Annotated in this window: 54 protein-coding genes, 1 tRNA gene, 1 other RNA gene and 1 pseudogene; 15 read left to right on the forward strand and 42 right to left on the reverse strand. The window is 68.4% G+C overall.

Going from position 1 to position 46,306, the window contains the following annotated elements:
• Positions 1–39 precede the first annotated feature (39 nt).
• Positions 40–993, reverse strand: coding sequence for a DMT family transporter (locus ACFTQE_RS09725; RefSeq protein WP_376924863.1), 954 nt, complete (start codon positions 991–993; stop codon positions 40–42).
• 81 nt (positions 994–1,074) lie between these two features.
• Between ACFTQE_RS09725 and ACFTQE_RS09730 the strand changes: the two genes are divergently transcribed.
• Positions 1,075–1,986 carry a LysR family transcriptional regulator gene (locus tag ACFTQE_RS09730; RefSeq protein ID WP_376924864.1) on the forward strand — a complete coding sequence of 304 codons (912 nt, stop codon included), beginning with the start codon at positions 1,075–1,077 and terminating at the stop codon, positions 1,984–1,986.
• Positions 1,987–1,990: 4 nt separating this feature from the next.
• Here ACFTQE_RS09730 and ACFTQE_RS09735 read toward each other — a convergent pair whose 3' ends face one another.
• Positions 1,991–3,445 carry a thioester domain-containing protein gene (locus ACFTQE_RS09735; protein WP_376924865.1) on the reverse strand — a complete coding sequence of 485 codons (1,455 nt, stop codon included), beginning with the start codon at positions 3,443–3,445 and terminating at the stop codon, positions 1,991–1,993.
• A 181-nt stretch (positions 3,446–3,626) separates the two neighbouring features.
• Positions 3,627–3,998: a transfer-messenger RNA gene (gene ssrA / locus ACFTQE_RS09740) on the reverse strand.
• A 195-nt stretch (positions 3,999–4,193) separates the two neighbouring features.
• Between ssrA and ACFTQE_RS09745 the strand changes: the two genes are divergently transcribed.
• Positions 4,194–4,868, forward strand: a complete 675-nt coding sequence (locus ACFTQE_RS09745) for an SIMPL domain-containing protein (RefSeq protein WP_376924866.1) — start codon at positions 4,194–4,196, stop codon at positions 4,866–4,868.
• A gap of 48 nt (positions 4,869–4,916) precedes the next feature.
• On the opposite strand, the gene ACFTQE_RS09750 is transcribed toward ACFTQE_RS09745, so the two are convergent.
• The 6 genes from ACFTQE_RS09750 to ACFTQE_RS09775 form a co-directional block, all read right to left on the reverse strand.
• Positions 4,917–5,654 (reverse strand): tyrosine-protein phosphatase, encoded by a 738-nt coding sequence (locus ACFTQE_RS09750; protein WP_376924867.1) that lies wholly within the window; start codon positions 5,652–5,654, stop codon positions 4,917–4,919.
• A gap of 77 nt (positions 5,655–5,731) precedes the next feature.
• Complete coding sequence (gene smpB / locus ACFTQE_RS09755; protein WP_376924868.1) at positions 5,732–6,208, reverse strand: SsrA-binding protein SmpB; 477 nt, start codon at positions 6,206–6,208, stop codon at positions 5,732–5,734.
• 95 nt (positions 6,209–6,303) lie between these two features.
• Positions 6,304–7,215, reverse strand: coding sequence for a permease-like cell division protein FtsX (gene ftsX, locus ACFTQE_RS09760; protein ID WP_375834058.1), 912 nt, complete (start codon positions 7,213–7,215; stop codon positions 6,304–6,306).
• Positions 7,212–8,270 (reverse strand): cell division ATP-binding protein FtsE, encoded by a 1,059-nt coding sequence (gene ftsE, locus ACFTQE_RS09765; protein ID WP_376924869.1) that lies wholly within the window; start codon positions 8,268–8,270, stop codon positions 7,212–7,214. Before ftsE ends, ftsX begins: the two co-directional genes overlap by 4 nt.
• 88 nt (positions 8,271–8,358) lie before the next feature.
• Complete coding sequence (locus tag ACFTQE_RS09770; RefSeq protein WP_376924870.1) at positions 8,359–9,843, reverse strand: Na+/H+ antiporter NhaC family protein; 1,485 nt, start codon at positions 9,841–9,843, stop codon at positions 8,359–8,361.
• A gap of 23 nt (positions 9,844–9,866) precedes the next feature.
• Entirely contained in the window at positions 9,867–11,522 is a 1,656-nt protein-coding gene (locus ACFTQE_RS09775) for an amidohydrolase (protein WP_376924871.1), read from the reverse strand.
• Between the two features lie 123 nt (positions 11,523–11,645).
• Between ACFTQE_RS09775 and ACFTQE_RS09780 the strand changes: the two genes are divergently transcribed.
• A complete protein-coding gene (locus ACFTQE_RS09780) occupies positions 11,646–12,338 on the forward strand; it encodes a TetR/AcrR family transcriptional regulator (RefSeq protein WP_376924872.1) in 693 nt (230 codons plus the stop codon).
• Between the two features lie 93 nt (positions 12,339–12,431).
• On the opposite strand, the gene prfB is transcribed toward ACFTQE_RS09780, so the two are convergent.
• Positions 12,432–13,538, reverse strand: coding sequence for a peptide chain release factor 2 (prfB, locus tag ACFTQE_RS09785; protein WP_376924873.1), 1,107 nt, complete (start codon positions 13,536–13,538; stop codon positions 12,432–12,434).
• A gap of 69 nt (positions 13,539–13,607) precedes the next feature.
• Between prfB and ACFTQE_RS09790 the strand changes: the two genes are divergently transcribed.
• Positions 13,608–14,897, forward strand: coding sequence for an MFS transporter (locus tag ACFTQE_RS09790; RefSeq protein ID WP_376924874.1), 1,290 nt, complete (start codon positions 13,608–13,610; stop codon positions 14,895–14,897).
• A gap of 40 nt (positions 14,898–14,937) precedes the next feature.
• Here ACFTQE_RS09790 and ACFTQE_RS09795 read toward each other — a convergent pair whose 3' ends face one another.
• The 14 genes and pseudogenes from ACFTQE_RS09795 to ACFTQE_RS09860 form a co-directional block, all read right to left on the reverse strand.
• The gene (locus ACFTQE_RS09795) at positions 14,938–15,240 is read right to left on the reverse strand and encodes a hypothetical protein (RefSeq protein ID WP_376924875.1); all 303 of its coding nucleotides are present in this window, start codon (positions 15,238–15,240) and stop codon (positions 14,938–14,940) included.
• Positions 15,237–15,635, reverse strand: coding sequence for a PPOX class F420-dependent oxidoreductase (locus ACFTQE_RS09800; RefSeq protein WP_376924876.1), 399 nt, complete (start codon positions 15,633–15,635; stop codon positions 15,237–15,239). Before ACFTQE_RS09800 ends, ACFTQE_RS09795 begins: the two co-directional genes overlap by 4 nt.
• A gap of 72 nt (positions 15,636–15,707) precedes the next feature.
• Positions 15,708–16,625 carry a hypothetical protein gene (locus ACFTQE_RS09805; RefSeq protein WP_376924877.1) on the reverse strand — a complete coding sequence of 306 codons (918 nt, stop codon included), beginning with the start codon at positions 16,623–16,625 and terminating at the stop codon, positions 15,708–15,710.
• Positions 16,622–17,203 (reverse strand): hypothetical protein, encoded by a 582-nt coding sequence (locus ACFTQE_RS09810; protein ID WP_376924878.1) that lies wholly within the window; start codon positions 17,201–17,203, stop codon positions 16,622–16,624. Before ACFTQE_RS09810 ends, ACFTQE_RS09805 begins: the two co-directional genes overlap by 4 nt.
• Positions 17,200–17,979 (reverse strand): hypothetical protein, encoded by a 780-nt coding sequence (locus tag ACFTQE_RS09815; protein ID WP_376924879.1) that lies wholly within the window; start codon positions 17,977–17,979, stop codon positions 17,200–17,202. Before ACFTQE_RS09815 ends, ACFTQE_RS09810 begins: the two co-directional genes overlap by 4 nt.
• Before the next feature lie 199 nt (positions 17,980–18,178).
• Entirely contained in the window at positions 18,179–18,568 is a 390-nt protein-coding gene (locus tag ACFTQE_RS09820) for a hypothetical protein (protein WP_376924880.1), read from the reverse strand.
• 18 nt (positions 18,569–18,586) lie between these two features.
• Entirely contained in the window at positions 18,587–19,045 is a 459-nt protein-coding gene (locus tag ACFTQE_RS09825) for a pilus assembly protein TadG-related protein (protein WP_376924913.1), read from the reverse strand.
• Complete coding sequence (locus ACFTQE_RS09830) at positions 19,045–19,512, reverse strand: hypothetical protein (RefSeq protein WP_376924881.1); 468 nt, start codon at positions 19,510–19,512, stop codon at positions 19,045–19,047. Before ACFTQE_RS09830 ends, ACFTQE_RS09825 begins: the two co-directional genes overlap by 1 nt.
• The gene (locus tag ACFTQE_RS09835; RefSeq protein WP_376924882.1) at positions 19,487–19,885 is read right to left on the reverse strand and encodes a TadE/TadG family type IV pilus assembly protein; all 399 of its coding nucleotides are present in this window, start codon (positions 19,883–19,885) and stop codon (positions 19,487–19,489) included. The genes ACFTQE_RS09830 and ACFTQE_RS09835 overlap by 26 nt, the downstream gene beginning before the upstream one ends.
• Positions 19,886–19,914: 29 nt before the next feature.
• On the reverse strand, positions 19,915–20,082 hold the full coding sequence (locus tag ACFTQE_RS09840; RefSeq protein WP_376924883.1) for a hypothetical protein: 168 nt from the start codon (positions 20,080–20,082) through the stop codon (positions 19,915–19,917).
• Positions 20,083–20,142: 60 nt separating this feature from the next.
• Positions 20,143–21,096 (reverse strand): type II secretion system F family protein, encoded by a 954-nt coding sequence (locus tag ACFTQE_RS09845; protein ID WP_376924884.1) that lies wholly within the window; start codon positions 21,094–21,096, stop codon positions 20,143–20,145.
• The gene (locus ACFTQE_RS09850) at positions 21,084–21,953 is read right to left on the reverse strand and encodes a type II secretion system F family protein (protein WP_376924885.1); all 870 of its coding nucleotides are present in this window, start codon (positions 21,951–21,953) and stop codon (positions 21,084–21,086) included. Before ACFTQE_RS09850 ends, ACFTQE_RS09845 begins: the two co-directional genes overlap by 13 nt.
• Positions 21,950–22,939: pseudogene (locus tag ACFTQE_RS09855) on the reverse strand (CpaF family protein); the annotation flags it as partial. The gene ACFTQE_RS09850 and the pseudogene ACFTQE_RS09855, both read right to left, overlap by 4 nt.
• 129 nt (positions 22,940–23,068) lie before the next feature.
• A complete protein-coding gene (locus ACFTQE_RS09860) occupies positions 23,069–23,296 on the reverse strand; it encodes a helix-turn-helix domain-containing protein (protein WP_376924886.1) in 228 nt (75 codons plus the stop codon).
• Positions 23,297–23,437: 141 nt separating this feature from the next.
• Between ACFTQE_RS09860 and ACFTQE_RS09865 the strand changes: the two genes are divergently transcribed.
• Positions 23,438–23,614, forward strand: a complete 177-nt coding sequence (locus ACFTQE_RS09865) for a hypothetical protein (RefSeq protein ID WP_376924887.1) — start codon at positions 23,438–23,440, stop codon at positions 23,612–23,614.
• Here ACFTQE_RS09865 and ACFTQE_RS09870 read toward each other — a convergent pair.
• The 9 genes from ACFTQE_RS09870 to ACFTQE_RS09910 form a co-directional block, all read right to left on the reverse strand.
• Positions 23,611–24,084 carry a hypothetical protein gene (locus tag ACFTQE_RS09870; RefSeq protein WP_376924888.1) on the reverse strand — a complete coding sequence of 158 codons (474 nt, stop codon included), beginning with the start codon at positions 24,082–24,084 and terminating at the stop codon, positions 23,611–23,613. The genes ACFTQE_RS09865 and ACFTQE_RS09870 overlap by 4 nt on opposite strands.
• 153 nt (positions 24,085–24,237) lie before the next feature.
• Positions 24,238–24,783, reverse strand: a complete 546-nt coding sequence (locus ACFTQE_RS09875; protein WP_376924889.1) for a hypothetical protein — start codon at positions 24,781–24,783, stop codon at positions 24,238–24,240.
• A 36-nt stretch (positions 24,784–24,819) separates the two neighbouring features.
• A complete protein-coding gene (locus ACFTQE_RS09880; protein WP_376924890.1) occupies positions 24,820–26,640 on the reverse strand; it encodes a hypothetical protein in 1,821 nt (606 codons plus the stop codon).
• A gap of 343 nt (positions 26,641–26,983) precedes the next feature.
• Positions 26,984–28,261, reverse strand: coding sequence for a phage major capsid protein (locus tag ACFTQE_RS09885; RefSeq protein ID WP_376924891.1), 1,278 nt, complete (start codon positions 28,259–28,261; stop codon positions 26,984–26,986).
• A gap of 10 nt (positions 28,262–28,271) precedes the next feature.
• Positions 28,272–28,673, reverse strand: a complete 402-nt coding sequence (locus ACFTQE_RS09890; RefSeq protein ID WP_376924892.1) for a helix-turn-helix domain-containing protein — start codon at positions 28,671–28,673, stop codon at positions 28,272–28,274.
• Entirely contained in the window at positions 28,670–28,939 is a 270-nt protein-coding gene (locus ACFTQE_RS09895) for a hypothetical protein (protein WP_376924893.1), read from the reverse strand. Before ACFTQE_RS09895 ends, ACFTQE_RS09890 begins: the two co-directional genes overlap by 4 nt.
• 258 nt (positions 28,940–29,197) lie before the next feature.
• Positions 29,198–29,908 carry a helix-turn-helix domain-containing protein gene (locus ACFTQE_RS09900; protein ID WP_376924894.1) on the reverse strand — a complete coding sequence of 237 codons (711 nt, stop codon included), beginning with the start codon at positions 29,906–29,908 and terminating at the stop codon, positions 29,198–29,200.
• A 74-nt stretch (positions 29,909–29,982) separates the two neighbouring features.
• A complete protein-coding gene (locus tag ACFTQE_RS09905) occupies positions 29,983–30,321 on the reverse strand; it encodes a hypothetical protein (protein ID WP_376924895.1) in 339 nt (112 codons plus the stop codon).
• Positions 30,322–30,435: 114 nt separating this feature from the next.
• A complete protein-coding gene (locus ACFTQE_RS09910) occupies positions 30,436–30,627 on the reverse strand; it encodes a helix-turn-helix domain-containing protein (RefSeq protein ID WP_376924896.1) in 192 nt (63 codons plus the stop codon).
• Positions 30,628–30,719: 92 nt separating this feature from the next.
• On the opposite strand from ACFTQE_RS09910, the gene ACFTQE_RS09915 reads away from it, so the two are divergent.
• Both ACFTQE_RS09915 and ACFTQE_RS09920 read left to right on the forward strand, forming a co-directional pair.
• Positions 30,720–31,334 (forward strand): helix-turn-helix domain-containing protein, encoded by a 615-nt coding sequence (locus tag ACFTQE_RS09915; protein ID WP_376924897.1) that lies wholly within the window; start codon positions 30,720–30,722, stop codon positions 31,332–31,334.
• The gene (locus ACFTQE_RS09920) at positions 31,312–32,412 is read left to right on the forward strand and encodes a tyrosine-type recombinase/integrase (protein ID WP_376924898.1); all 1,101 of its coding nucleotides are present in this window, start codon (positions 31,312–31,314) and stop codon (positions 32,410–32,412) included. Before ACFTQE_RS09915 ends, ACFTQE_RS09920 begins: the two co-directional genes overlap by 23 nt.
• Here the strand turns inward: ACFTQE_RS09920 and ACFTQE_RS09925 are convergent.
• The gene (locus ACFTQE_RS09925) at positions 32,367–32,717 is read right to left on the reverse strand and encodes a hypothetical protein (RefSeq protein ID WP_376924899.1); all 351 of its coding nucleotides are present in this window, start codon (positions 32,715–32,717) and stop codon (positions 32,367–32,369) included. The genes ACFTQE_RS09920 and ACFTQE_RS09925 overlap by 46 nt on opposite strands.
• Before the next feature lie 141 nt (positions 32,718–32,858).
• On the opposite strand from ACFTQE_RS09925, the gene ACFTQE_RS09930 reads away from it, so the two are divergent.
• The 3 genes from ACFTQE_RS09930 to ACFTQE_RS09940 all read left to right on the forward strand — a co-directional run bounded on the left by ACFTQE_RS09930 (position 32,859) and on the right by ACFTQE_RS09940 (position 34,465).
• Positions 32,859–34,136 carry an acyltransferase gene (locus tag ACFTQE_RS09930; protein ID WP_376924900.1) on the forward strand — a complete coding sequence of 426 codons (1,278 nt, stop codon included), beginning with the start codon at positions 32,859–32,861 and terminating at the stop codon, positions 34,134–34,136.
• A gap of 15 nt (positions 34,137–34,151) precedes the next feature.
• Positions 34,152–34,233: transfer RNA gene (locus ACFTQE_RS09935), tRNA-Leu, on the forward strand.
• Between the two features lie 82 nt (positions 34,234–34,315).
• Complete coding sequence (locus ACFTQE_RS09940; RefSeq protein ID WP_376924901.1) at positions 34,316–34,465, forward strand: hypothetical protein; 150 nt, start codon at positions 34,316–34,318, stop codon at positions 34,463–34,465.
• Between the two features lie 50 nt (positions 34,466–34,515).
• Here the strand turns inward: ACFTQE_RS09940 and ACFTQE_RS09945 are convergent, their stop codons facing one another.
• Positions 34,516–35,382, reverse strand: a complete 867-nt coding sequence (locus tag ACFTQE_RS09945) for an LLM class flavin-dependent oxidoreductase (protein ID WP_376924902.1) — start codon at positions 35,380–35,382, stop codon at positions 34,516–34,518.
• Positions 35,383–35,515: 133 nt separating this feature from the next.
• On the opposite strand from ACFTQE_RS09945, the gene ACFTQE_RS09950 reads away from it, so the two are divergent.
• Both ACFTQE_RS09950 and ACFTQE_RS09955 read left to right on the forward strand, forming a co-directional pair.
• Complete coding sequence (locus ACFTQE_RS09950) at positions 35,516–36,169, forward strand: heme oxygenase (biliverdin-producing) (protein WP_376924903.1); 654 nt, start codon at positions 35,516–35,518, stop codon at positions 36,167–36,169.
• A 172-nt stretch (positions 36,170–36,341) separates the two neighbouring features.
• The gene (locus ACFTQE_RS09955; protein ID WP_376924914.1) at positions 36,342–37,082 is read left to right on the forward strand and encodes a DedA family protein; all 741 of its coding nucleotides are present in this window, start codon (positions 36,342–36,344) and stop codon (positions 37,080–37,082) included.
• A 9-nt stretch (positions 37,083–37,091) separates the two neighbouring features.
• Here the strand turns inward: ACFTQE_RS09955 and ACFTQE_RS09960 are convergent, their stop codons facing one another.
• The 3 genes from ACFTQE_RS09960 to ACFTQE_RS09970 form a co-directional block, all read right to left on the reverse strand.
• The gene (locus ACFTQE_RS09960; RefSeq protein ID WP_376924904.1) at positions 37,092–37,868 is read right to left on the reverse strand and encodes a hypothetical protein; all 777 of its coding nucleotides are present in this window, start codon (positions 37,866–37,868) and stop codon (positions 37,092–37,094) included.
• A gap of 287 nt (positions 37,869–38,155) precedes the next feature.
• Entirely contained in the window at positions 38,156–39,076 is a 921-nt protein-coding gene (locus tag ACFTQE_RS09965) for a cation diffusion facilitator family transporter (protein WP_376924905.1), read from the reverse strand.
• A 101-nt stretch (positions 39,077–39,177) separates the two neighbouring features.
• Positions 39,178–40,113: an NAD-dependent epimerase/dehydratase family protein gene (locus tag ACFTQE_RS09970; RefSeq protein ID WP_376924906.1), complete on the reverse strand. Its 936-nt coding sequence runs from the start codon at positions 40,111–40,113 to the stop codon at positions 39,178–39,180.
• Positions 40,114–40,206: 93 nt separating this feature from the next.
• On the opposite strand from ACFTQE_RS09970, the gene ACFTQE_RS09975 reads away from it, so the two are divergent.
• Positions 40,207–41,124 carry an RNA polymerase sigma-70 factor gene (locus ACFTQE_RS09975; RefSeq protein ID WP_376924907.1) on the forward strand — a complete coding sequence of 306 codons (918 nt, stop codon included), beginning with the start codon at positions 40,207–40,209 and terminating at the stop codon, positions 41,122–41,124.
• A gap of 9 nt (positions 41,125–41,133) precedes the next feature.
• Here ACFTQE_RS09975 and ACFTQE_RS09980 read toward each other — a convergent pair whose 3' ends face one another.
• Genes ACFTQE_RS09980 through ACFTQE_RS09990 form a run of 3 tightly spaced genes read right to left on the reverse strand, consistent with a single transcriptional unit; the run spans position 41,134 to position 44,534 of the window.
• Positions 41,134–42,627, reverse strand: coding sequence for a sensor histidine kinase (locus ACFTQE_RS09980; protein WP_375834130.1), 1,494 nt, complete (start codon positions 42,625–42,627; stop codon positions 41,134–41,136).
• Positions 42,628–42,655: 28 nt separating this feature from the next.
• Positions 42,656–43,903, reverse strand: coding sequence for a CpaE family protein (locus ACFTQE_RS09985; RefSeq protein ID WP_376924908.1), 1,248 nt, complete (start codon positions 43,901–43,903; stop codon positions 42,656–42,658).
• 1 nt (position 43,904) lies between these two features.
• The gene (locus tag ACFTQE_RS09990; protein WP_376924909.1) at positions 43,905–44,534 is read right to left on the reverse strand and encodes a hypothetical protein; all 630 of its coding nucleotides are present in this window, start codon (positions 44,532–44,534) and stop codon (positions 43,905–43,907) included.
• Between the two features lie 122 nt (positions 44,535–44,656).
• Here ACFTQE_RS09990 and ACFTQE_RS09995 point away from each other — a divergent pair, with 122 nt between their 5' ends.
• Entirely contained in the window at positions 44,657–44,950 is a 294-nt protein-coding gene (locus ACFTQE_RS09995) for a helix-turn-helix domain-containing protein (RefSeq protein WP_376924910.1), read from the forward strand.
• A gap of 10 nt (positions 44,951–44,960) precedes the next feature.
• On the opposite strand, the gene ACFTQE_RS10000 is transcribed toward ACFTQE_RS09995, so the two are convergent.
• Positions 44,961–45,560: a hypothetical protein gene (locus ACFTQE_RS10000; protein WP_376924911.1), complete on the reverse strand. Its 600-nt coding sequence runs from the start codon at positions 45,558–45,560 to the stop codon at positions 44,961–44,963.
• A 184-nt stretch (positions 45,561–45,744) separates the two neighbouring features.
• Between ACFTQE_RS10000 and ACFTQE_RS10005 the strand changes: the two genes are divergently transcribed.
• Positions 45,745–46,194 (forward strand): Rv3235 family protein, encoded by a 450-nt coding sequence (locus ACFTQE_RS10005; RefSeq protein ID WP_376924912.1) that lies wholly within the window; start codon positions 45,745–45,747, stop codon positions 46,192–46,194.
• Positions 46,195–46,306 lie beyond the last annotated feature (112 nt).

Genomic DNA, 46,306 nt, shown 5'->3' on the forward strand with positions numbered 1-46,306 from the left:
GTCGGGCGACGCCACGCGGCATCCTCGTGCCGGGGGCGCTCACACGGTCGCGGGCGACGACGCCGACTCGAGCGGCTCACGGGGCCGCCGGCGGCTCCAGGCCACCCCGGCGAGGCAGAGCGCCCCGCCCACCATGCCGAACACGGTCGGCAGCTCGCCGAGCAGCAGCCAGGAGAGCAGCACCACGATCGCGGGCACCGCGAGCGTCGCCGACGCCGTGGCGCCGGCCGAGCTGCGCTTGAGCACGTAGGCCCACAGCAGGAACGCGATCGCCGTCGGGCCCACCCCGAGGTAGACGACCGCGAGCACGGCGGGAGTCGGGGCCTCCGAGAGCTCGACGACGGTCTGCGGCAGGAACGGCACGAGCACGAGCGCTCCGACGACGCAGCCGATCCAGGTCGCGCTCAGGGCGTCGGCCGAACGAAGCGCCACCTTCTGCACGAGCACCCCCGATGCGTAGAGCACCGCGGCGAGCACACCGAGCACGATGCCGATCGGCTCGCTGTCGGCCCCGACTCCGCCCGTCGCGATGATCACGACGCCGACGAATGCGATCCCGATGCCGACCATGAGCGGCCGCGGAAATCCCTCCTTCAGCAGCACGCCGGCCGCGAGGGCGACGAGCAGCGGGGCGATGTTCACGAGCATCGCGACGGTCCCGGCGTCGAGGTGGCGTTCGGCGATGTTCAGCACGAGCGTGTAGCCCGCGAACCAGAGCACGCCGTACGCCGCGATCAGGGCGAGCGCACGCGGGCGCGGCATGGGCGGCCTCCGCCACACGGCGATGGCGACGAGCACCACGGCTCCGACCGACTGCCGCCCGAGCGCGAGCGGCCCCGGCGAGATCGACTCCCCCACCGCGCGGATCGCGATGAATGCCGAGGCCCACAGCACGAGCACGACGACCATCGCCACGAGCACGTTCCAGCGGATCGGCTCCCGGTGCGTCGCGGCCGGTGTCTGGCGGAGGGCGGCGCTCTCGGGAGGTTGCATGGCTCCAGCCTGTTGGAGCCAACACCACAGCACAAGCGAACGATTCTACCGATCAATTCAGCAACGCTGTACGATCGATCCATGGTCGATCCGCATCGCCTCCGTGTGTTCCGCGCCGTCGTGCAGACGGGCTCGATCAATCGTGCCGCCACGCGACTGGGCTACACGCCATCGGCGGTCAGCCAGCACGTCAGCACGCTGCAGCGCGAGACCGGGCTGATGCTCATCGAGAAGCGCGGGCGCGGCATCGTGCCGACCGCCGCCGGCCTCGTCGTCGCCGAGCGCGCCTCCCGGGTGCTCGACCAGTTGGCCGACTTCGATTCCCTCGCCGACGACCTCCGCTCGGGTCGCAGCGGAACCCTGCGGATCAGTTGCTTCTCGTCCTCGAACCGCGCGTGGATGCCGGGGGTCGCCGCCGCGATGCTGGCCGAGTTCCCCGACCTGAGACTCGAGCTCAGCCTCGTCGAGCAGCACGGCCAGCTCACCGGCGAACCCGATCTCGAGCTGTACGTCGCCGAATCGGTGCGCGGCGACCGCGACCCGGCCGTCGCCGACGGCGTGGCCGACGGCTACGACATCGAGCCGCTCCGCACCGAGGGCTACGTGGCCGTCGTTCCGCTGCGGCATCCGCTCGCATCGCGACACGAGGTGAGCCTCGTCGAGCTGGCCGACGAACCGTGGATCGACAACGACTACGCTCGTGGGCCGTGCCGCGAGATCGTCCTCTCCGCCGGCACCGCGCGGGGCTTCGCTCCTCGATTCCGCCTGCAGGCGCCCGACTATGCGACGGCGTTCGACTACGTCGCCGCCGGCGTCGGCATCACGGTGCTCCCGAGGCTCGGCGCCCTCTGCCTGCCCGACGGGGTCGCCCTCGTGCCGCTCGACGACGCCGACGTTCGACGCCGCATCATGCTCAGGGTGAAGCGCTCGATGCGCACGCACCCCGCCGTGCAGCGCATGACGACGCTGCTGCGCGAGGCCGCCGGCTCCTGATCGATCAGCTCACGCGGCGACGCTTCGCCGCGATGAGGCCGAGCAGCACGCCGCCGCCGAGCAGCGCCAGCGCGAGTCCGCCCTGGAGGCCCGAGTCGGTACCGCTCGCCGCGAGTCCGGTCGTCGGGGTCGGAGCAGGAGTCGGAGTCGGGACCTTCGCGTACTCGTTCGAGACGAGCACCTCGCCGACCGCTTCGCTCGTGATCGTGACGGAGGCGGGAGTGATCGACGATGTCACCAGCGAGGCCAGCGCCGTCGCGCCGTTGCCGGGCTCGGTCACCGTGCACTCCGAGCCGACGGGGATACCGGAGACGAGCAGCGGGTGGTCCCCCGCCGCCGTACCCGCGGGAACCGTCAGCGAGCGACTGAAGTCACCGGCCTCACCGGTGCAGACGACCTCGATGGTCACGTCGCCCTGCAGTCCGGCTCCGGTTCCCGAGATGCGCTTCGTGACCTCGAGCTGGCCGGCCTCGAACCAGGTGAACGGCACGCCGGCTCGCACCGGCAGCACGGTGTTCGTGGCGAGGATCAGGGTCTGCGCCGCGGTCACGCCCGGGTTCGTGCCGTTGTAGACGTAGACGCTGCCCCTGCTGTACTCGACGGCCGCGGTGAGCCGGAACCCCATCGGAATGACGTCGGAGACGTACTGCACCCAGAGCGAGGACCCGACGTCGACGGACTCGAGGTTCGCGACGGGCTGCGTGCCCGCGGCATCCCGATAGACCTGCACCCCACGTTGTTCGAGGACGCCGGACGCGACGTTGCCGCTGACGACGAAGGGCCCGACGAGGTCGCCGGTCGACGGGAGCGATCCCGTCGGAGGCGTCACCGTCAGCTCGGGGATGACGGGGGGTGCGTCGGACGCGTTGGCGATCGCGTCGGCGACGATCGCCGAGGTCGCCCCGCGCAGCGGGCTCGCATCCGCGAGGATGAACTTGTCGGTGAAGAACCAGATCGCGGCCTGCACCGCCGCCGTCTTCTCCGCAGGCGTCGCGAGGCCCGCGGGCTCGGCCGTGTTCGGGAAGTAGTGCGTCAGGATGTACGCGACCTGCGACAGGTTGGGAATCGTCGTCTCCGACCATTCGCCCGCGTCGTAGTTCGTGCCGATGCGGGTCTCGGTCTCGAGGTCGATGCAGTACGCGACGCCCGTCGCAGTGCCGAACGAGTCCTTCAGCTGGATCTGGGCCGTCGTCTGGGAGGCCGGCGTGAGCCCGACCGGAAACGAGGGATAGCCCGCCAGCGGATCGAGCGTCGCGTCCTGCGCACCGACCGCGCTGCCGATCAGCGGGAACGAGTCGACGGTCACCTGTCCGCCGAGCGAATCGCCCACACCGACGGGAGGATCGTCGGGCACCGGCACCGCCGTGGCGGGTGCTGCGAGGCCGAGCGCCCCGATGGTCCCGAGCAGAACGGCGCAGACCGCCCCGATCGCGATCGTTCGAATGCGTTCGACGCGCATAGCCACCCCCGTGAGCCCGCGATGATCCGAGTCATCCCACGTCAGTCTGTCGGAGCAGGGGTGTCGAATCAAGGAAGGCCCGTGGAACCCGGCGTGTCGGGCCGCGGCAACGGAAATGCCCGGCCACTCGCGAGAACGCGAGCGAACGGGCATCCGTACTGCACTGTGCGACAACGGCCATTGGTGGAGATGGGGGGAATTGAACCCCCGTCCATCGCTGTGATTCCACGCCTTCTCCGGGCGCAGCCTGTGCAAGCGTTCTACTCGGCCCCGACCTTTGCCACAGGCGCCTAGGTCGACGGGCCCAGCCTGAATGAAGTCCCGCGTGTCGCTCAGGCGACCACACGCAGCAAGTTCCCTAGATGACGCCAGCTACCGGGGCGGGAACAGACCCGCGGGCTGACGGACTATCGGGCTCGCTTATGCAGCGAGGGCGAAGTCAGTGCGCTTTGCATTGGCACTTATTGTTTTCCAGAGATCGTTTACGAGATAACCCTGGATCCTCGGCCCGCTTCTCGTGGGTTCGCAGACGATGTCGAAACCGATCATCCCCATGAATCGCCGTGGCCGATCGCTCAGTCGGAACCGAGCATGCAGCCTGGCGGGCCGTTGTCGCACTGTGGAGTTGTCAATGAGCAAGAACTCAAACCCCGGGTGCCCATCGTTGATACGGCGGGTACCCGGCCTTACAGTCTAGAACAGGCGCGCCCGCTCCGCCATTCCCGAGCGGATTCATCTGGAGGTCCATGTGGCTACCGTCATCGCCGTGCGCGGCACCGCCGAGGAACGCATCGCTCCCGAGCTCGGCGCCGTCTCGCTCACCGTGAGCGTTTCGGGAGCCGAGCGGGACACGACCCTCGCGCGCACGTCGACCGCGCACGAGCAGCTCGTCGCCGAGGTGCGCGAGCTCGAGGCATCCGGTGCCCTCGACACCTGGTCGGCCGGCCAGTTGCGCGTCTCGTCGCACCGCCCGTGGAACAACGAGGGCAAGCAGCTGCCCGTCGTGCACCAGGCGAGCGCCGACGTCGAGGTCGTGTTCACCGACCTCGACCGCCTCGGCGACTGGGTCAGCACGATCTCGCTCGGCGACTCCGTCGGCATCGGCGGCATCGACTGGCGATTGACGGATGCCACGCGGCGGCGCACGCAGGAGGCCGCGCAGCGCGGTGCCGTGGCCGATGCGGTGGCGAAGGCCGCCGTCTACGCCGCCGCCCTCGGCCTCGGCGCCCCGACTCCCGTGGAACTCGCCGACACCGGCCTGCTCACGGCCCAGCCAGTGCCGCCGAGCGGCGGGGGCGAGCGGATGTTCGCGATGCGCGCCTCCGCGGACATGGCCGGCGGCGGCGGGCCGTCGCAGTTCACTCCCGCCCTGCTCGTGATCACGGCATCGGTCGAGGCGAGGTTCGCCGCCGACACCGCGTGAGTCGGCCTCGAGGCCGCGAACCGTCGAGACCGCCTGAGCCGCGAAGCCTCAGGCGGGCTCGATGAGCAGGGTCTCGAGCGCGCCGAGCGCACCGAGTTCGAGACCCGATGCGAGCAGGTACTCGCGGATCGAGCCGTGCTCGCGCTCGATGAGGTCGATGAGGTCGTCGATGGCCTCGCGAGGGCTGCCGCCCATGAGCGTGCGAAGCGCGGGCGAGTCGGGCACCCCGTGGCGCTTGACGAGCTCGACCATGCCGTCGAGCCACTCGCCGGCGAGATTCGCCTCGGTCGAGGCGTAGTCGGCCACGACCGACTCGCGATCGACGCCGACGGCGAGCAGGGCCAGCGCCACGACGACGCCCGTACGGTCCTTCCCGGCGGTGCAGTGCACGACGACCGCACGGTCGCCCGCGGTCGAGATCTCGCGCAGCGCGTCGACCACGACGGATGCGTGCTGCGTGACGATGCGCTCGTACAGCGCCTCGAGGGAGATGCCCGCCATGCCCTGCGACGCACCCGAGCCTTCGAAGACGGGCAGGCGCAGCACCTCGATGTCGAGGTCGCCGAGGTCGTCGGGCATCATCCGCGCCTCGTTCTCGTCGCGCAGGTCGATGACGATGCCGACGCCGAGTTCCCGGAGCTTCGCCTGGCCGGCGTCACCCAGACGGGCGAGCCCGTCGGAGCGGAACAGCACACCGTCGCGGACCGTGCCGGTCAGCGCCGGCAGCCCGCCGACGTCGCGGAAGTTGTAGGTGCCGGGTACCGGAATGCGCGTCGAAGTCTCCATCGAGCCGAGCCTACACGCGCCCGCCGGACGCGAGCCCGGGCGGGAAGACGACCGCGAACACGGGCTCGGCGCGACGTTCAGTCGCCGAGATTGCGCCGGCTCGCCATGGCGCGATCGGCCTCGCGCTTGTCCTGGCGCTCGCGCAGCGCATGCCGCTTGTCGTACTCGCGCTTGCCCTTCGCGACGGCGATCTCGACCTTCGCGCGCCCGCCCGAGAAGTAGATCTGCAGCGGCACGAGCGTGTAGCCGCCCTGACTCGTCCGGTGGCTGATCTTCACGATCTCCTGCTTGTGCAGGAGGAGCTTGCGCTTCCGACGCGGCGCGTGGTTGTTCCACGTGCCCTCGGTGTACTCGGGGATGTGCACGGCGTCGAGCCACATCTCGCCGCCCTCGATGAAGGCGTAGCCGTCGACGAGCGACGCCCGACCCTCGCGGAGCGATTTCACCTCGGTGCCGGTGAGCACGAGGCCCGCCTCGTAGGTGTCCTCGATCGTGTAGTCGTGGCGCGCCTTGCGGTTGGTCGCCACGACCTTCTGACCGGTCTCCCTGGGCACGTGCGGCTCCTTGCGTCGAGTGCGGATGCCCCGGGGCATCCGAGGCAGCCGTTCAGTCTAGCCGTTGCGGGCCGGGCGTGTCGAAACCCGGCCGATCAGACCTTCAGGTACCTCGTGATCGCGATGCCGGCCGAGACCGCGGCGAGCACCACGCCCACGAGTATCAGCAACGGCACGACGATCAACGCGTCGGTGAGGTCGACGAAGGTGAACGAGAGGTTGTCGGCGAGATAGCCCTGCACGAAGAAGTGCACGATCGCCACCACCGCCCCGCCGGCGAGGAGGGAGCCGATGAGTCCCGCGAACACCCCCTCGAGGATGAACGGCGTCTGGATGAACCGGTTCGATGCCCCGACGAGTCGCATGATGCCGAGTTCGCGACGTCGGGAGAACGCCGAGAGCCTGATCGTCGTCGCGATGAGCAGTGCCGCGGCGACGAGCATGATCGCCGCGACCGTGATCGCGGTGTAACTCGCCGCATTCAGCACGTCGAAGATCTGGTCGAGGTAGCGCCGCTGGTCGACGACGCCCTCGACCCCCGCCATGCCGGCGAAGCTCTCCACGAGCACGGCCGCCTGCGACGGATCGACGAGGTTCACCCAGAAGGTCTCGTTCAGCACCTCGGGCGTCACGTAGTCCGCCGCGGGAGTGCCGGCGAACTGCTCCTGGAAGTTCGCGAACGCCTGGTCGTGGTCCTCGAAGTAGAACTCATCGATGTACTTCGCGAGCGTGTCCGAGGAGAGCTGCTCCTCGATCGCGGCCTTCTGCTCCTCGGTCGCCTCGCCGTCGGTGCACCCGGCGGTCGTCGACACGCTCGTGCAGAGGTAGACGGCGACCTGGGCCCGGTCGTACCAGTAGTTCTTCATCTGGCCGATCTGCAGCTGCAGCAGCGCGGCGGTTCCGACGAAGGTCAGGGAGATGAACGTGACGAGCACGACGGAGACCACCATCGAGGCGTTGCGGCGAAGGCCGTTCGCCGCCTCGGAGAGCACGAGACCGAGCCTCATTTCGTCGGCCCCACTTCCTGGTCGTCATCGCCTTCCCGGGGGCCTCCCGGGGCCCTGAGTCCCAGCCGTTCGGCGAGGGTCAGGTGTTCGGATGCCGCGCCGGCGCCAGCCTGCTTCGGCTTCAGCTTCTCGGGGTCGACCTGGATCGTGCCCGTCGCGGCAGCGGTGATCTCGGCGGCGGCATCGGTCACGGCGTCGGTCGCCTCGGGCTCGACGTAGAGCGGTTCGGCGTCGCGCATGATCTCGGGGGTGACCTTCGGTGCGGCGACGGCGGCCATGGCGGCCTCGGGCTGGCCCGGCTGACCTGACGGGGCCGGCTCGCCGGCCTCCCCGGCCTCCTGTTCGGGCACGTAGTCGACGTCGCGCACGGTCTGCCCGTCGTAGCCGGCGCTGCGCTCGTCGCGCACGATGTCGCCGGCCGAGAGCTCGATGACCCTGCGGCGCATCTGGTCGACGATGCCGGCCTCGTGGGTCGCCATGACGATCGTCGTGCCGCTCGCGTTGATGCGCTCGAGCAGCGTCATGATGCCCGCGCTCGTCACGGGGTCGAGGTTGCCGGTCGGCTCGTCGGCGAGCAGGATCTGCGGCTTGTTGACGATCGCCCGCGCGATCGCGACGCGCTGCTGCTCACCGCCCGAGAGTTCGTGGGGCATCCGCTTGCCCTTGCCGTCGAGCCCGACGAGCTTCAGCGTCTCGGGCACCGCCGACTGCACGTAGCCCCGCGACTTGCCGATGACGCGCAGCGTGAAGGCGACGTTCTCGTAGACGGACTTGTTCGGCAGCAGCCGGAAGTCCTGGAAGACGACGCCGAGGTCGCGCCGGAAGTACGGCACCTTGCGCGTCGAGATCGAACCCAGGTCTTGACCGAGCACGTGGATGGCGCCCTTCGACGGCTTCTCCTCTTTGAGGATGAGCCGGAGGAAGCTCGACTTGCCGGAGCCGGACGCGCCGACGAGGAAGACGAACTCCCCGCGGAGGATCTCGACCCCGATGTCGTTGAGGGCGGGCCTCGCCTGGCCGGGGTAGGTCTTGGTGACGGAGTCGAAGCGGATCATCGCAATCGAGCCTAAGGAAGGGGCAGGCAAAAGTGGGCAGCGACACCGGGATTCCGGGTCGCCGCCCACTTGATAGGGACGACCGGCTCTACACGCCGGCGAATCCCACGATCAGGTAGAGCACGAGTGACGCCACCGCCGCGACGGCCGCGTACGGCAGGATCGCCGTCATGAGGTTCAGCGGCTTGATGCCGGTCGACCGCGACGCGAGGATGATGCCGTCGCCGTAGAGGCACGTCGTCGAGCCGAGCGCCGCACCCGAGAACACGGCGGCGCCCGCGATGATCGGGTTCACGTCCATCGCGAAGGCGAGCGGGATCACGATCGGCGTGATGACGGCCGCGAGATCCCAGAACGAGCCGGTCGCGTAGGCGTAGACGCCGCAGACGAGGAACACCATGGCGGGCAGCAGCGCGCCGCTCATGACCGGCTGGGTCGCGTCGATGACCCAGTCGGCGAGGTGCAGGTCGATGTTCATGTGCTGCACCATGAAGGCGAGCGCGGTGAGCACGATAACGAAGAGCATGCTGCCGACGCCGTCGAACGCGGCCTCGAGCACGCCCTTGATCTTCAGGCGTCGCTGCACCGTGTACATGACGATGGCGACGATGAGCGCGGCGACCGTGCCCTTCAGCACGTCGACCTCGGTGAGGATCGTCACGGCGATCATGACCGCGATCGGCACGAGGAAGTTCCAGGGACGCGGCTTCGCGTACTCGGGGGCACGCGTCGCGACCGCCGTGGCGGTTGCCGCGGTCGCCGTCTCGGGTGCCGATGCGACGGCGCGGCCGGCGTCGTCGCCCGCGACGGCGAACTCGCCGACCTCGGCGTTCAGTGGCAGGCCGCCCTCGGCCTCGCGCTCCTCGGCGGTGGTGCCGACGGGGAACACGTCGCCCGTGGCATCCGCCCGCGCGATGTCCTTCTTCAGGGCGCCGAGCTTCGGGAACCAGCCGAACGCGACGAGTGCGGCGATCGCGATCGCGATCCAGCCGAAGAAGATGAACGGGATGGCTTGGAGGTAGGCGCCGAAGCCGGAGCCGTTGGCGGTGACGCCCTGCGCCTCGAGCAGGCCCGCGAAGAACAGCGCCCACGTCGAGAACGGCACGATCACGGCGATCGGAGCCGCCGTCATCTTCATGATCGTGCCGAGTTCGGTGCGCGGCACGTTGTAGCGGTCGGTGACGGCCTTCATCGACGTGCCGACGGTGAGCACGTTCAGGTAGTCGTCGACGAAGAGCACGATGCTCAGCAGGAAGCTCAGCACGGTGGACTTGCGCCGCGAGTTCACGAAGCGCTCGGCCCACGCCGCGAACTCCCGCACGGCGCCCGAGCGCTCGAAGAGCGTGATCAGGATGCCGAAGAGCACGACGACGAGCATGAGCCACTGCAGGGTCTCGTCGGCCATGGCGGTGCCGAAGTAGCCGATCCAGGAGTCGAAGAACTCCCAGCCGCCGAGCAGCACGGCACCGGCGAGGGTGCCGCAGAGCATCGCGAAGAGCGTGCGCCGGGTGAGCACGGCCACGACGAGGATGATGACGACGGGGAGGAGCGCGAGCGCGCCGACGTCTTGCATGGTTGCCTCTGATTCGAAGGGGGTCAGGCGGCGGATGCCGCGAACACGGGTTGCCCGTCGACGATCGTCGTCAGCACGGGGAGGTGCAGCAGTTCGTCCGCGTCGACGTCGAGCGGGCTGTCGGCCCAGACGACGAGGTCGGCGCGGTAGCCCGGCGCGATGACGCCGAGATCGCGGTCGCCCTGGGCCTCTGCGGCCCAGACGGTGTAGCCCTGTAGGGCTTCGTACGGCGTGAGCACCTGGTCGGGCTCGAACACCGGGGCGTCGCGGTTGCCGGGCTCGCGGCGGAGCCGCGCCCAGGCGAGCCCGATGCGCGCATCGGTCTGCGCGACGGGCCAGTCGGAGCCGAGCGCCACCGGGGCGCCGGCGTCGATCATGTCGCGCACCCGCCAGCCGAGGGCGGCGCGCTCGGGGCCGAGTCGTTCGGCCCAGAAGTCGGAGCCGTCGGCCTTGCGCCACTGCATGTGCAGCGGCTGCACCGACGCGGTGATGCCCGTGTGCGCCATGCGGCGGAGGTCTCGGTCGGCGAGCAGCTCGAGGTGCTCGATGCGGTGGGCGGCGGTGCCGTTCGAGTGCACGCCCGCGGCGAGGTAGGCGTCGATCGTCTCGCCGATCGCGCGGTCGCCGATCGCATGCGTCGCGATCTGGAAGCCGGCTTCGGCGTAGCGGTGCACGACGCGTTCGAACTCATCGGCGTCGGCCCAGAACGAGGTGCCGCCGTCGCCGTGGGTGTCGGGTTCGTAGAGCCATCCGGTACCGGTGTCGATGACGCCGTCGGCGAAGAGCTTCACGAGGCCGCCGCGCCACCGCTTGCCGCTGCGGTCGCGCTGCGCGAGGTAGTGGAGCGTGCGCTCCTCGTCGTAGCCGGGGTTGTGCGCCATCGCAGAGACGATGCGCACGGGCAGCCCGCTCGGGTCCTCGGGGTCGGCGGAGGCCCCGCCGTCGAGCTCCTCGAGCAGGTCGAGGTTCGCGGGGTTGCCGTCCATGATGCATCCGCCGGTGATGCCCGATGCAGCGAGGCCGCCGAGGATGTCGCGAACCCGGTCGAGGGTCTCTGCGCGCGTGTACTCGGGCGCGGTGCGCAGCACGATGTCGAACGCCGAGTCCTCGCGGAGCGCGCCGGTCGGCCGCCCGGAGTCGTCGACGACGATCTCGGAGGTGTCGCCGAAGCTGCGTGCGCCGGTGATGCCCGAGCGGCGCAGCGCCTCGGTGTTGGCGAGTGCGGTGTGACCGTCGAAGAAGATCAGGAACGCCGGGGCTCCGGCGGTGGCGCCGTCGATCGCCGCCGCGGTCATCGGCAGGCTCGTGAAGAGGTCGTAGTCGACGTTCCAGCCGCGCACCCAGCCGCCCGCCGAGCCGTCGGCGACACGGGCGGTCTCGTCGCCGAGCATGCGCAGGAACGTCTCGGGGTCGCGCACTCCCCCGAAGTCGATGCCCACCGCGAGCTCGATGCCCTGGATGGGGTGCATGTGGGCGTCGATGAGCCCTGGGGTGACGGATGCCCCGGCGAGATCCCGCACGACGGTGCGCGGGCCGCGGTAGTCGGCGAGATCGGCGGCGGTGCCGACCGCGAGGATGCGACCCGCACGGATCGCGACGGCGGATGCCTCCGGCTGACGCGGATTCATCGTGATCACGCGCGCGCCGATGAGGATGGTGTCGGCGATGACCCCGTGCATGTGTGCTCGCTTCCCGCTCGCCTTCATCGGCGGCGAAATTTAATGTGGTTAAATTCGGGCACACGCTACTCCCGTCTACGCTCATCGACAAATCCCCTGCGTCGACCACCTCGAAGGAGCCCCGTGAGTCCCACTCCGGCCAAGCGAAGTGCGGGTCGCCCGCGCACATCGGTGCTGAGCGCCGAGCACATCGTCGACGCGGCGTTCGCCCTCGCCCGCACGGCAGGACCCGACGGCTTCACGATGGCGGCGCTCGCACGCTCGCTCTCGGTGCATCCCCCGGCGCTGTACCACTACTTCGGCGGCAAGGCCGATGTCGTGCGGGCCATGCGGGGGCGCGTCGCAGAGCTCCTCGACGTCTCGGGATTCGACACCCCCGAGATGACGCTTGCCGATGCCGTGCTGCGGTGGGCGCACTCCTACCGTTCGGCGTTCGCCACGCACCCCGCAGCCATCGCCCTGCTCGCGACCACGGCGATCGACGGCCAGGAGCGCTCGGTCGCGAACTACGAGTCGATCACGCGGCGGTTCGTGGCGGAGGGCTGGCCCGTGGGCGGCGCCGTCGACGCCATCGTCGCCCTCGAGTCGTTCATCATCGGATCGGCGCTCGACACGCTCGCACCGGCCGACATCATGTCCCCCGGTGCTGCAGCCTCCCTCGCACCGACCTTCAGCCGCGCCGAAGCCCTGCGGAGCGTGAAGTCCGCGGCGCAGGGCGTGCAGCCCGCCGACCGCTCGTTCGACCTCGGCCTCGCGGCGCTCGTCGGCGGCCTGCCCGCAGCGCTCGCCGCGGCGGTCGAGGCCGAGCGCGTCTGAGCGCCGAGCGCGTCTGAGCGCCGGCGCGTCCGAGCGCGCTGGATCAGGCGGCTCGGCCGACCGGGGCCGGAGGCATCCGCTTCGCTCGAGCGCCTACTCGGTGGGGCGCTTGCGCCACTTGATGCCGGCGGAGATGAACCCGTCGATGTCGCCGTCGAAGACGTGGCTCGGGTTGCCGACCTCGTACTCGGTGCGCAGGTCCTTCACCATCTGGTACGGCGCGAGCACGTAGGAGCGCATCTGGTCGCCCCAGCTCGCGGTGATGTTGCCCGCGAGCTCCTTCTTCTGCGCCGCCTCCTGCTCCTTCTGGATGAGGAGGAGTCGCGACTGCAGCACGCGCATGGCGGCCGCACGGTTCTGGATCTGGGACTTCTCGTTCTGCATCGAGACGACCGTGCCGGTCGGGAGGTGGGTGATGCGCACGGCGGAGTCGGTCGTGTTGACGGACTGGCCGCCGGGGCCGCTCGAGCGGAAGACGTCGACGCGGATGTCGTTCTCGGGGATGTCGACCTCCTGCGCCTCCTCCATGAGCGGGATGACCTCGACGGCCGCGAAGCTCGTCTGGCGCTTGCCCGCAGCGCCGAAGGGGCTCATGCGCACGAGGCGGTGCGTGCCGGCCTCGACGCTCAGCGTGCCGAAGGCGTAGGGCGCGTCGATCTCGAACGTCGCCGACTTGATGCCCGCCTCCTCGGCGTAGCTCGTGTCCATGACGGTGGTCTTGTAGCCGTGCTTCTCGGCCCAGCGCAGGTACATGCGCATGAGCATCTCGGCGAAGTCGGCGGCGTCGACGCCGCCGGCGCCGGCGCGGATGGTGATGACCGCCGGGCGGTCGTCCCACTCGCCGTCGAGCAGCGTCTGCACCTCGAGGTCGCCGATCGCCTTCTGCAGCGACTCGAGCTCGGTGCGGGCCTCTGCGGCGCTGTCTTCGTCGCCCATCTCGTTGGCGAGCTCGATGAGCACCTCGAGGTCGTCGAGTCGCGAGTCGATGCTCGTGACGCGCGCGAGCTCGGACTGACGATGGCTGAGCGCGCTCGTCACCTTCTGCGCGTTCGCGGTGTCGTCCCAGAGATCGGGGGCGCCCGCCTCTTCTGAGAGCCGCTCGATGTCGGCGGTGATGGCGTCGACGTCGACGACTGCGCGAATGTCGCTGAAGGTGGAGCGCAGCGCGGCGATCTCCTGCGAGAGGTCAAGATCCAACATGGCGTCCCCAGCCTACGCGAGTCGCCCGCCCGCATGGTGCATCGCCCGCGCGGGTGTAGCGTCGAATCGATGACCGATTCCACGCCCCGATTCTCGTGGCGTTCGATCATCCTCCCGGTCTACCTGCCGACCCTCGTGTTCTCGCTCGGCGAGGGCGCGATGATCCCGATCGTGCCGCTCGTGGCGAGCGAACGCGGCGCCTCGCTCGCACTCGCCGGCCTCATCGCCGCGATGCTCATGGTCGGCGAGCTCGCCGGAGACCTGCCCGCCGGATGGCTCGTGGCCCGCATCGGCGAACGCAACGCGATGATCGGGGCCGCGATGCTCGCCGTCATCGGCGTGCTCATCGCCATCGTCTCCCCCACGCTGCCTGCGCTCGCCATCGGCGTCTTCCTCCTCGGGCTCGCCACGGCCGTGTTCGGACTCGCTCGGCACGCGTTCCTGACGAGCTACGTGCCGGTGCGAACGCGGGCTCGAGCCCTCTCGACACTCGGCGGCGTGTTCCGCGCGGGCTGGGCGGTCGGCCCTTTCGTCGCCGCCGCGATCATCGCGTCGACCGGGTCGAGCGAGGCCGTCTTCTGGGTGCTCGTCGGGGCGTGCTTCGCGGTGGTCGGCGTGCTCGTGCTGCTGCCCGACCCCGAGCGAGTGTTCGGTGCCGCGAGGCTCGCGCGCGAGGCATCCGCTGCTTCGACCACGACGGATGCCTCGGGCGCACCCCTCACCGCAGGCGAAGCCGAGGCGGCGGCCGAGTCGTCGCCGAGCGTGTTCCGCGCGATCCGCGAGAACCGCGGGGTGCTCGCGCGCATCGGCACCGGGGTCGGGCTGCTCGCGGCGGTGCGCGTGAGTCGCACGGTCGTGCTGCCGCTGTGGTCGGTCTCGATCGGCATGCCGGCCGAGCAGGCGGCCCTCGTGATCGGCATCTCGGGCACGATCGACTTCGCCCTCTTCTACGCGAGCGGCCAGATCATGGATCGGTTCGGGCGGCTCTGGAGCGCGATCCCCGGCCTCCTCGGCATGGCCGTCGGGCACATCGCCCTCGCGTTCACGCACGACCTGCCGTCGAACGCCGTGTGGTTCACGATCATCGCCGTCTGGCTCGGCCTGGCGAACGGCGTCACGAGCGGCATCATCATGACGCTCGGCGCCGACCTCGCCCCGAAGCAGAACCCGGCGCCGTTCCTCGGAGCGTTCCGCATGATCGGCGACACCGGCGGCGCGGGGGCGCCGCTCATGATCGCGGCGGTCACCTCGATCGCGTCGATCATGGTGGCGAACGTCGCCGTCGGAGTGCTCGGCCTGGTCGGCGCGGCGATGCTCTGGCGCTGGATCCCGCGCTACGTGCCGCACCGGCGGCGCTGAGGCGGGCGCTCGGGCCGGCGCCGGCTCAGCCCGTCGCCGGCTAGGCCGCCGTCGGGGTGCCGAACGACAGCACGACGAGGATGAGCTGGAAGACGAGCACGAACCCGCCGACCGTCACGGCGCCGATCCACAGCCACCCCGCCACGAGCGTCGGGTCCTTCTTCACCTCGCGCCGACCACGGAGCCCCAGCACCACGGCGAGCGCCGACAACGGCAGCGCGGCGAGCGCGGGGGTCAGCAACGACAACGCGGCGAGCACGACGGCGATGATCGCGATCCAGGCGTAGCGGCGCCCGTCGGCCTGACCCGACCCGCCGGCACTTCGCCCCGCCCCGTTGCTCATCGCCCGTTGACCTTCTCGATCGCCATCACGAGCACGACCCGGTCGGCCTTGTCGGCGGGCGCCTGCTCGTTCGGGTTGCCGTAGCGCTTGCCGAGGCGCACGTACATGGCCCCTTCGGGGTCGGGCAGCGCCTCGACGAGGCGCCCGCGCACCTCGACGTACTTGAGCGGGTTCTCGGGGTCGGTCATCTCGAGCGTCATGCGCGGGTCTGCCTGGAGGTTGCGGAACTTCGCGCGCTTCGAGGTGTGCGTGAACCGGATCGTCTGCGTCTCGGGGTCGAACTCGAACCACATCGGGTTGACCTGCACCTCGCCGTTCGGCCGCACGGTGCCGAGGTGCGCGAACACCGGCGACGAGAGAATGCGGGCGAAGTGGTCTGAGATCTCGACGGTCATGCCTCCAGTCAATCGCACACCGCATGCTCGGCGAAACACCGGACCGCGGTCCGTCGATACCCCGCACCGCCCTCACATCGCGAATCGTTCGACGAGCACCCCGTGCCGAAGGCCGCGATCGCTGACGACGAGCGAGTCGACGCCGAGCTTCTCGAGCACCGTCCGCACGATGCACGCGCCGGCGAGGATCACCTCGGCGCGGTTCGGCTGCAACCCCGTCAGTTCACGGCGTTGATCGGCGGACCGGGTGCGATAGAGCTCGATCTGGCGCTCGATCTCGGCGACGTCGAGCCGGGTCCCCTGGATCGCCTCCGGGTCGTACGGCTCGAGCCCGAGGCTGACCGCCGCCATGTTGGTGACTCCCCCGCCCATCCCGACGACCAGCTCGGGGGCCTCGCGCCCGTCGATGCGGGAGAGCTCCGTGCCGATCGCGTCACGTGCCGCGGTGACGGTCGCCTGCGGCACGGCCCGGTCGAGACCGAACCGTTCCGTGAACCGGGCGGCGCCGACGTTCACGCTGAACTGCTCCGCGATCCGTCCGGGCGCCCCGAACGTGAACTGCGAACTGCCGCCTCCGGTGTCGAACACGACGACACCTCCGGCGATGCCGAGCGCCGACGTCGCCGCGACGTAGGCGAGCCTGGCTTCGTCCTCGCCCGGGATCACCTCGATCTCGACACCGAACCGCGTACGGACCGCTGCGATGAGTTCTTCGGCGTTCGGCGCCATCCGCATCCCCGCCGTCCCGACGGCGGCGGTCGCCTCGACGCCGAGGCCCGCGGCCTCCGCCGCCATGGCCCCGATCGCGTCGACGGTCCGTGCGATCGGCTCGGGCCTCAGACGGCCCGTCTCGTCGAGGCCCTCGCCGAGCCTCGTGACCTCCGCGTGATCGACGATCGTGCGCCATGTTCCGTCGGGAGCCCGCTCGCCGATGTGCAGCTTGACCGAGTTCGTCCCGACATCGATGACGGCGAACCTGCGGCCGCTCATCCCACACCCGCGATCACCTTGAGCACGCGAGCCATGCAGGTGTTCGGCCGGTCGGCCAGCCCGAGCTCGGCGACCGCAGCGACCACCACGGCGGGATCCTCCATCTCGACCGCGATCGTGCGCGTCGAACGGCCTGCCGCCGTCAGTTCCGAGAGCTCGGCCATTGCACCGCCGACCGTGTATCTGGCCCGCCGCTTGTGAACGCCGACCGCCCGGAGTTCGGAGCGAGGGAGCACGACCTCTGCGACCAGCTCGTCGAGCGTGTACTCCTGGCGGTCGAGCTGCGGTCGAGGCATCCCGAGCTCGTCGAGCACGGTGACGACGTCGGCGCTGGTCAGTGGGAACTCCGCCTTCAGGATGGGGAGCCACTGCTCGAGCCCGTCGTCGTTCACCGCTTCGAGGTGCTTGACGTCCATCAGCCCGCCACGCACCTTCACCGAGGCGTCGCTGCGCACCGACAGCAGGTAGGTCTCATCGCTCTCCTCGACCCTCGCCGGTGTCAGCGCGGCGAAGCGCTCCTCTGCGGGTCCGAAGGTCTCGCCGAAGGTGCGCCACTCCCAGCGCGGGGTGATCGTCATGCGCCGACCCGCAGCGCCGATGCGAAGTACTCGAGCGCCTTCCGCGTCTTCGTCTGCTGCTCGGCGGTGAGGTCGATGCCCCGGCCGGCGAGGAAGGCACGTGTCTCAGCCGCCACCTGGAACGCCTCGTTCGTTCGACAGCGGGTGGAGAGCTCGACGATCCGACCTCCGTCGGGATAGAGCCAGACCTCTGCGACCATGCGACGCCCCAGGCCTTCGGGGGTGAACCGCTCCTTGAGCACGAAGATCGGGCCGAGGATCGAGAGGTCGTCGAGCGTGATCCCGTCGGGCGCGTGCGCACTGAAGAACGCCCGCTGCTCCTTGGAGAAGAGCTTCCGCAGCGGCCGTTCTCCCTGGAGCGCCGCTTGCACGTCGGTCGGGCCCAGCTCGCCCTTCATCGAGCCCGAGCAGACGAAGCCACCGGGGAGCGCGTCGACCTCGACGGTGAACGACGCGGAACTGCGAAGCTCCGCCGACAGCGACGACGGCACGAGCGGGCGGAGCTTGATCACCGAGTCGTTGCCCTTCCCCTGGATTCGGCGCGCACGAACGACGACGCCGGCGCGGTCGAGCGCGAGATCGGGGGTGTCGAAGAACGTGATGAGCCGGATCTGCGCGTCGATCGGGTCGATGCCGAGCGCTGTCACCGTCGACCGCAGGGCCGAGTCCGGCACGGTGAGCTTGAGTTCGATGCTGTCGGACTCGACGAGCAACGGCAGCAACTCCTGCAGCTGCTCGTCGGTGAGGCCCTGCCGCGTCGCTGCGGTGTCGGTCATGTGTTCCTCCCACCCATCGGAACGCACGCCGACCAGCGGTCGGTCGTGCACAGCAGGGGCTGCCCGCGTCATCCCGGGTCTCCCCCATGAGCAACTCTCGACCCAACGGTGTGCAGCGTCAAGAGTTCGACGAACGCAGCGGATGCCGCGACGGCCCTCGGTCTCATCGCCCGTCGGCGGTCGCCTGCTCGTTCGGGCGTCAGCCTCGTGCCGGGAGTGATCGCAACGCAATCGCCTGGCTCGCGGCGAAGAGCGCGATGTCGACGGCCACCGTCATGACCGCCACGACGATCAGCACTGTCGCCGCAGTCGCCGAGACGAACCCGACCGCGAGCGCGGCGAGCACGTTCGCGATCATGACCAGGCCGAGCGCTCGACGCAGGGGCAACCGGGAGAGCATCCACAGCACGCCGCCGGCCCACACGATCACCGCGACTCCCGCGGCGGCGATCACGAGCGGGGGCAGCGCGACGCCCTGGGCGATCCAGCCGGCAGCGAGCGCGACGGCCGTTCCGAGCACGGCGCAGTACGCGGCGTCGAGCCGCAGGCTCCAGCGTCCGAACGTGTCACCGTCGATCCGTCGCATCATCGCCCTCTCGTCTCACGACTAGTGGAACACAGATCGGGCGGTCGCCGTCACCTCGATCGGCACCGAGAGCGGCAGCAGATCGGTGTGGATCGGCGCGTACCAGACGGCGCGCATCGTGACGGTGGCGCTCTGGCTATCGTCCGACGCCGCGCGCACGAGTTCGACATCGTGCAGGTCGTGGACCGCATCGGCGAGGTAGCCGCCTGCGGCCTGCCGCACCTCCGCCGAGTCGAGCTCCAGCGAGAGTCGGTCACCGTCGACCAGCACGGCGTCGAGACTCCACGCCTCCGCCGCGGCGAGCGCGGCGCCGTCGGCGAGCGTGAACAGTCGCTTCCGTTCGAGGTAGAGCGAGGTCGCCGACACGACGACCAGGATGAGCGTGAGCCCGAGCACGCAGTAGAAGATCGTCAACAGCAGCGTCGATCCCTGCTCGTCGCGGGCGCTGTCGTGTTCGGCCCGGCCCCTGCCGAGACGCATCACGGGCCGCTCCCCGCACCGTCGCGCCCGGCGGCGAAGCGCGAGACCGTCTGCGTCGCACTCGCTTCGAGCGGCACGCTCGCCGCCTGGTGGAGCGCGAGCACGTCGGGCACGAGTGGCAGGGGCACGCTCGCCGTGACCGTCACCTGCACGCGCTCCCCGGCGGCCAGACAATCACCCGAGGGGGTGCACGACACCGAGACGGATGCCGCGTCGGCGTCGACCCCGTAGTCGTCGAGCGCGATCCGCACAGCGCGCTGCACCGCCGCATCCGCCGCCTCGGCGTCGGCAGCACGCACCGCAACCCTCGCGGCCTGTCTCGCCGCACCCTCGACGGCGAGTGCACCGCCCTGGATGGCCGACATGGCGAGCACGAGGTAGACGAGCGGCACGAGCAGGATCATGCCGACGGTCAGGAACTCGAGCGAGGCGGACCCCTCGTCACTCGAGAGTCTCGAGCGCAGCATGCCCGGTCACCTCCAGAGCCCGGTCGACGCCGAGGAGTCCGACGACGGGCAGCGGCGCCCGCACCGTCACCGACACCATCGCGACGCCGTCGACGGTACTGACGCCCGCTTCGATGTCGTCGGCGTAGTCGGCCGAGACGGCCATCCCGATCAGCTCGCGTGTGCGCGCGATGCCCGCCCCCTCGCTCGACCCGGCGAGCGCAGCGTATCGAGCGCCCTCCGCGGCCGCATCGAGCACGGTGTTGCGCACGTGGAGGGCGAGGGCGAGCTGGACGACGGCGAGCGCGAGCACGGTGATGAGGATGCCGACGAGAGTGAACTCGGCGACGGCCGAGCCGCGTTCCTCACTCGCGATCGCCCGGAATCGCCCCACCGAGCGGCCGAGGGCATCGCACTGTCGGCTCAGACGCCGAGGACGCGACTGATCGCCTGATCGAAGACTCCCGAGAGCGCCGGACCTGCCAGACCCCAGATGACGATGACGAGCCCAGCGGTCATGAGCGTGATCAGCACCCAGCCGGGCACGTCTCCCCGTTCGTCCTCGAACCGCTGCTTCATCGGATTGCGCATGTGATTCCCTTTCGTCTTCGTCGGAGTGCGGAGAGATGCGTTCGGTCTCGTCGCGGGCCATCAGAAGCCCGCCTGCAGAACGAGATACCCGGGAAACAACGCGAACGCGATCGTCACGGGCAGGATCAGGAAGATGAGGGGAACGAGCATCGCCACCTCTTTGCGGCCCGCCTGCTCGATGATCGTGCGCTTCGCCTCATCGCGGGCGTCGCCCGCCTGAGACCTGAGCACCGCCGAGAGGGGCGCGCCGCGCTCGAGGGCGCCGAGCACCTGGTCGAGCGCCCGCGAGAGCGCAGGATGATCGAGGTCGTCGCGGAGCCGCGCGAGCGCCTGCCCGAGCGGTACTCCCGTGCCGACGGAGGCGACGGTTGCCGCGAACTCGGTCGGCAGCACTCCTGCGCCGTTGCCGAGGCGGGCGACTCGACGGATCGCGTCGAGCATGCCCTCGCCGGCCGTGAGGCTCAGCGTGAGGAACTCGAGGACGGTCGGGAGTTCGGCGGAGATGCGCGCGAGTCGGCGACGAGCGGCACGCTGCAGCACCCAATCGCGCACGACGGCACCGAGGGCCGCCGCGAGGAAGGGCACTGCGACGCGCACGACGGTGGGGAGCGCGCCGAACGTCGGGGCGAGGATCGCGAGCGCCGAGGCAGCTGCGAAGGCGCCGGCACCCCAGGCGAGTTGCTCACCACGGAACCGCTCGACCGACGCGGTCGAGCCTGCCTGGCGCAGTCGTCGTGCGATCGCGTCGGCACCGCCGAGCCACTCGGAGGCGGCGGTGCGAAGTGCTCGCAGGATCGGCCTCGCGAACAGGCCGAGCACCGGCGTCGGGTCTGCCGGGCGGTGGGCGAGCAGTGAGCGTGCCTCGGCCGAGATGTCGGCGACGTACGGCGCCACGCGGTCGACGAGCCGGGCACGACCGATTCGCGGCACCGTCGACAGCACGAGCCAGAGGCCGAGACCGAGCACGGCGCCGCACAGGAGTCCCAGTGCGGGCACGCTGTTCAGTGGAACCATCGGCGCTCCTCCGGGAGGCGTCCGAGGGCGACCATCGCCTGATAGGCGACGATCGTCACCACCACGCCGGCGATGATCAGGGTCGCGCCGGCCGCGGAATCGTAGGCGACGATCGCCTCGGGCCGAGACGCGAGCACGAGGAGGAGGAGCCACGGCGCTGCGACCCCGAGTCGCGCGGCATTGCGGATCCAGGACTGCCGCGCGACGACCTCGGCTCGAAGCGCCGCGTCCTCGCGCAGGTACCCCGACAGACCACGCAGAACCGCGGTCACGTCAGTGCCACCGACCTCACGGGCCATGCGCAATGTCTCGAGGATGCGGTCGGCGACCGGGTCGGCGAGCGTCCCCTTCAGCCGGTCGAGGCACGCGCCGAAGTTGCCGGTGCGCCGATACTCGTCGTCGAACGCGGCGAAGGCGGCCCGCGTCGACGACGGACCGAGCACCGCCAGTGCACCGAGGCTGTCGGGAAGCGACATGCCGGCTCGAACCGACGACACGAGGTGGTCGACGACGTCGGGCCAGACTGCGCGATTGGCCGCTCGACGACGGGTGGCGCGCGCATGCACGAGGAGCGGCACGAGCAGGGCGCCCAGCGCGGTCGCCACGATCGTGAGCACGGGAACCAGGAAGACCGCGTGCGCGATCGCACCCGCCACGAGCGCGAGCAGCGCTGCGACGATCACGATCACCGCGATCGGCACCCCGGCGAGTCCCGAGAGCGCGAGCTCGTCGCCGATCCGGCTCGCGGCTGCTCTGCGGCCTCGGCCGAGCTCTACCCTCGCCGGCCAGATCAGCGGAGAGAAGGCCAGGAGCACGCCGAGCCCGAGGAGCGCACCGAGCACGAGACTCTCACTCATCGGGCCGCCGCCGAGAGCACGATGTCGGGGTCGAGTCCGACGGCCCGGTACTTCTCGAGTCGTGCGGGCGCGGCGCCCGTCGCGATCAGCGCTCCATCGCGAGTGACGAAGATCGCGTCCGCGTCGGCTGCGGCCCCGGTGCATCCGCCGGTCGGTGCCGTGATCTCGGCGACCCGTCGGTGGCCGTCGCGATCGATCGTGAGATGCACGACGATGTCGATGCAGCTCGCAACCGTGGGCACGACGAACGCCGAGTCGATGTTGCGACCCGCGAGGAGCGGCAGGGTGCAGAGCTTCGCGAGCGCGTCGCGCGCCGAATTCGCGTGGATCGTGCACATTCCGGGCAGCCCGGAGTTGAGTGCGATGAGCAGGTCGAGGCTCTCCGCCTCACGCACCTCGCCCACGATGAGGCGGTCGGGCCGCATGCGGAGCGCCTCTTTGATGAGGCGGCGCAACGTGATCTCACCGGTGCCCTCGAGGCTCGGCTGACGGCACTGCAACGCAACGAGGTCGCGCACGTCGAGGTCGAGTTCGAAGGTCTCCTCCACCGTGACCACTCGATCGCTCGAACGAGCGGCGGAGACGAGCGCGTTCAGCATCGTGGTCTTGCCGGTGTGCGTCGCACCCGACACGAGGATGTTGGCTCCGGCGAGCACGCCCATCCGGAGGAACTCGGAGGCGTGCGGAGTCAGCGAGCCGAGCTCGACGAGTGCACCCAGCGATCGGATGCGGCGCTGGAACTTGCGGACGTTCACGCTCCAGTGCGATCGCGCCACGTCGGGAATCGCGACGTGGAGACGAGAGCCGTCGGGCAGCGTCGCATCGACGAACGGCGACGAGAGGTCGACGCGTCGGCCCGAGTGCTGCAGCATCCGCTCGACGAGCTCCCGCACCTCGCCATCCGACAGCACGACCGTCGTGAGCTCGGCCACCCCCTGTCGGGCGACGAACACTTTCGTCGGCGCATTGATCCAGATTGCCCGAATGGTGGTTGGGGGTAGTTGCGCAGGGTTGTCTGCCGCACGATTCCGGGCTTCCTGCCATTGTCGGCAGTTGGATGAGAGTGCCCTATTTCGGGACTCTTGCGGACTCGCTGCGGACTGGGCCGAACGGGATCAAGGCTTTCGCTTGCGTCCGAGCGACTGTCGTGACTGCGATGGCAGCGCCCATGGGTCGACGGGACGATCGAGATGCGCCTTCACTTCCGACAGGTAGAACCGCCAGGATCGTCCTATCCGGAATGCTGGGATGTCACCACCATTCGCCTTGACGTAGATCGTCGACGGGTGCACTCCAAAGTGCTCAGCAAGTTCCTTCACGGTCAACGCGCGTTCATCGCTCATGGGACTCAATCGTCCACAGTGCGCCGCGTTTGTTACGTCGAGTTTGGCTCGTCACAACGAAAGTTGGTGTACACACCAATTCTCGGCCCGAGTGTTACGTCGAAGGCGCAAATGCACCTTTCGAACCGCGAGAATCGGCCCATGAACCTACGTCACGCATACACGGTAGAAGCGATCGCAGAAGAGACGGGCAAGTCGAAAGAGTACATCCGGGGGCTCATCCGTGACAACAAACTGCCGGCGAAGCGACTCGGCAAGACCCCGTTGGTTCTCGCCGCAGACTATGAGGTCTTCCTCGAATTGCTACCGGAGGCCTAGTGATCAGCTAGACGTTCGACCAGGCGGGGCAGGAACTCATGGAACTTCGTGGCGTTCGCACTGGTGGAGCCATCTGCCGGCAGTAGTAGTTCTTCGCCGTCGATCGTCACTACTGCTCTCGCCAGAACGTCTTCGGTCTCACTGCGCAAATAGTCCGGGCCGTCAACCATGCGAACTCGTTCCAGCGCGGACAGCGGTGTCGCGGTGATGAGGACTCCTTGAACCTTCGAGTAGGTCACGTCGAACAGAAGGCCCTCAGTGAACAGCAAAATCCGGAATTCGTCCTCGCCGGCCGTCATGTCGACGGTGACGTAGTCGATGTCCCGACCGTCCAAGATGTACGCAATCCGCGAGGTAACAGTTCCGCGCAAGTAGATGTCCGTGACGGCGAACAACTTGCCGTCGCCCCAGTTTTGGTTCGCCTTCGACAGGGTTTCCTGGATCTTCTTCGCGTCTTCATAGTCAGCCATCGGTAGTCCCCCCGTGTAGGCAGCGGCGTTGCTGCCCTAACACCATGGCACAACACCTCTCGCGTGCGATGGGGGTAGGTGCTTCGGGGGGAGAAAAATGATCGAGGGCGCGGTCTTAGTCGATGCTGTTCTCTGAAAACGTCTCGAGGTCAGCTACGGAATGTGCATCAGCCCGCGCTTTTTCTCTCCGATGGTCACCCATCTCCCCGACAACAGGCGAGGCCAGAATCTCCACTTGTACAGCATCCATGACTGATAGTCGGGGTTCGGGATCACCTGAATGCGGGAACCAGCGGCATGCGGCGCCCAGCGTTTCGGCACCACCCAGACAACGCCGATCCAGGTCTCTGCGAGCTTGTCCTTTGGCACCGTCATTTCGATCTCAACAGCGTCATCGTGCGCTGAGAGCACTGGGGGTAGCGCTGGGGTGTCAAATGCGGTGTAGCCCCATACCCGGATTTCTGGCTCGTACAGGAGGTGCGGACCCATTGGTCGAACAGTCACGGTGATCTTCGTGACACCGTTCTCAACCACTCCGGAGCGGTCAAGAGTGAAGCTCATTGCCCGTGGTGCCGACTCGCTGTGCCGAAGGATGAAGTCGACCACTGCGACAATGATTGCCACAATGCCGACGACGGCTAGGAGTCCCTGTACTCCGGCCCACCAGGGTTGTTCAAGCCAAGGTGTCTCGATGCGCACGAGTGAAGCCTATGGGCGAAGGTGCCCGGAGTACGGTCATTTCGCTGCCGCGCGTGCGAACTCTCGCCCGAGAAGGATTGCAGTCGTGCGCGGATCATTGTCTCGAATCGGCTGCATGTGAAAGTGGTATTCCGCGGGAGCCGGAGCGACTGATGCTGCTGCGAGCCCGGCACCCGAAGGCCCGCTGACCGACATCGACGACGGAGCAGCGACCAGCCCTTCGACCACGGAACGCGTGTTTCGCATGGAAGACTCAAGCCCCTTGTCGAAGCCAGCACCAACGAACGTGCCGATCTCCTCGAACACCTTCGACGGAGAATGAATACCCAGCGCATCCTTCGCCGCCTTAACCGTCGCCGCAGCAAGCCGGGCCGCAGTGTCAGCAGCGTCACCGATCATCCCCCGAAGACCGTTAATCAGACCCGAGACAATGTCCTCACCCGCACCAAACAGCCACGACCCAGCATTACCGAACGGCGACTTCACGACGCCGGGGATCTCCCCAACCTTCGTGCCGACCTTGCCGACACCTGCACCAGTGGAGCGTTCGATGTTGCCCCACCCGCCTGCCGTCGCAGAGTCGGCCCCAGCCCACGCGGAACCGAACTGCGGGGCCACTTGCCCAGAGAACCCGAGAATGCGGCCCATCGTGTCGAGCAGACCGTTGCCCGTCGAGGCAGCCACCGCACCCACACCAGAGCGAGTGCGCCCGTCCGCGTCCATCCATGTGCCACCGAACTTCGCACCCGTCGCGGAACGGAACACATCCATATCCGCACCCATTGCAGTGAGCCCGCCACCCATGCCGCCCCGGACACCCTCAATGCCCTGAACCGAAATGGTCTTGTTGTCGAGCCAGTACTGCCCCCACTCCTCACCAGTCGGAAGCCAGTCGCCGAGAAGGCCCTTGTGGTCTGCGAGGGAGTCCCAGATCTTCTGTAGCTCAGTGCCGTTGAACAGGTTCCCGTCAGCGAACCACTCGCCGACGTCACCGATCTGACCGAACAGTCGAGAGGGGCCGGTTCGCATGTCGGGCTGGTCGCCCTTGCGGAACCGATCCTGATCCGGGAGCAACGGGCCAAGACCCGGCCCCGCACCGTCAAGCTCCATCGCAGTAAGGAACCCCTCGAGCGCCGGAATGCCCTCGTCGTTGATCCAGTCAGCCAGGTCGGCCAGGGTCGGCATCAACGACTCGCCGACCTTCTCCTGAACCTCACCGAACGCGTTCCGCAGAATGTCAAGCTTGCCCGCCGCAGTAGTGGCGTCCGTCTCCGCGAAGCCACCAACCTGCGTGCGCAATCCCTGCATGATCGCGTCAAGATTCCCCGCAACCGAACCAGTGTCCTCGAAGTCGATACCGATGTCCTTGAGCGCACGCCCCTGACCGAGCAGCGCCTTCCCCAGATCCTCAGCCGCAGACGGCAGATCCTTACCCGTCTTGCCCGCATAGTCCGCAAGCAAAGGCGTCAGATCCATGATCTGCTGACCAGTCAACCCATACTGGGCAAGCTGCGCCTGACCAAGGGCGAAGGCATCGTCGTCGTAACGTGTCTTCTTCGCCATCTCAGAGTTGAGCCGGCGCATCGCCTCAATGTTCACGTCCGCGAGGGCCGGGAACTGCTCATACGCGTACGCCAAGCGGCTCTGAGCCTGCTCTGCCTCCGCGTAAGCCTTCACCGAGTCGGCACCAAACTTGATCGCGCCAGCAGCCGCCACGGCAAGGCCCGCCGCCGCAACAGCCCCCATGCGTTTGAACTGACCCCCGACGTTGTCAGCTTCGTCACCAACCTTGCGGATGGTCGTCGACGCGTTCTTGTCGCGACCATAGATGTCAAACGTCAGGGACTTCGTCGCCATGAGGCACCTACTTCTGTGGAAAAAAACGCCGGGGATAGATAAATGAAGAGGGCGCGGTCTTCATCGATCGCTGGCCCAAAGAATCGGGGTCATTCGTCGTTGGGCCAGGACTCCCAGTGGTCTTCGTCAGCCCATGGGCTGCGGGGGGTCGGGGCGAACAGTTCGTCTTGGTCTGCATCGCGTGGTCGCATGGCGTCTCCTCGAGGGGTGGGGGTGCCGTTCCAGTGATGGAGGGCACCCCCGTGGTGCGCGCTGCGGGTGAGTGTCGCTCTGCCCGCATCCGTCCTTGTCCGGGTAAGGAGTTCACGTAGGAACCCCGGATAGGTGCGGTTGACGCGCAGATCTAGGTGGCGCTGTTCTGGAAGTACTTGACTGCACCAGTGGTGTCGACGAGCGCGCTGTCGAGGCGGGAGATCGCGCGGAACGAGATCACATCACGGTCGTGGGCGAAGTCTTCCGAGCGCTCGAAGCGAAGTCCGCCGACCTGACGAACCCAGTAAGCGCTGATGTCGCCGAACAGGATCGACTTCGCGTTCGCAGCCATGGCGGGCATCGTCGGGTCTGTGTAGACGGGGCGCCCCAGGAGCGTGCCGGCCGAACCCGATCCGGGGATGACATCGGCGCTGAACACGTAGTTGCCGGTGCTGTCGCGCAGCTTCCGAATGATGTTCAAGGTGCTGTTCTTCATCAACCAGGCGGCTGCCGCAGAGCGCGCGTAGGGTTCCGCGAGCGAGGCGACGAGGTCGTGCAGCAAGTCGCCTCCCTGCCCCACCGTGGTCTGTGCACCGAGCGACGTGGCAGTGCCAGTGGGGCCGGTAACGCCGAGGGTTGCACCGGTCAAGATGCCGGTGGGCTGGCCGGTGCCGGTACCGGTGATCGCGTTGGCACCAAAGCCATTTCCGATCGCGATGCCCGCGTTCTTCGCGAGGTGTCCGACCAGGTCGAAGTTGGAGTCGTTCGCAAGCTCGTGGGTCACTTCCACCCGGAAGGCGTACTTGTATCCGCCGAGGGTGATCGTGCCGAGGCCGGGGTCAGACTCTGCGATGGTGCCGCCTTCTGCCACGATGGCTGCGGTCGAGAAGGCGGTGCTCTTCGGAATCTTGATCGGCTCGCCCGTATCGGAACGAAGCACGGTTGCACCAGCGGAGAGAATCGATGAAGTCTCGACCAGGTGGCGCTGCAAGATGCTGTAGAAGCTCGTCCCAAGCAGGCCGCTGCCGCTGGTCGTGGCAAGGTCTCGCTTTTCAATGCCGGGCTGGAATCCCGACCGCATCTCCTCGGCGGGGATGTCGATCTCGATGGGTTCGTTCGACCGGTGATCGATGATGCGTCGAAGCTTCGTGTCAAGTTCGCGGTCTTCGGTGCTGCGGAAATCGCGTGCGGCCTTGGTGCCCATCAGGTTGCGGAGCGCATCGTTTGCCTCGGCGTCGTTCCGCTCGTCAGCGTCGATCTTCTTGATGCGTTCACCGAGTACGTTGAGATCAGCGGTGATCGCCCGATACTCGGCTTCCTCAGTTCCGGTCAGACCCCGCTTCTGCTCTTCGGCATGGTCAAGGAGCGCCTTGGCCTGGTTCCACGTGCGCTGTCGTTCCGTCTGCAGTCGATCGCGAAGTTCGCTCATCTGCCGCCCCCTAGATCCTGCTCGCCTTGTAGTGGGCGAGCGCTTCACGGCTGATGCGGTACCGCCCAGCCACTGTTTCGGCTCTGAGCCGACCGTCTGTGATGGCTTTGCGAACCCCTCGCGAGGTCATCCACAGTTGGGCGGCTACTTCCGTGGTGGAGAGCCACTCTGACTCTGAGGCCAGTTCCGGCTGCGCTTCTCGGGTGGTGCCTGTGGCGGAACGACGCCACTGCAATGCGGCAACGTTCATTGCCACCAATGCGGCGTCCAGGTGTGGATCTTGGCCGCGGACTTTGCGTCGGAATTCCTCGAGGCCTGCGTAGTGGTTCAGCAGCGAGCAGACACGCCCGGAGAGGATCGCAACGGCACCGTCGAGCCCGTGGACGAGGTGTTCGGGCGGGCGGAAGCTCATCGTTCTCCTGCTTCCAGTGCGAGGATTTCGGCTTGGGCTGCGTAGATGAACCTCAGCCGGTCTCCGCTGGGAACGTCGCCCATCTGGGCGTCGATGATCTCGACGAGTGCCGTGATGATGTGCCACCGGAGTTCGACAGCGTCGAGGTCGGATCGGTTGAGGGTGTCGATGAGGGTGTCCATGCCGCCGCTGATGTCGCCGTTCAGTGCCGGTCCCAGGACGCGCATGACTGCTTCGTGTGCGATCGTTCTGATGTCGTCGGTCATGGTCGTTTCCTTCCAGCCCAGAACCCGCCTTGTGGCCGGCCTTCACGGGCGTACAGGGCGCAAGCTGTCTGCAACGGGCAGAGAGTGCACGTCTCCTTGAGTTCGATGAGGTCACCCGGTGTGAGGTCATCTGCGACGAATCGTTCGTCGTTGAGGCACAGCGGACGGGTGGTCTGCATTGCTTCTTGAAGGGCAGCGAAGGCTGTCTCCCCCCTCATGCGATCTTCTCCATGTCATGGGTACGCATCGGTGATCCCTTCATCTGGGTAGTCCGTAGTTGTCGGCGAACTCGCGACCATCGACGCTCAGGAATTCGTACGCTTCGTCGCCTGACTCCGCGCCCTCCCATTCGTCGTGGCGGGGCAGCTCGCGCTGGTACGCGGCGATGAGGTCACTGGCGTCCTGAACGCTCATGGACTGCCACAGCTCCTCGCGAGATTCGTTGGGCGGTTCGTTGTAGCAATGAATGTGGTAATCGCGGAGCATCGTGAGCTGACGGCTAGTTGCACGATCGTCATAGATGTCATGGCTGAAAGGGCTTGCGCGTCCGATTTCCCCGAAATTGGACCTCACATCTTCTTCTTTGGTTGAACTTGTAATTGGTTCTTCTTTGTCGGCCACCACGCCAGTAGCCCCTTCTGGCACCACGCCAGTAGGGGGATGCAAGACGGCAGTAGGAAGCGCCACTTTGTAGCGGTTCGTCTGCCAGTCGCCGTTCGCCTTTGGCCGTCGCTGGATCTCGATCAACCCAAGCTCTTCGAGTGATTTGAGCGCACGCCGTGCGGTCTTCTCCGAAGTTCGTGACTCGCTCCCGATCGTCTTGATCGACGGGTTGCAGAGCCCGGTTCGGTGATCACGGTGGTCGAGCAGAACGAGGTATACAAGGAACGTGTTCTTGTCGCTCAGGTACTCCGGGTTGCGGATGAGCCAGTGCGGCAACATCGTGAAGCCGGTCGATTTTGCGGCCATATGTTCCCCCTCTCGGAAACACCAGGGCGACCCACCACTGATGGAATGGGCCGCCCGTTCGGGTTCCGTTGGGGCTAGTTCTCGAGGTCTGCGAGTTGCGCCGTCTGGTCGATGTTTCGACGCAGCACACGGCCTGTGCCCTGACCGGCGGCCAGGTCGCGCAGATCGCCGCAGAGATCGAGTGCTGCGCCAATCTCCATCGACACGCCCAACTTCACCGACCACGGGACGAAGTAGGTGAGCGTGTCTGCCCACTCTTCGGCGAATGGGGCGAGATCGGGCGTCGGGAGATCGACTCCGTATTGCTGGAGGAGTCGCTGTGCACCCTCGGCCCACGCGTGAGGGGAAGTCGGCGTCTCAGTGCTGGCACTGGCCCGAGTCGCTTTGCGGTCGCTTACGATTGATGTAGACATAATTCAGCGGTTCCTTTCGTAGTGGTTTGGTTCCGTTGTTTGCCCGGCCGGGTTGCAGCCCATTGGCCGGGCATTCTTCTTTTGGGGGTCTGCCCCGATTGGTTCGCGCATCGTTCAGTCGAATGCAGCGTCGATGTATGCCTGAATGTCAGCAGCGCGGAACATCCGCCGACCGCCGATGAGCCCTGACTTGGGCGCGGTGCGGTTGTGGAGCATCCAGCGCAGTTGCGCCGGCGACTTGCGGAGCGCCGACGCCGCTTCCTCGAGTGTGAGGAGCGACATCGCGTTGGGATGGGCAACGGTCATGATATCTCCGTTCCTAGTTGAGATTGACTGTGGATTCTAGTAAACCACGGTTTCTAGTTGTGTGCAACTAGCCGAGCGTGTACCTTATAGCCGTGGCCAGAGATACATCGCAAGAGGAGTCCAGCCCGCTCGACCGCCAGGTTGGCGAGAACGTGGTCCGCCTTCGAGGAGACCGCTCCCAGAAGGAACTCGCCGACGAGATGCGTGAGCGTGGCTACAAGTGGTCGCAGGCCACAGTGTGGGCCGTCGAGAAAGGTAACCGGCCATTGCGTCTGGCCGAGGCGGCGGTGCTCGCAGAAATCCTCCGCGTGAGCGTGGGTGTCCTCCTCGGCGATGAGGTCAGCGTGGTGGTGAAGCAGGACGTGGATGCCGTCGAACGCGCTCAACAACAGGTCCATCAGGCATTTCTCGCGTTTCGGTCAAGCCAACGCCGACTCGCGCGGACGGCCGACCGATTCGCCCAAACCGGAAGGGCGCTTCCTGTTGAGACGAGCCATCTCGAATCACTGCTGAGACTCACGCCGGATGACATCCTCGCGATTGAGCGAGCAGCGGAGCGGGAATCCGTCCAACTCAAGGCGAAGTATCCAGGACCGCCCGACGAGACTGAGCCGACAGGCCCGACGCCGTACTTCGATGTCTTTGGGGACGCTTACCGCAACTTCGCAGAACGGGACATGAGCGATGTCATCGATCCAGAAACGTGAGAACGGCAAGTGGCGAGCTCGCTACCGCGATGCGGCCGGCAAAGAGCATGCGCGGCACTTCGACCGGAAGGTAGACGGACAGCGGTGGCTCGACACCGTGACCGCGGCAGTCGTTACGGGAGCATATGTGGACCCGAATGCGGGTCGCCTTACGTTGCGCTCGTACTTCGAGGAGTGGTCTGCACGGCAGTTGTGGGAGTCCGGCACTCGTCGCGCGATGGAACTCTCGATGCGGTCGTGTTCGTTCGCCGACATCGAGTTGAAGAGGATTCGCCGGTCTGACGTTGAGACTTGGGTCAAGCTGCTCGCGACCACCCTCGCGGCCAACACGGTTCACGCCCGCGTGCAGAACGTGCGATCCGTTCTGCGAGCCGCCGTGCGCGACAAGGTGATCGCGTCCGACCCTTCAGCAGGGGTTGTGTTGCCCCGTAGACGCCGCGTCGAGCACGCAATGCGAATTCCCGCACCCGACACGGTGGGGGCGCTCTATGAGGCCTCTGACGAGTGGTTCAAGACGTTCATCGCGTTGTGCGCGTTTGCCGGCCTGAGGCTTGGTGAGGCGGCGGGCGTCAGGCGCTCCGACATCGATTTCCTGCGGCGCGCGCTCAAGGTAGAGCGGCAGGTGCACCGGCAGCCAGGGCATGAGCTTGAGATCCGACCACCGAAGTACGGATCCGAGCGCACTGTGCACCTTCCAGACGGGCTACTGAACGTGCTGTCTGACCATATCCGCGAGGTGGGCGTCTACGGGCTCGAGGAGTGGCTGTTTCCCGGCATGGACGGTGCACCGATGCTGCCGCGCAAGCATGCCTACACATGGGATCGACTGTGCATGAAGATCGGCGTCGAGGGCGTCACCATTCACGATCTGCGGCACTACTACGCGTCAGGGCTGATCGCGTCAGGCTGCGACGTAGTGACCGTTCAGCGAGCCCTTGGGCACAAGACCGCGACCGTCACGCTGAACACGTACAGCCATCTTTGGCCGTCTGCGGATGATCGCACGCGAGCCGGGGCACAGTTCTTGATGGATCAGTCGTTCGGGTTTCCTGCGGACCGTGTGCGGACTGGGGAGTAGCACTCCCCCGGAAATATGGGCATGAACGGCCTATTGGGCGCGTTGATCCAGATCTCCTCGACCTCGTGGTCGTCGAAGAAGGGCTGCAGCTGTCCGTAGCCCGTGATCGAGGCGACGACGTCGCGCGTCGTGCCGAGCTCGTCGCCGAGCTGGGCGTGCGCTCCCGAGAGTGCACGCTCGCTGTAGCTCCGCACCTCTTCACGGGCGTATCTGGCCGCTGCCGACTCGTCGCGTGCGAGATCGACGCCGTCGCGCAGCACCCGCGTGCGCACCCGGTCGGCGATGGTGCGCACGGGGTCGGTCATGGCACCCATCATGCGTTGCAGCGGATGCCTCGCCCCGAAGTTATCCACAAGCCGGCGAGCGCCGCGGACACGGGTGACGCCACCTGTGCCGGAACCGCCCCTGCCGCTCACTAGAATCGGCTGACCCGACCCGGAGGCAGCATGAGCATCTCACTCGACTCGGAGGTCGCGCGCGCGGCCATCGCGAAGCGCGATCTCGTCGTCGATCTCGCACGCGTCGCCTGCGTGCTGCTCGTAGTGGTCATCCACCTGCTGATGATCGGCGTCGGCATCGGCGCCAACGGGGCGATCATCGCGTCGCGCCCGCTCGAGGCCCAGCCCTGGTTCGCGGCCGCGACGTGGGCGGGCCAGATCATGCCGCTGTTCTTCGCCCTCGGCGGCTTCACCGCGCTCACCGCGTGGCGCAGCCTCGAACGACGCGGCGGAGATCAGGTCGACTTCGTGCGGGGCCGGGTGCTGCGGCTCGCCCGACCCGCGCTGCCCCTCTTCCTGTTCTTCTCGGTCGCCCTGGGCGCCGCGACGCTCGCCGGTGTCGACCCCGCGTTGCTCGACACCGTTGCCACGGGCGTCGGCAGCCCGCTCTGGTTCCTCGGGGCGTTCCTGCTCGCGCAGTCGTTCGCCCCGATGATGGTTCGCCTGCACGAGACGGCACCCGCCCGCACCATGCTTGTGCTGTTCGCCGGTGCCGTGCTGGTCGACGCCGCGCGCATCGCCACCGGCATCGACGAGATCGGTCTCGCGAACCTCGTCTTCGTCTGGTTCTTCGTGCAGCAGCTCGGGTTCTGGTACTCCGACGGCTGGTTCAGGGCGCGTCGCCCCGCACAGCTGCTCGGGCTCGTCGCCATCGCGTACGCGGCCCTCGCCGGGCTCGTGGTCGCCGGGTGGTACTCCCCCGACATGCTCGTGAACCTCAACCCGCCGACCGTGCCGCTCGCCCTGCTCGGCGTCGCGCAGGTGAGCCTGCTCTCCCTCGTGCACCGACCCCTCGCCGCGCTCATGCGCGGCAGGCGCATGCAGGCGGGCGTCTTCTTCCTCGGCTCCCGCGCCATGACGATCTACCTCTGGCACCTCCCGGTGATCATCGCGGTCGCGGGCATTGCACTGCTCGTTCCGCCCCTCTCTCCCGCCCCGGGCAGTGCAGCCTGGTGGTTCTCGCGAATCATCGTCTTCGTCTCCGTGCTCGCCCTCGTGCTGCTCGTGTCGATGCCGCTCGCGCGATTCGAGACCGCATCGACCGCCGTCCCCGATGGCTTCACCCGCCCTGGCGGTCCGGCGACCCGGCTCGCCGCCGCGTTCACGTTCCTCCCGGCGTTCGCCGTGATGCAGTTCTTCCTCGACCTGCCGATCGCGATCGGCGGCGCGCTGTCGCTCGCGATCGCCCTCTGGCTGCTCCGGAGCCGGCCTGCCCGCAACGCCTAGACTGATCGGGCACTCGCGGGAGTGGTGAAATCGGCAGACACGCAGGATTTAGGTTCCTGTGCCTTCGGGCGTGTGGGTTCAAGTCCCACCTTCCGCACGCGGCGCGGCGACGCGAAATCCTGTCCAAGCGTCGGCAGTCGCGCTAGCGTCGAAACACCGACGCATCTGGAGGAACACACATGACCGATTTCGTGGACCCGCTCGAAGAGCCGCTGAGCCTCGACCGCGACCCCAACCGCCCCGCATCTCTCGATCCCGAGATCAGCGAGGAATGGGTCGAGTACGACGCCGACGGCAACGAGATCAAGAAGGACGACACCTCGGCCTGAGACGCAGGCGAACCCAGGCAGGCGCTGAACCGTCGGGCCGACCCTGAGCGTCAGGCCGACGGCGGCCCTGCCGTGATTCGCGCCCGCGCGTACGCCTCGATGCGCTCGGCGGGCACCGACCAGTCGGACTCGAGCCACCACGTGGCACCGGCCTCGGCCCACGGCCGCACGATCGCGGCGTCGGCCGCGGCATCGGTGCCGCTCGTCGTGCCCTCCTGGATCACGTCGAACGGTCGATCGGCGATCCCCAGGCGGGTGCGCTCGGCCCGGATCCAGGCGATCGCCTCGGCCGCAATCTCGGGGGTGAAGAGGCGCGTCTGCTCGTCGGCGCTCTCAGGCGAGTTGCCGGGGGGCGCGTAGTTCGGGATCCACCCGTCGTACCGAGCGACCCGGCGCATCGACTTCATCCGCGGCCAGAGCCCGACGACCCAGGTGGGAATGCGGGGCTGCTGCACGATCGCGGGCGGCAGCATCGAGTCGGTGCGCTTCGCGCGGTAGTGCTGCCCTTCGAACTCGAATGGCTCGGCTCGCCACATCTGCTGCATCAGCTCGAGCGACTCGTCGAGCAGTTCGGCGCGCTGCCTCCGCCCGGGGTCGTCTTCGAAGATCCAGAAGCGAGGCTCGGCCTCGGAGACGCCGAGGCCCGCCGAGAGGATGACGCGGCCGCCCGAGAGCCGGTCGACCGTCATGGTCTGGCCTGCGAGCTCCCATGGCCGGCGGCGCGGCACCGGCGTCAGCATCGTGCCGAGCTTGATGCGCTCCGTCACCATCGCGGCCGCCGCGAGCGTCGACCAGGGGTCGGTCGCCCAGATGCCCTCCCAGACGAAGAACCCGTGCCAGCCGGATGCCTCGGCGAGCTGCGCCAGCTCGACCGCGAGGCTCGGATCACTGCCCGTGTAGATGAAGCCGTGTCGCATGCGACCGAGCGTACGGTCGGCCACCGACATCCGCGGTCATCTTCGGCTCACGGAACCGGACATTCGTGTCAGGCGCTCAGGTGCGCCCCCTATGATGGTAAGGCAAACCTAACCTCACCGAAGGGTCGCCCCCATGACGATCGCCCCCACTGTCCCGGCCCGCACCGATGCCGAGCCCCTCGACGTCGCAGCGCTCGTGCGCGCGGCCTCCGCCGACGACCACAAGGCCGCCGAGTCCCGTGGCTACATCGTGCAGCTCATGGGCGGCGAACTCTCGCTCGAGGAGTACACGCGCTACCTCGCTCAGTTCGGCTGGGTCTACGAGGCACTCGAGGAGCGCGGCAGCCGGGACGGCGACCCGGCGGTCTTCGACCCCGAGCTCGCCCGCATGGCCGCGATCGAGGCCGACCTCGCCGCGCTCGGTGCCGCCGACTGGCGCACCTCGCACCCGGCGCTGCCCGCGACCGTCGAGTACGCCGCGCACCTGCGGGCGGTCTCCGGCGACGACGTGCGCTACCTCGCGCACCACTACACGCGCTACCTCGGCGACCTCTCGGGCGGCCAGGCCATCGCGCGTCTCGTGGCCCGCCACTACGGCGCCACCCCCGAGCAGTTGAGCTTCTACCGCTTCGACATCGCCGAAGACGGGGTCGTGCGCTACAAGCGCGGCTACCGCGAGGCGATGAACGACCTCGCGCTGGCGCCCGAGCAGGTCGACGTGCTCATCGCCGAGGTCCGCACCTCGTTCCGCATGAACAGCGCGATCTTCGAGGCACTCTCGGCCTGACCGCTGCGGCCGGTCCGGCCGCCCGTTTCACACGACGGCTCACCCCACGGGGTGAGCCGTCGTCATACTGCAGGCGGATGCCGCTCGCAATCCCCCTCGGTAGACTGCAACGAAACCACGCCGCTGACCCGGCAATCGCCGTGTCTCGACGCCGACAGGAGATCCCCCAGTGATCCACACCTCGCTCATCCCTTGGCTCGACCCCGAGACGATCATCTCGGGCGCCGGCCCGTGGGCGCTCGTCGTCGTCTGCGCGATCGTCTTCGCCGAGACCGGCCTGCTCGTCGGCTTCCTCCTGCCGGGTGACACGCTGCTGGTGATCTCGGGCCTGCTCACGCACACCTCGCTCGTCTTCGGCGTCGACATCTGGTGGGTGTGCCTCGCCATCGGCATCGCGGCGTTCATCGGCGGTGAAGTGGGCTATCTCATCGGCCACAAGTTCGGGCCACGCGTGTTCGAGCGCAAGGAGTCGGGCCTGTTCAGCGTCAAGAACGTCGAACGCACCAACGCCTTCTTCGAGCGCTTCGGCGCGCTCGCGATCATCCTCGCCCGCTTCGTGCCGATCGTCCGCACGTTCGCCCCGGTCGCAGCGGGCGTCGGGCACATGAACTACAAGAAGTACACGCTCTACAACCTCATCGGCGCGCTCATCTGGGGCGCCGGGCTCACGTACTTCGGCTACCTCATCGGCTACATCCCGCCGATCGCCGAGTTCGTGCAGGAGTACATCGACGTCATCCTCATCGGCGCCGTCGTGCTCACGCTCATCCCGACGCTCTGGCACTACTTCGCCTCAGCGCGCAAGGCGAAGCAGGCCGAAGCAGCCGGCGCCGACGTCATCACCGACGAAGAAGAGGCGGCCCATCTCGTGCTCGACCCCGAGGTCTTCGAGCGCGGCCCCGAAGAGCACTGATTCGCGACGCTAGACGAGGCGCCAGACGGTAGTGGTGCGCTGACCGGCGTCCCAGAGCACCGCCGCGAAGCTGTCCGCTCCGAGCGGTGCGATGCCCTCGACGAAGCCGTCACCGGCGTAGTCTTCCAGGTCGATCATCTCGACCAGGCCTGCGTTGGCGAGATCTCCATCCGCGAGGACCGGCCCCATCTCGGCGGCGAGGAGCAGGATGCGGCCGTCGGAGAGATGGCCACCCGAGACGTCGAATCCCATCTCCAGGTCGAGGATCGCGGCGTCCAGGGACGCGTCGATCGTGGGAACCGGCCATGTCGCCACGACAGCGCGCTCGGGATCGGACGGGTACGGGCTGAACAGAACCCGGTCTCCGAGCGGGCCGAACGACAGGGTGACGAGATCCTCGTCGCGGAAGATCTCCTCGACCTGGAGGCGGCCGCCAGCGTCTCGGATGGCGGTCTGAAGGTTGCCGTCCTGCCCCATCACGAAGTCGCACAGAACGACCGATTCAGTCGGGTGGCCATGCAGGTACGTCGCTGCGTCCTCTGCATCGACGACGACTTCGTCGATCACGGTGCCCGTGGGTTCGAGGAGCAGCACTCGGTGCGAATCGGAGGACGAGCGTCCCTCGCGAGGGGAGCTCGGCGCCGTCGCGATCAACCGACCCGACGGGAGGAAGACCGCGCCGTCCGCGGCGATCGCGACGCGCGCGACCGGCACCCCGAGATCGCCGGACACGATCCAGAGCTCGTGTTCAACGTTCGCCGCAAGGGAAGAGAGGTCGGGCGTCACCGCGAGCAGCTCGGCCGACGACGGGAGGCAGGTGGTCGAGCTGCGCTCGATCTCCGCAGCGTCGTTCCACACGATGAGGTCGCCGTCGTCCAACGAGACCAACCGCCCCGAGCGGCCGCTCGCGCTCGGCAGTCGCCCGCGGAGTTCATTCACGATCCCGACAAGCTCTGCGCGATGCCCCATCCGCCAATACTACGCAGCGAGGCGGAGGGCCCTGCGCGCCGCTCAGCAGTTGCGCGGGCACACGGCTGAACAGCTTCGGCACCGTGCGGAGCGTCCCACACGTCTCACGGATGCCGCGACTGCTCCTGTTCCGCCCGGCCGGCCGGCTCGAGCTGGAACGTCGAGTGCTCGACGTCGAAGTGCTCGCTGAGGCATCCGCCGAGCTCGTCGAGCAGTTCACCCGTGCGCCCCGAGGCGAAGACCTCGGGCTCGACCTCGACGTGCGCACTGAAGACGTGCGAGCCCGAGGTGATCGCCCACACGTGCACGTCGTGCACCGCCACGACGCCCGCCGTGCGCAGGATGTGCGCCCGGATCTCGGCGACGTCGGTGTCTTTGGGCGCCGATTCGAAGAGCACCCGCGCGACGTCGCGGAGCAGCGACAGGGCACGCGGCACGATGAGCGCGGCGATCAGGAGCGAGGCGATCGGGTCGGCGGCATCCCAGCCCGTGAAGACGATCACGAGCGCGGCGGCGATGACGAGCGCCGAGCCGATGAGGTCGCCGAGCACCTCGAGGTAGGCGCCGCGGAGGTTGATCGAGTCCTTCGCACCGCCCCGCAGCACGAGCATCGCCGCGACGTTCGCCACGAGTCCGATGGCGGCGACGACGAGCATCGGCACGCCCTGCACCTCGTGGGCCTCGCCCTCGGCACCGCTCACGAGTCGGCCGACGGCGCCGATCGCGACCGAGACCGCGACGACCACGAGGATCACGCCGTTCACGAGCGCCCCGAAGACCTCCGCACGCCGGTAGCCGTAGGTCTGGCGGTCGGTCGCAGGCCGGGCGGCGACGAACGCCGCGACGAGGGCGACGACGAGGCCGATGAGGTCGCTCGCCATGTGGCCCGCATCGGCGAGGAGCGCCAGCGAGCCGCTGAAGACGGCGCCGATCACCTGCACGATGAGGAAGGCGCCGATGATCGCGATGGCGATCCAGAGCCGGGTGCGGTTCGCGGTCGCTGCGTGGTCGTGATCGTGTGCCATGTCCCATCCAGCGTAGGCCGGGAATCGGCGATCGGCCCTAGATAGGAATGAGTCGCGTTCTCAGCCGGATCACGCGCCGTTCCCCCGCCCGCAGCGCGGGCTCAGCCGAGGCCCGAGCGGAACCCATCGCGCCAGCTCGGCCAGGTCGGCGTCCACCCGAGACCGCGCTTCGCCTTCGCGTTCGACGCGCCCCGCGCCTTCGTCATCATCGAGACGCCGTGCTCGCCGATGAGCGGCTTCACGACCCACGCCGGCACGTGCATCGGCGGCTTCGCTCCGATCGCCTCGGCGAGCGCCGGCAGCCAGTCCGAGACCGCGGCCGGCTCGTCGTCCACGATGTTGTAGACGCCGGCAGCGCCCCGGAGCACGGCAGCAGCGGTCGCGGATGCCGCGTCGTCGACGTGGCAGAACGAAGTGACCCCCGTGCCGCCTCCCACGAGCGGGAGCCTGCCGGCCGCGAGCATCGTCACCATCTCGCCCCCGCGCCCGAGCGCCTGCCCGGGGCCGTAGAGCGCCCCGTAGCGCAGCGCGAGTCCGCCGACACCGGTCGTCGCCTCCTCGACGTACCGGATCGCGGCGAGCGACTCCTTCGAGGCCGCCGTCGGATGCGGGTCGAGCGGATCCTCCTCGGTCTTCACCGCACCGCCGGTGCGTTCGTACGGCCAGCCCGCGAAGCTCTGCGCGATGAATCGCCTCATGCCGACCTCCGCGCCCGCCGCGAGCAGATGGTCGGTGCCCCGCGTGCGAAGCTCGTTCGTCGCGGCGAAGCCCCGATCGAAGTGCTTGAGATCCGACACGCCACCGCTGAGGGCGGTGAGCTCGTGCACGATCACCTCGGGCCTCGCCTCGAGCACGGCAGAGCGCACGGATGCCGCGTCGCGCCCGTCCATCACGAGGCCGTGCGCTCCGGCCGCGTCGATGGCGGCGACCCGCTCCGGCAGTGTCGTCGTGCCGAACACCTCATGCCCGTCCGCCAGCAGCAGCGGCACGAGCTTCGTTCCGATGGCGCCGGTGGCGCCGGCGATGAATACGCGCATCTCCGTCTCCCTCTCTCTCACCACCTCCGACGAGGACGGCATCGCATCCGTGACAGCGAGACCGCGATCCGTCGCGTGTGCCATCCTCGAAGCATGGCGATCACGGGCGAGACGCAGGAGGCCCTTCGCCCCCTCATGTTCTCCATCGCCTACCGAATGCTCGGGAGCGTCGTCGAGGCGGAGGACGTCGTGCAGGACGCCTACGTGCGCATCCACGAGCATCAGGCGGCGGGCGAGGAGATCCGCAATCCCGACGCCTTCGCCGTCACGATCACGACCCGACTCGCCATCGACGTGCTTCGCTCAGCCCGCCGCAACCGCGAGGTCTACGTCGGTCCGTGGATGCCGGAACCGCTGCCCGACGACGATGCGGATCCCGCCCATCGCATCGAGCGCGACGAGACGCTGTCGTTCGCGTTCCTCGCCGTGCTCGAGCGGCTCCGCCCCGTCGAGCGTGCAGTGTTCCTGCTGCGCGAGGTGTTCGCCTACGACTACCGTGCAATCGGCGAGGTCGTCGGTCGCGACGAGGCGGCGTGCCGCCAGATCCTGCACCGGGCGAAGACCCGCATCGCCGAGCGGCGGTCGCGATTCGACGGCGTCGACGAACGCGACTCCGCCCTGGCGGAGGCGTTCTTCGCGGCGGTCGAGGCTGGTGACGTCGACGGGCTCGTCGACCGCCTCGCCGACGACGTGGTGTTCTACGGCGACGGCGGCGGCCGGGCGCCCGCCATCCAGCACCCCATGCACGGCGCGGTCGCCGTGGCGCGATTCCTCGCCGGACTCGTTCGACGCGGGGCACAGGCCGGCGTGCGATTCGAGCTGCGTTCAGTGAACGGCGGCCCTGCGCTATGGGTCCGCGGTCCCGACGGAGCACTGCTGAGCGTGCTCATGGTGGAGTTCGCCGATGGCGCGGCACAGGTCATCGCGAACCAGCTGAACCCCGAGAAGCTCTCGCATCTCGGGCCGGTCGGCGACCTGTACGCACTCTTCAGCGGCCGCGCGGGCGCCTGAGGACTTCGATCAGGCCGGCGCGATCCAGCGGAGCGGCACCTCGATCGTGACCTCGGTGCCGCGACCGACGACGGTGTGCCAGTCGATCGTGCCGCTCAACTCGCCCTGGATGAGCGTGCGAACGATCTGCGTGCCGAGTCCCTCGCCGACCTTGCCCTCGGGCAGGCCCGAGCCGGTGTCGCGCACCGTGACGGTGAGCGTCGTCTGGGAGCGGTCGGCCGTGATCTCGACGTCGCCCTCCTGACCGGCGAGGCCGTGTTCCACGGCGTTCGTGACGAGCTCGGTCAGGGCGAGCGCGAGCGGCGTCGCGTACTCGCTCGGCAGCACTCCGAACGAACCCGATCGCTTGGGGTGGGCCGTCGTGTTGTGCGCTGCGGCGACCTCGGCGACCAGCAGCAGCGTGCGGTCGAACACCGCATCGAAGTCGACGTTCTGCGAGAGCCCCTCGGAGAGGGTGTCGTGCACGACGGCGATCGCGCCGACGCGGCGCATGGCCTGCGTGAGCGCCTCGCGCGCCTCGTCGGAGTGCGTGCGACGCGCCTGGATGCGCAGGAGCGAAGCGACGGTCTGCAGGTTGTTCTTCACCCGGTGGTGGATCTCGCGGATCGTCGCGTCCTTGGTGATGAGCTCCTGCTCCTGGTGGCGGAGCTCGGTGACGTCGCGGCTCAGCACGATCGCGCCGATGCGCTCACCGCGGTGCCGGATCGGGATCGCCCGGAGCGAGACGGTGACGCCCCTCGACTCGACGTCGGTGCGCCAGGGTGCACGGCCGGTCACCACGAGCGGAAGCGACTCGTCGACGACGAGCTTGCCCGCCAGGAGCCGCGTGGTGACCTCCGCGAGCGACTCCCCCTCGAGCTCGTCGTCGAATCCCATGCGGTTGAACGCCGAGAGCGCGTTGGGGCTCGCGAAGGTCGTGATGCCGTCGACGTCGAGGCGGATGAGGCCGTCGGAGGCGCGCGGGGCGCCGCGCCGCGGCCCGGTCGGCGCGCCGAGGTCGGGGAAGTCCCCCGACGCGATCATCTGGAAGAGCTCTTCGGCGCACTCGTTGAAGGTGAGTTCCTGTCGGCTCGGCGTGCGCGTCGCGCCGAGGTTCGTGTGGCGGGTGATGACGGCGACGGGTTCGGGTGCGACACTCGTGCCGGTCGTCGTGAGGCGGCGCATGACGGGCACGGCGCGCACTCGGGTCGGCATCTCCTCGTACCAGTCGGGAGCCGATGAATCGACGATGCGAGCGGTCGAGTAGGCCTGGCCGACGAGCTCGCGCCACTGCTGCTTGATCTCCTGGCCGACGAAGTCGCGGTAGAAGAGCGTCGCGGCGCTCGACGGACGCGAGTGCGCGACGGCGACGAACGCGTCGTCACCGGAGGGCACCCACAGCACGATATCGGCGAATGCGAGATCGGCGAGCAGCTGCAGGTCGCCGACGAGCATGTGCAGCCAGTCGACATCGGCCTGACTGCTGCGGCCCTGGGCGAGGACGAGATCACTGAGGGTCGACACGGTTCAAGCGTACTGCCCGGGCAGCACCTCAGCCGGTCGCCGCCCGTCGCAGGGCCGGAATCGCGAGAACACGACGGCGCGCCGGCTTCGGGGCGGGGAGGAACGCCTCGAGCGCGTAGTCGCGGATGGCCGTGCGCAACGGCGACCGCGGCGCCGCGTCGCGCAGTGTGCGAGCGGTGAGGATGGCGGCATCCGTCGCCCTGGAATCGTGCGGCAGGAGTGTCGCGTCGCCATGTCCGCCGAACCGGCGCAGCGTCTGGCGCACCTGGGCGTGGGCGTCGATGCCGAGCGCGCTCGTGCGCACGCGGTTCACGACGAGGTCGACTCGCTCGGGGTCGACGAGATCGACGAGATCGACATGCCCGCGAAGGAGCCGGGAGAGGCCGACGGGATCGGCGAGGCCCACGGCGACGACACGGTCGGCGGCGGCGAGCGCGGCGAAGGTCGCGGCATTGCGACGCGGCGCGAACTGGTCGCTCGTCAGCTCTTCATCGCGTTCGAGGCTGAAGCCGGTGTCGATCACCACGTACTCGACCCAGGCTCGCATCGCTCCGATCGCAGCGGTGACCCGGTCACCCGACAACTCGGGCCAACGGCTCGGGCCGACGAGTCCCGTGAACACGTTGAAGGCAGCGCGCGGCGCCGAGTAGCGCTGCGCGATGCGTTCGAGTTCGACGCGATCGAGTGCATCGCCGCCCGCGAGCCTGCATGCCGAGGCGAATCCCGGTGCCTCGTCGAGCAGGCCGAGCGTCGGGGCGATCGCTCCGCCGTAGGGGTCGCCGTCGACGAGCGCGACGGTGTGGCCGGCGGCTGCGATCTCGGCGGCGAGGTTCACGGCGAGGGTGCTGCGCCCGGGGGCTCCGCTCGGCCCCCAGACGGCGATGACGGATGCCGCGAGCTCCTGACGCGCGAGCGGGTCGCCGACCCGCGACGGTACCGGGACTCCGCCGCTCACGAGCGGTTCGATCTCGATCCACGGCGCCTCGTGGTCGACGACCTCGAGCAGGCCGAGCTGCGAGGCGTGAGCTCGCTCGGCGTCGCTCGCCGCGAGCGCGATCAGTCTGATGCCCCGTTCATCGCAGCCCGCGAGCAGCTCGGCGCTCAGCGTGGTGCGGGCAGCGCCGACGACGGCGACATCGGGGCCGAGCACGTCGAGGTTCTCGAGCAGGACGCGCCAGCTTGCCAACCGTGCGACGATCGTGTGGCCGTGCTCGATGATGTCGGCGAGGATGCGATCTTCAACGGAGCCGTCGAGCGCGAGCGCGAGCCGGGCCACGTCATTCCCCCGACGACCGGGCCGGCACGAGGTCGATCGCGTCGCCCGATGCCAATGCGCCGAGCAGTGCGGCCACCTTCTCGCGAGGCACCAGGAGTTCGACCGAGGTGCCGCCGGTCGAGACCATGCCCTCCGCCTCGATGACGCCCCCGATCTCGGCGTCCGACACGAGGACCGTGGGCGGCTCGTAGCCGCGCTCGGCCTCTTTCGCGGTCCAGACGTCGACCCTCGTTCCGGCGGCGACGTCGCTGGGCAGCGGCCCCCTGCTCGGGACGACGACGGTCGCGAGGCCGGTGCGATCGGTCTCGTCGACGGCGGCATCGGGCACGAGTTCGCCGGCCTCGATCGTGCGGGCGACGACGAGCCCGCCCTCGGGCAGCTCGCCGACGGTGAGATAGTGCGTCGCGCTCCCGCCGAGCCGCACGGTTTCGGTGGCGAGGTCGTCGGCGGTGACGGTCGTGCCGGGGGTCAGCGTGTCTCGCGCCGTGTAGACCTCGACACCGTCGTCGAGACCGGAGACGAGGCTCCACACGCCGAACGTCGAACCGGCGATCAGCACCACCCCGATGATCAGGCGAGGATCGAGACGGAGGGCTCCCCGCTCGCCGCGCTGGGGGCGACGTGCCATCATGTGCGTTCCCTTCTGGCCGGCGCCGGGTCGCGCCGTCGTCCATCGTCGCCTGAAGCCGCGACACGGGTCCGAAGTTATCCACAATCGTCGTCGCCGAGCCCCGGCCGGTCGATAATCAAGACATGACCTCTCCAGGTTCGGGCGACGAAATCGGCCGGTTCCTCACGCTCGCCGACGCGGCCGAGATCCTCGCCGTCGACGTCGTAGCGGTCGACGAGCTGATCCGCTCCGGCGAGCTGCCGGCGATCCGAGTCGGCACCGCCGGGCCGTGGCGCATCGAACGTGTGCAGCTCGAGGTCTGGATCGAGCTCCAGTACGAGGAGACCCGCAAGCTCTCGGCGTGGAACCAGGGCGAGTTCTCGAACATCGCCGAGCTCTCCGGCGCCCGCACCGGGCGGCTCCGGCCGGTCGACTGACGCCGCGCTCTCAGCGGAAGTCGACCACCAGCAGTCGCCCGAGCGGCACGATGCGGTAGCCGCGCACGGCGTTGTCACGGCGCGGCCGGTCGACGTCGTGCAGTGCGAGGTCGAGGTGATCGCGCGCGACCCGATCGATCGTGCCGTGCACCTCGCCGTCGACCGTGCAGAGGCGCACCGGGGTTCGGCGACGGCAGAGATCGCGCAGCACGAAGGGCAGCCCGATCCGTTCGGCGATGCGAGCGGATGCCTCGGGCACCGACTCGAGGCTCGGATCGAGCTGGGCGCGGGTGGGCAGCACGGCCGCGATCGCGGCGATGGGCACGACACACTGGGCGCCGCCCTGCGCGGGTTCCGCGGATCGACCGCTGACCCAGTCGCGGCCGAAGACCTGCGGCCGGAGCGACATCGTGCGGCCGCCGTGCAGTTCGATCGCGACGGCGGCGCCGGCGTCGTCGGGGGCCGATCGCGCGATCGCCGAGAGTCGATCCCGCAGGGTCAGGCGGCTGAGCCGCAGGCGCTCCTCCTCAATCGCGAGGGCGCGCTCCTCGTCACGCTGCTCCTGGTCGAGCTGCGACTCGAGGTCGTCGAACAGCAGGTCCCAACGCATGCAGCGACGCTACATCGCGATGCGCGCGTCTCCGAAACGTTATCCACAGGCGAGGAAATCTCTTGACACTGTTTCGACCGCTCATTTACGGTTCACACAGGCATCACCCATGTCCCCCACACGGGGGTGATCCTGTCGCACTGTCGAAAGACCATGCGAGCCACTCCTCCCCCATGGAGCACAGATGACCGCACGCGACGCGATCGGCACCCGAACCGCCGTGAATCGCAGCACTTCGGCGCACCTTCTCAGCGATGACGAGTTCTTCGGCCGCCAACCCGCACGGCGCACCGAGCTGCCCGATCCCGAGCCGCTCCTGCGCAGTCTCACCCACTGCGTCATCGAGGCGCTCTCGGGCGCACGCGATCTCGAGCAACTCGCGAGGTGGGTCGACGACGACGTCTACCGCAACCTGTCGAAGCGAGTCGTGCTCGCGGCCCGCGCACGTCGGGCCAAGGGCCAGTCGCCGCAGCGTCCGGCGTTCTCGATCGGTCGGGTGCATCTGCACGAACCGGTCGACGGCGTGATCGAGGCCGTCGTCATGGTGCACCAGCGGGCTCGATCCCGAGCCGTCGCGATCCGCATCGAGGGTTTCGACCAGCGATGGCGCGCAAGCGCCATCGGCGTGCTCTGAGACGTTCGGTTCACGGGGCGCTGCTCCCTCGGCCGACGCGCATCTCGCTGACGCGCGCCCGACCCTGCACGGGGCCGGTGAAGCACGAGACCCCGGTCGGTGCAGCGCCTCC

It is taken from the genome of Agromyces sp. NPDC056965, from assembly GCF_042673425.1.
Lineage (GTDB): Bacteria > Actinomycetota > Actinomycetes > Actinomycetales > Microbacteriaceae > Agromyces.

Excerpts from the sequence above, each read along its gene's own strand:
- ACFTQE_RS09950 (WP_376924903.1), top strand. The coding sequence starts at position 35,516 with ATGACGATCGCCCCCACTGTCCCGGCCCGCACCGATGCCGAGCCCCTC.
- ACFTQE_RS09870 (WP_376924888.1), bottom strand. The coding sequence starts at position 24,084 with ATGGCTGACTATGAAGACGCGAAGAAGATCCAGGAAACCCTGTCGAAG.
- ACFTQE_RS09995 (WP_376924910.1), top strand. The coding sequence starts at position 44,657 with ATGACCTCTCCAGGTTCGGGCGACGAAATCGGCCGGTTCCTCACGCTC.
- ACFTQE_RS09940 (WP_376924901.1), top strand. The coding sequence starts at position 34,316 with ATGACCGATTTCGTGGACCCGCTCGAAGAGCCGCTGAGCCTCGACCGC.
- ACFTQE_RS09905 (WP_376924895.1), bottom strand. The coding sequence starts at position 30,321 with ATGTCTACATCAATCGTAAGCGACCGCAAAGCGACTCGGGCCAGTGCC.
- ACFTQE_RS09790 (WP_376924874.1), top strand. The coding sequence starts at position 13,608 with ATGACCGATTCCACGCCCCGATTCTCGTGGCGTTCGATCATCCTCCCG.
- ACFTQE_RS10005 (WP_376924912.1), top strand. The coding sequence starts at position 45,745 with ATGACCGCACGCGACGCGATCGGCACCCGAACCGCCGTGAATCGCAGC.
- ACFTQE_RS09805 (WP_376924877.1), bottom strand. The coding sequence starts at position 16,625 with ATGAGCGGCCGCAGGTTCGCCGTCATCGATGTCGGGACGAACTCGGTC.
- ACFTQE_RS09860 (WP_376924886.1), bottom strand. The coding sequence starts at position 23,296 with ATGAGCGATGAACGCGCGTTGACCGTGAAGGAACTTGCTGAGCACTTT.
- ACFTQE_RS09990 (WP_376924909.1), bottom strand. The coding sequence starts at position 44,534 with ATGATGGCACGTCGCCCCCAGCGCGGCGAGCGGGGAGCCCTCCGTCTC.
- ACFTQE_RS09840 (WP_376924883.1), bottom strand. The coding sequence starts at position 20,082 with ATGCGCAATCCGATGAAGCAGCGGTTCGAGGACGAACGGGGAGACGTG.
- ACFTQE_RS09850 (WP_376924885.1), bottom strand. The coding sequence starts at position 21,953 with ATGAGTGAGAGTCTCGTGCTCGGTGCGCTCCTCGGGCTCGGCGTGCTC.
- ACFTQE_RS09810 (WP_376924878.1), bottom strand. The coding sequence starts at position 17,203 with ATGACGATCACCCCGCGCTGGGAGTGGCGCACCTTCGGCGAGACCTTC.
- ACFTQE_RS09890 (WP_376924892.1), bottom strand. The coding sequence starts at position 28,673 with ATGAGCTTCCGCCCGCCCGAACACCTCGTCCACGGGCTCGACGGTGCC.
- ACFTQE_RS09965 (WP_376924905.1), bottom strand. The coding sequence starts at position 39,076 with ATGGCACACGATCACGACCACGCAGCGACCGCGAACCGCACCCGGCTC.
- prfB (WP_376924873.1), bottom strand. The coding sequence starts at position 13,538 with ATGTTGGATCTTGACCTCTCGCAGGAGATCGCCGCGCTGCGCTCCACC.
- ACFTQE_RS09730 (WP_376924864.1), top strand. The coding sequence starts at position 1,075 with ATGGTCGATCCGCATCGCCTCCGTGTGTTCCGCGCCGTCGTGCAGACG.
- ACFTQE_RS09815 (WP_376924879.1), bottom strand. The coding sequence starts at position 17,979 with ATGACCGACACCGCAGCGACGCGGCAGGGCCTCACCGACGAGCAGCTG.
- ACFTQE_RS09865 (WP_376924887.1), top strand. The coding sequence starts at position 23,438 with ATGAACCTACGTCACGCATACACGGTAGAAGCGATCGCAGAAGAGACG.
- ACFTQE_RS09725 (WP_376924863.1), bottom strand. The coding sequence starts at position 993 with ATGCAACCTCCCGAGAGCGCCGCCCTCCGCCAGACACCGGCCGCGACG.
- ACFTQE_RS09900 (WP_376924894.1), bottom strand. The coding sequence starts at position 29,908 with ATGGCCGCAAAATCGACCGGCTTCACGATGTTGCCGCACTGGCTCATC.
- ACFTQE_RS09830 (WP_376924881.1), bottom strand. The coding sequence starts at position 19,512 with ATGCTGCGCTCGAGACTCTCGAGTGACGAGGGGTCCGCCTCGCTCGAG.
- ACFTQE_RS09750 (WP_376924867.1), bottom strand. The coding sequence starts at position 5,654 with ATGGAGACTTCGACGCGCATTCCGGTACCCGGCACCTACAACTTCCGC.
- ACFTQE_RS09820 (WP_376924880.1), bottom strand. The coding sequence starts at position 18,568 with ATGATGCGACGGATCGACGGTGACACGTTCGGACGCTGGAGCCTGCGG.
- ACFTQE_RS09975 (WP_376924907.1), top strand. The coding sequence starts at position 40,207 with ATGGCGATCACGGGCGAGACGCAGGAGGCCCTTCGCCCCCTCATGTTC.
- ACFTQE_RS09845 (WP_376924884.1), bottom strand. The coding sequence starts at position 21,096 with ATGGTTCCACTGAACAGCGTGCCCGCACTGGGACTCCTGTGCGGCGCC.
- ftsX (WP_375834058.1), bottom strand. The coding sequence starts at position 7,215 with ATGAGGCTCGGTCTCGTGCTCTCCGAGGCGGCGAACGGCCTTCGCCGC.
- ACFTQE_RS09970 (WP_376924906.1), bottom strand. The coding sequence starts at position 40,113 with ATGCGCGTATTCATCGCCGGCGCCACCGGCGCCATCGGAACGAAGCTC.
- ACFTQE_RS09945 (WP_376924902.1), bottom strand. The coding sequence starts at position 35,382 with ATGCGACACGGCTTCATCTACACGGGCAGTGATCCGAGCCTCGCGGTC.
- ACFTQE_RS09770 (WP_376924870.1), bottom strand. The coding sequence starts at position 9,843 with ATGCAAGACGTCGGCGCGCTCGCGCTCCTCCCCGTCGTCATCATCCTC.
- ACFTQE_RS09925 (WP_376924899.1), bottom strand. The coding sequence starts at position 32,717 with ATGACCGACCCCGTGCGCACCATCGCCGACCGGGTGCGCACGCGGGTG.
- ACFTQE_RS09800 (WP_376924876.1), bottom strand. The coding sequence starts at position 15,635 with ATGACCGTCGAGATCTCAGACCACTTCGCCCGCATTCTCTCGTCGCCG.
- ftsE (WP_376924869.1), bottom strand. The coding sequence starts at position 8,270 with ATGATCCGCTTCGACTCCGTCACCAAGACCTACCCCGGCCAGGCGAGG.
- ACFTQE_RS09880 (WP_376924890.1), bottom strand. The coding sequence starts at position 26,640 with ATGGCGACGAAGTCCCTGACGTTTGACATCTATGGTCGCGACAAGAAC.
- ACFTQE_RS09920 (WP_376924898.1), top strand. The coding sequence starts at position 31,312 with ATGTCATCGATCCAGAAACGTGAGAACGGCAAGTGGCGAGCTCGCTAC.
- ACFTQE_RS09735 (WP_376924865.1), bottom strand. The coding sequence starts at position 3,445 with ATGCGCGTCGAACGCATTCGAACGATCGCGATCGGGGCGGTCTGCGCC.
- ACFTQE_RS09885 (WP_376924891.1), bottom strand. The coding sequence starts at position 28,261 with ATGAGCGAACTTCGCGATCGACTGCAGACGGAACGACAGCGCACGTGG.
- ACFTQE_RS09930 (WP_376924900.1), top strand. The coding sequence starts at position 32,859 with ATGAGCATCTCACTCGACTCGGAGGTCGCGCGCGCGGCCATCGCGAAG.
- ACFTQE_RS09910 (WP_376924896.1), bottom strand. The coding sequence starts at position 30,627 with ATGACCGTTGCCCATCCCAACGCGATGTCGCTCCTCACACTCGAGGAA.
- ACFTQE_RS09895 (WP_376924893.1), bottom strand. The coding sequence starts at position 28,939 with ATGACCGACGACATCAGAACGATCGCACACGAAGCAGTCATGCGCGTC.
- ACFTQE_RS09775 (WP_376924871.1), bottom strand. The coding sequence starts at position 11,522 with ATGCACGGGGTCATCGCCGACACCATCCTCATCGGCGCGCGCGTGATC.
- ACFTQE_RS10000 (WP_376924911.1), bottom strand. The coding sequence starts at position 45,560 with ATGCGTTGGGACCTGCTGTTCGACGACCTCGAGTCGCAGCTCGACCAG.
- ACFTQE_RS09825 (WP_376924913.1), bottom strand. The coding sequence starts at position 19,045 with ATGCGTCTCGGCAGGGGCCGGGCCGAACACGACAGCGCCCGCGACGAG.
- ACFTQE_RS09795 (WP_376924875.1), bottom strand. The coding sequence starts at position 15,240 with ATGAGCAACGGGGCGGGGCGAAGTGCCGGCGGGTCGGGTCAGGCCGAC.